The 57,671-nt window shown below is 50.3% G+C and carries 48 protein-coding genes and 3 pseudogenes (1 of these 51 running past the window's edge); 50 read left to right on the plus strand and 1 reads right to left on the minus strand.

Annotated features, from left to right (window positions below; genetic code table 11):
• Positions 1–200 precede the first annotated feature (200 nt).
• The 10 genes from DXA55_RS11000 to DXA55_RS11045 all read left to right on the plus strand — a co-directional run bounded on the left by DXA55_RS11000 (position 201) and on the right by DXA55_RS11045 (position 9,856).
• Positions 201–1,673 (plus strand): vWA domain-containing protein, encoded by a 1,473-nt coding sequence (locus tag DXA55_RS11000; protein ID WP_117814166.1) that lies wholly within the window; start codon positions 201–203, stop codon positions 1,671–1,673.
• Positions 1,674–1,760: 87 nt separating this feature from the next.
• Positions 1,761–3,203, plus strand: coding sequence for an AAA family ATPase (locus DXA55_RS11005; protein WP_117814168.1), 1,443 nt, complete (start codon positions 1,761–1,763; stop codon positions 3,201–3,203).
• 102 nt (positions 3,204–3,305) lie between these two features.
• Entirely contained in the window at positions 3,306–4,043 is a 738-nt protein-coding gene (gene truA / locus DXA55_RS11010) for a tRNA pseudouridine(38-40) synthase TruA (RefSeq protein WP_117760794.1), read from the plus strand.
• Between the two features lie 106 nt (positions 4,044–4,149).
• Positions 4,150–5,478: an electron transport complex subunit RsxC gene (gene rsxC, locus DXA55_RS11015; protein WP_117814227.1), complete on the plus strand. Its 1,329-nt coding sequence runs from the start codon at positions 4,150–4,152 to the stop codon at positions 5,476–5,478.
• Positions 5,479–5,491: 13 nt separating this feature from the next.
• Positions 5,492–6,448 carry an RnfABCDGE type electron transport complex subunit D gene (locus tag DXA55_RS11020; RefSeq protein ID WP_117814170.1) on the plus strand — a complete coding sequence of 319 codons (957 nt, stop codon included), beginning with the start codon at positions 5,492–5,494 and terminating at the stop codon, positions 6,446–6,448.
• Positions 6,445–7,083, plus strand: a complete 639-nt coding sequence (locus DXA55_RS11025; RefSeq protein WP_117801738.1) for an FMN-binding protein — start codon at positions 6,445–6,447, stop codon at positions 7,081–7,083. Before DXA55_RS11020 ends, DXA55_RS11025 begins: the two co-directional genes overlap by 4 nt.
• The gene (rsxE, locus tag DXA55_RS11030; protein WP_117814173.1) at positions 7,080–7,784 is read left to right on the plus strand and encodes an electron transport complex subunit RsxE; all 705 of its coding nucleotides are present in this window, start codon (positions 7,080–7,082) and stop codon (positions 7,782–7,784) included. The genes DXA55_RS11025 and rsxE overlap by 4 nt, the downstream gene beginning before the upstream one ends.
• Positions 7,781–8,356 (plus strand): electron transport complex subunit RsxA, encoded by a 576-nt coding sequence (rsxA, locus tag DXA55_RS11035; RefSeq protein WP_022461368.1) that lies wholly within the window; start codon positions 7,781–7,783, stop codon positions 8,354–8,356. Before rsxE ends, rsxA begins: the two co-directional genes overlap by 4 nt.
• 13 nt (positions 8,357–8,369) lie before the next feature.
• Positions 8,370–9,164 (plus strand): RnfABCDGE type electron transport complex subunit B, encoded by a 795-nt coding sequence (locus tag DXA55_RS11040; RefSeq protein WP_117509259.1) that lies wholly within the window; start codon positions 8,370–8,372, stop codon positions 9,162–9,164.
• A gap of 191 nt (positions 9,165–9,355) precedes the next feature.
• The gene (locus DXA55_RS11045; RefSeq protein ID WP_022461366.1) at positions 9,356–9,856 is read left to right on the plus strand and encodes a heme-degrading domain-containing protein; all 501 of its coding nucleotides are present in this window, start codon (positions 9,356–9,358) and stop codon (positions 9,854–9,856) included.
• Positions 9,857–9,969: 113 nt separating this feature from the next.
• Here the strand turns inward: DXA55_RS11045 and DXA55_RS11050 are convergent, their stop codons facing one another.
• Positions 9,970–10,797 carry an RluA family pseudouridine synthase gene (locus DXA55_RS11050; RefSeq protein WP_330415239.1) on the minus strand — a complete coding sequence of 276 codons (828 nt, stop codon included), beginning with the start codon at positions 10,795–10,797 and terminating at the stop codon, positions 9,970–9,972.
• Between the two features lie 319 nt (positions 10,798–11,116).
• Here DXA55_RS11050 and ftsH point away from each other — a divergent pair, with 319 nt between their 5' ends.
• The 40 genes and pseudogenes from ftsH to DXA55_RS11250 all read left to right on the plus strand — a co-directional run.
• Complete coding sequence (gene ftsH / locus DXA55_RS11055; RefSeq protein ID WP_117509257.1) at positions 11,117–12,976, plus strand: ATP-dependent zinc metalloprotease FtsH; 1,860 nt, start codon at positions 11,117–11,119, stop codon at positions 12,974–12,976.
• A 152-nt stretch (positions 12,977–13,128) separates the two neighbouring features.
• Positions 13,129–14,826 (plus strand): hypothetical protein, encoded by a 1,698-nt coding sequence (locus DXA55_RS11060; protein ID WP_117814175.1) that lies wholly within the window; start codon positions 13,129–13,131, stop codon positions 14,824–14,826.
• A 60-nt stretch (positions 14,827–14,886) separates the two neighbouring features.
• Complete coding sequence (locus DXA55_RS11065; RefSeq protein WP_158565077.1) at positions 14,887–15,279, plus strand: TIGR04086 family membrane protein; 393 nt, start codon at positions 14,887–14,889, stop codon at positions 15,277–15,279.
• Positions 15,280–15,445: 166 nt separating this feature from the next.
• Positions 15,446–15,586 carry a six-cysteine ranthipeptide SCIFF gene (scfA, locus tag DXA55_RS11070; RefSeq protein ID WP_022461131.1) on the plus strand — a complete coding sequence of 47 codons (141 nt, stop codon included), beginning with the start codon at positions 15,446–15,448 and terminating at the stop codon, positions 15,584–15,586.
• A 116-nt stretch (positions 15,587–15,702) separates the two neighbouring features.
• Positions 15,703–17,060: pseudogene (scfB, locus tag DXA55_RS11075) on the plus strand (thioether cross-link-forming SCIFF peptide maturase).
• Between the two features lie 24 nt (positions 17,061–17,084).
• On the plus strand, positions 17,085–19,364 hold the full coding sequence (locus DXA55_RS11080) for a protein translocase subunit SecDF (protein ID WP_055219577.1): 2,280 nt from the start codon (positions 17,085–17,087) through the stop codon (positions 19,362–19,364).
• Positions 19,365–19,443: 79 nt separating this feature from the next.
• Positions 19,444–21,168 carry a single-stranded-DNA-specific exonuclease RecJ gene (gene recJ / locus DXA55_RS11085; protein WP_117509254.1) on the plus strand — a complete coding sequence of 575 codons (1,725 nt, stop codon included), beginning with the start codon at positions 19,444–19,446 and terminating at the stop codon, positions 21,166–21,168.
• A gap of 131 nt (positions 21,169–21,299) precedes the next feature.
• Positions 21,300–21,824, plus strand: a complete 525-nt coding sequence (locus DXA55_RS11090; RefSeq protein WP_022461135.1) for an adenine phosphoribosyltransferase — start codon at positions 21,300–21,302, stop codon at positions 21,822–21,824.
• Between the two features lie 47 nt (positions 21,825–21,871).
• Positions 21,872–24,169: a RelA/SpoT family protein gene (locus DXA55_RS11095; protein ID WP_117801734.1), complete on the plus strand. Its 2,298-nt coding sequence runs from the start codon at positions 21,872–21,874 to the stop codon at positions 24,167–24,169.
• A gap of 15 nt (positions 24,170–24,184) precedes the next feature.
• Positions 24,185–24,808, plus strand: a complete 624-nt coding sequence (locus tag DXA55_RS11100) for an MBL fold metallo-hydrolase (RefSeq protein ID WP_117814180.1) — start codon at positions 24,185–24,187, stop codon at positions 24,806–24,808.
• Positions 24,780–26,279 carry a coproporphyrinogen dehydrogenase HemZ gene (gene hemZ, locus DXA55_RS11105; protein WP_117814181.1) on the plus strand — a complete coding sequence of 500 codons (1,500 nt, stop codon included), beginning with the start codon at positions 24,780–24,782 and terminating at the stop codon, positions 26,277–26,279. Before DXA55_RS11100 ends, hemZ begins: the two co-directional genes overlap by 29 nt.
• Positions 26,276–26,956, plus strand: coding sequence for an HD-GYP domain-containing protein (locus DXA55_RS11110; RefSeq protein WP_117814183.1), 681 nt, complete (start codon positions 26,276–26,278; stop codon positions 26,954–26,956). Before hemZ ends, DXA55_RS11110 begins: the two co-directional genes overlap by 4 nt.
• Positions 26,889–28,145: a histidine--tRNA ligase gene (hisS, locus tag DXA55_RS11115; protein WP_055227609.1), complete on the plus strand. Its 1,257-nt coding sequence runs from the start codon at positions 26,889–26,891 to the stop codon at positions 28,143–28,145. The genes DXA55_RS11110 and hisS overlap by 68 nt, the downstream gene beginning before the upstream one ends.
• Positions 28,146–28,237: 92 nt before the next feature.
• The gene (aspS, locus tag DXA55_RS11120; protein ID WP_055227607.1) at positions 28,238–30,046 is read left to right on the plus strand and encodes an aspartate--tRNA ligase; all 1,809 of its coding nucleotides are present in this window, start codon (positions 28,238–28,240) and stop codon (positions 30,044–30,046) included.
• Positions 30,047–30,269: 223 nt separating this feature from the next.
• Entirely contained in the window at positions 30,270–30,533 is a 264-nt protein-coding gene (locus tag DXA55_RS11125) for a hypothetical protein (protein WP_022461142.1), read from the plus strand.
• A gap of 222 nt (positions 30,534–30,755) precedes the next feature.
• Positions 30,756–31,919, plus strand: a complete 1,164-nt coding sequence (locus DXA55_RS11130) for an efflux RND transporter periplasmic adaptor subunit (RefSeq protein ID WP_117814185.1) — start codon at positions 30,756–30,758, stop codon at positions 31,917–31,919.
• Positions 31,916–32,185: a hypothetical protein gene (locus tag DXA55_RS11135; RefSeq protein WP_117814187.1), complete on the plus strand. Its 270-nt coding sequence runs from the start codon at positions 31,916–31,918 to the stop codon at positions 32,183–32,185. Before DXA55_RS11130 ends, DXA55_RS11135 begins: the two co-directional genes overlap by 4 nt.
• Entirely contained in the window at positions 32,182–32,865 is a 684-nt protein-coding gene (locus DXA55_RS11140) for an ABC transporter ATP-binding protein (RefSeq protein WP_022461144.1), read from the plus strand. The genes DXA55_RS11135 and DXA55_RS11140 overlap by 4 nt, the downstream gene beginning before the upstream one ends.
• A complete protein-coding gene (locus DXA55_RS11145; protein ID WP_117814189.1) occupies positions 32,862–35,249 on the plus strand; it encodes an efflux RND transporter periplasmic adaptor subunit in 2,388 nt (795 codons plus the stop codon). The genes DXA55_RS11140 and DXA55_RS11145 overlap by 4 nt, the downstream gene beginning before the upstream one ends.
• An 11-nt stretch (positions 35,250–35,260) precedes the next feature.
• Positions 35,261–36,511, plus strand: a complete 1,251-nt coding sequence (locus tag DXA55_RS11150) for an ABC transporter permease (protein WP_055219448.1) — start codon at positions 35,261–35,263, stop codon at positions 36,509–36,511.
• Between the two features lie 275 nt (positions 36,512–36,786).
• A complete protein-coding gene (locus tag DXA55_RS11155; protein WP_022461147.1) occupies positions 36,787–37,254 on the plus strand; it encodes a CBS domain-containing protein in 468 nt (155 codons plus the stop codon).
• A gap of 22 nt (positions 37,255–37,276) precedes the next feature.
• Positions 37,277–39,043 carry an arginine--tRNA ligase gene (gene argS, locus DXA55_RS11160; RefSeq protein ID WP_022461148.1) on the plus strand — a complete coding sequence of 589 codons (1,767 nt, stop codon included), beginning with the start codon at positions 37,277–37,279 and terminating at the stop codon, positions 39,041–39,043.
• Positions 39,044–39,335: 292 nt separating this feature from the next.
• Positions 39,336–40,793, plus strand: a complete 1,458-nt coding sequence (locus tag DXA55_RS11165) for a serine/threonine protein kinase (protein WP_243868653.1) — start codon at positions 39,336–39,338, stop codon at positions 40,791–40,793.
• Positions 40,790–42,235, plus strand: a complete 1,446-nt coding sequence (locus DXA55_RS11170) for a hypothetical protein (protein ID WP_117814193.1) — start codon at positions 40,790–40,792, stop codon at positions 42,233–42,235. Before DXA55_RS11165 ends, DXA55_RS11170 begins: the two co-directional genes overlap by 4 nt.
• Positions 42,236–42,325: 90 nt before the next feature.
• The gene (locus DXA55_RS18795) at positions 42,326–43,945 is read left to right on the plus strand and encodes an HAD hydrolase-like protein (RefSeq protein ID WP_117814195.1); all 1,620 of its coding nucleotides are present in this window, start codon (positions 42,326–42,328) and stop codon (positions 43,943–43,945) included.
• Between the two features lie 178 nt (positions 43,946–44,123).
• On the plus strand, positions 44,124–44,855 hold the full coding sequence (gene rpsB / locus DXA55_RS11180) for a 30S ribosomal protein S2 (RefSeq protein WP_022461152.1): 732 nt from the start codon (positions 44,124–44,126) through the stop codon (positions 44,853–44,855).
• 120 nt (positions 44,856–44,975) lie between these two features.
• On the plus strand, positions 44,976–45,914 hold the full coding sequence (tsf, locus tag DXA55_RS11185; protein ID WP_022461153.1) for a translation elongation factor Ts: 939 nt from the start codon (positions 44,976–44,978) through the stop codon (positions 45,912–45,914).
• A 254-nt stretch (positions 45,915–46,168) separates the two neighbouring features.
• Entirely contained in the window at positions 46,169–47,848 is a 1,680-nt protein-coding gene (locus tag DXA55_RS11195; RefSeq protein ID WP_117814197.1) for an FMN-binding protein, read from the plus strand.
• A gap of 175 nt (positions 47,849–48,023) precedes the next feature.
• Positions 48,024–48,431, plus strand: coding sequence for a hypothetical protein (locus DXA55_RS17805; RefSeq protein WP_242998498.1), 408 nt, complete (start codon positions 48,024–48,026; stop codon positions 48,429–48,431).
• A 158-nt stretch (positions 48,432–48,589) separates the two neighbouring features.
• On the plus strand, positions 48,590–51,328 hold the full coding sequence (locus DXA55_RS11205) for a translation factor GTPase family protein (RefSeq protein WP_117814199.1): 2,739 nt from the start codon (positions 48,590–48,592) through the stop codon (positions 51,326–51,328).
• A gap of 1 nt (position 51,329) precedes the next feature.
• A pseudogene (locus DXA55_RS18800) lies at positions 51,330–52,033 on the plus strand (IspD/TarI family cytidylyltransferase).
• Entirely contained in the window at positions 52,030–53,043 is a 1,014-nt protein-coding gene (locus DXA55_RS11220) for a galactitol-1-phosphate 5-dehydrogenase (RefSeq protein WP_055219428.1), read from the plus strand. Before DXA55_RS18800 ends, DXA55_RS11220 begins: the two are co-directional and overlap by 4 nt.
• Before the next feature lie 4 nt (positions 53,044–53,047).
• Positions 53,048–53,719 (plus strand): ribulose-phosphate 3-epimerase, encoded by a 672-nt coding sequence (locus DXA55_RS11225; protein WP_117814205.1) that lies wholly within the window; start codon positions 53,048–53,050, stop codon positions 53,717–53,719.
• A gap of 80 nt (positions 53,720–53,799) precedes the next feature.
• Positions 53,800–54,360, plus strand: coding sequence for a manganese efflux pump (locus tag DXA55_RS11230; protein ID WP_117814207.1), 561 nt, complete (start codon positions 53,800–53,802; stop codon positions 54,358–54,360).
• Between the two features lie 139 nt (positions 54,361–54,499).
• On the plus strand, positions 54,500–55,264 hold the full coding sequence (locus DXA55_RS11235) for a glycosyltransferase family 2 protein (RefSeq protein ID WP_117814229.1): 765 nt from the start codon (positions 54,500–54,502) through the stop codon (positions 55,262–55,264).
• Positions 55,264–56,286 (plus strand): sugar transferase, encoded by a 1,023-nt coding sequence (locus tag DXA55_RS19580; protein ID WP_442857663.1) that lies wholly within the window; start codon positions 55,264–55,266, stop codon positions 56,284–56,286. Before DXA55_RS11235 ends, DXA55_RS19580 begins: the two co-directional genes overlap by 1 nt.
• Positions 56,283–56,659: pseudogene (locus DXA55_RS18805) on the plus strand (sugar transferase). The gene DXA55_RS19580 and the pseudogene DXA55_RS18805 overlap by 4 nt, the downstream one beginning before the upstream one ends.
• Positions 56,652–57,077 carry a LicD family protein gene (locus tag DXA55_RS17325; RefSeq protein ID WP_199605801.1) on the plus strand — a complete coding sequence of 142 codons (426 nt, stop codon included), beginning with the start codon at positions 56,652–56,654 and terminating at the stop codon, positions 57,075–57,077. Before DXA55_RS18805 ends, DXA55_RS17325 begins: the two are co-directional and overlap by 8 nt.
• Positions 57,074–57,526: a LicD family protein gene (locus DXA55_RS17330; protein ID WP_199605809.1), complete on the plus strand. Its 453-nt coding sequence runs from the start codon at positions 57,074–57,076 to the stop codon at positions 57,524–57,526. The genes DXA55_RS17325 and DXA55_RS17330 overlap by 4 nt, the downstream gene beginning before the upstream one ends.
• Before the next feature lie 17 nt (positions 57,527–57,543).
• Positions 57,544–57,671, plus strand: the 5' portion of a protein-coding gene (locus DXA55_RS11250) for a glycosyltransferase family 2 protein (RefSeq protein ID WP_055219419.1). It continues 853 nt past the right edge of the window; the window shows 128 of its 981 coding nt (coding positions 1–128); it begins with the start codon at positions 57,544–57,546; its stop codon lies beyond the right edge, outside the window.

Consider the following 57,671-nt stretch of genomic DNA (forward strand, 5'->3'; position numbering starts at 1 on the left):
AAGATTGAGTGCAAGTGAGTCAAACGAAAATTTATTTTCAGCTGGCGAACGACGAATGTCGCTTACGCGATAGCGTAAGATTGAGTGCAAGTGAGTCAAACGAAAATTTATTTTCAGCTGGCGAACGACGAATGTCGCTTACGCGGCAGCGTAAGATTGAGTACAAGTGAGAAAACGCGGCGAGTAAGGGAGTGAATAAAATGGATGACTGGAGTAGTTTCAGAACGACGACATCCGAACAGCAGCGCCTCCGGGCTGCACTTTCCGGCTTTTGTGAATCGCAGGATCTTCCGGAAGAACAGCGAGCCGCATATACCGCATACCTGCGGAAACGCATCCGTCCCGCTGTCGAAATGCTGATTCGTGAGGATGATTTTTCAAAGCTGGAACGTATTCTGCAGACCGGATGGCTGTCCGATGCAGACCGAAAACGTTTTCTCAACCTTGCCGCCGACCAGCAGAAATGGCAGGCCTTCCGCATTCTCCTGAACCGGAGCTCACAGGATCCGATGCAGGAGAATACGGAAAGCAGAAAAACAGAAGCTGCGTTTCAAAAAGAAAAGCCCACAAAAGAAAAAGAAGCGCTGGCGCTCCGGCTTTTCGAAGAAGCCCGCAAAAATCTCTGCTGGCTGTCCCCGGAACTTGGTGAAGCGATTCTCTTCTTTCGTCATCAGCCGTCCGACAGGACAAAAGCCATCACATCCGACGGTCATACGATATATTTTAACTCCGATTTTGTACTCCGCATGTGTGCCGAAAATTCATCGTTCCTCAAGGAAGGCTATCAGCACCTGCTGCTGGAATGCATCCGTCGGTTTGGAAAAGAAACACCGGAGCCGGAAAAAGAAGAACAGTCCCCGGTTTCATGGCTGATGCCGGAAAAAGAAAAAAAGTCTCCAGTTTCATGGCTTGTGCCGGAAAAAGAGACGGAACTTATCGAGTCTTTTCAACCAGTCTGGAAACGTGCTGCCCGTAAGTTGGCGGAAAACTACGGCACCGGCGGCCTGCGGCGAGGCCAGAACTGCGGTGGAAAAAAAGAAACTCTGTCCGGGATCGAAAAAAGAGCGTACGATTACCGTCGCTTTCTGAAACGCTTTACCGTTACCCGCGAGGAAATGGAGCTGGATCTCGACAGCTTCGATCCAGTCGCTTACCATTATGGGCTTATGTATTACGGAAATTTCCCTTTCATCGAGCCGCCGGAGACGCGCGAGGGAAACCGTCTCGAAGAGCTGGTTATCGCGATCGACACATCCGGTTCGTGCAAAAAAGAAATCGTAGCAAAATTTCTCGGTGAGACGCGCAGCATTCTTGAAGAAAAAGAAAACTTCTTTTCCCAATGGAACGTCTGCCTGATCCAGTGCGACAGCTTCGTGCAGGATGTCACGATGATCCATTCACCGAAAGAATGGGAAGCTTACCGTGAAACAATTACCATCAAGGGCCGAGGCGGAACCGATTTCCGTCCTGTCTTTCAGAAAGTGGAAGAGTTGCGGAAACAGCATGTATTCCGAAACTTAAAAGCGTTGATCTATTTTACCGACGGAGACGGAATTTATCCCGAACAAAAGCCCGATTACGAGACGGCATTTGTCTTTGTCAGACAGACCGAAAAAATGAATCTTGTCCCAAAATGGGCAAAAAAACTGCTGACAGAAGAATGTACTCTTTGAACAAAACTGACAAAAAAGCATCTCGCAAAATCAAACACAGAAAGATTTCGAGAGTACATAAAGAGTGCATAAGATAAGAGAGATCATATGAACATACAAGAAGCAAAAGAGACAATTGAAAAAGCCCTGCGCGCATACTTTGCAAGAGATGAAATTGGTTTTCCGCTGGTTCCGCTCCGGCAGCAGCGTCCCATTCTCCTGATCGGCCCGCCGGGCATCGGAAAAACGGCAATTATGGAGCAGATCGCAGAAGAGTGCGGTGTGGGGCTTGTCGCCTACACGATGACACACCATACGCGTCAGAGTGCCATGGGCCTTCCGGAGATCTGCACACGTGGAATCGAAGGGAAAATGGTACATACAACGGAATACACGATGAGCGAGATCATCGCCTCGATCTATGACTGCATGGAGCAGACCGGAAAGAAGCGGGGTATCCTCTTTCTCGATGAAATTAACTGCGTCTCCGAGACACTCGCTCCGGTGATGCTGCAGCTTTTGCAGGATAAAAAATTCGGCAACCAGCGCATCCCGGATGACTGGCTGATCGTGGCCGCCGGAAATCCGCCGGAATATAATAAATCTGTGCGGGAATTTGATGTGGCAACGCTTGACCGTGTGCGGAAGATCGAGGTGGTTCCCGAGCTTTCCGTGTGGCTTTCCTATGCAGAGAAAAATCAGATCCACGGTGCTGTGACAACGTACCTTATGGCACACAGTGACCATTTTTATTCTGTTTCGCAGGAAGCGGATGAAAAGCGTTTTGTAACGGCACGCGGCTGGGAGGATTTGTCGGCAGTGCTGAAAAGTTATGAAATCCTGAATTTTCCGGTCGACGAAGCACTGATTGGACAATATTTGCAGGAAGAAAAGACGGCGGAGGAATTCAACTCGTACTACAGGATTTACGAAAAATATGGACAGGATTACGGTGTGGAGGAGATTTTGACCAGTGCATTTTCCGGAGAAATCATGGCAGAAAAAAAGAAGATGGCAGAAAACGGTTCCGCAGAAGAGCGATCTGTACTGCTGTCTCTGTTTCATGCGGCACTTCAGAAAGAGGCATCCGCCTGCCAGAAGCAGGAGCACACGGCAAAGGAACTCTCCGAGTGCTTGCGCCAGTTTACCGGGCTTTGCAGGCAGAAAAAAGATGAGACATACGCATCCTGGCTGCGGCAGAAAGAGCAGGGATTTGCAGTGTGCAAAAAGCAGGGACTGCTGAAAAAGGACGAGGAAGAAACGAATGCGCGGGTCTTGAAAAAGTTAAAAAAACTCGAGGAGACCGCTAAAAAATGTCGCAAAACCGATCCGGATCAGATGAAAGAGCTTTTTGAAACGGTATGTGAACTGGAACAGGAAAAAGCGGAGAAGGAAGTAAAAGATGTGAAGCAACAGATCCGCCGTGCCGCTGAATTTTTACAGAACAGCTTTCCGGGCGGAGCAGAGGTGGTGCTGTTTGAAGCAAATCTGGCGCGAAGTCCAGCGTTACGGGGCTTTTTGATTGAGGAAAGCATGGATGCCGAAGGATAAGCTGCCATTTTGTAAAGAAGAAAATGGTTCTGAAAAGCCCATTTCTGGAGAAAAATGATTTGAAAGGCAGAGGAAAAACGGGACAGAGGAAAGGAGAAAAAGATGAATTATAAAATGATCCTGCAGTACGACGGCACGCGCTATAACGGCTGGCAGAAGCAGGGAAATACGGACAACACGATTCAGGGCAAGCTCGAAACGCTGCTGTCCAGGATCGCAGGAGAGCCGGTGGAGATCCACGGCGCGGGCAGAACCGATGCCGGCGTCCATGCGGCGGGACAGGTCGCAAATGCAAAGTTCCATACGGATCTATCCGATGAAGAACTTCTGCAGACAATCAACCACTATCTGCCGGAAGACATCGAAGTTACCAGCCTCGCGCGGATGCCGGAGCGCTTCCACAGCCGTCTGAATGCGGTGGACAAAACATACGAATACCGTATCGTGATCGATGGCAGAAAGCATGTTTTCGAGCGGAAATACGTGTATTTTCCGGAAGCACCGCTCGATGTGGAAAAAATGAAAGAAGCATCGAAAGCGTTTATCGGAACGTATGATTTCAGGAGCTTCTGTGCCAACAAACGTATGAAAAAATCGACGGTACGGACGATTACCGGAATTGATTTCTGCGAGAAAGACGGGATTCTTATCATTTCCTATACCGGAACCGGTTTTCTGTACCACATGGTGCGGATCCTGACCGGAACGCTTGTGGAGGCCGGGATGGGAAAACGGGATATCGCATCAATGACGGAGCTTCTCAAAGCAAAAAATCGCGAAAGTGCGGGTTTTCTTGCACCGGCATGCGGACTCCTGTTAAAAGAAGTCCGATATGAATAACCGAAATAATCAGGGCAATGCACCAGCCTTTTTTGCATAAAAAACCGAAAAAAGGCTGTGAATTGATAAATGCAGCATAGAAAAGAGAAAGGATGAGGTGAAAAGCATGTTTCAGAAGAAAAGAAATACTTTTCATGGCGGCGTTCACCCGTACGAGGGAAAAGAGCTCTCCAAGGACAAACCGATTGTCAAAGCGCAGCCGGGCAACTTATTGTATTACGCAGTGTCACAGCACATCGGAGCGCCTGCTGTGCCGATCGTACAAAAAGGCGACCATGTAAAAGCGGGACAGAAAATCGCAGAAGCGGGAGGATTTGTTTCGGCTCCTGTTTACGCATCGGTTTCCGGCACGGTAAAAGGAATTGAGAAAAAAGTTTCCGCAGCCGGTTCCCCGGTAGACTGTATCGTTGTGGAGAACGACGGGCTGTATGAAAAAGAAACATTTGAGGAGTGCCCTCATTGGGAAAAACTCGACGCAGATACGATCCGGAACAAGATCAAAGAGGCCGGAATCGTGGGAATGGGAGGTGCAGGCTTTCCGACACACGTCAAGGTATCCCCGAAAGATCCGTCAGCGATTGACCACATTCTCGTCAATGGAGCAGAGTGTGAGCCGTATCTGACGAGCGACTATCGCAGAATGCTCGAAGAGCCGGAAAAGGTGATCGGAGGCTTAAAAATCATGCTGCATATGTTCCCGAAAGCAAAGGGAATCATCTGCATTGAGGACAACAAACCGGACTGTATCGCGAAATTTTGCGAGCTGGTGCTTCCGGGGGACAATATTGAGGTTTTGGAACTTAAAACGAAATACCCGCAGGGTGCCGAGCGTATGCTGATCTATGCAGCAACGGGACGAAAGGTAAATTCCTCCATGCTGCCGGCGGACGCGGGCTGTATCGTGGATAACATTGATACCGTGACCGCTATTTACCAGGCAGTCCGCTTCGGCGAACCGCTGATGAGCCGTATCGTTACCGTGACGGGAGATGCTGTACAGAATCCGTGCAACTTTGAAGTACCGGTCGGCATGCTCTTGTCCGAACTTTTAGAGCAGGCAGGCGGTCTGAAAAACGAGGCGGTCAAGATCATCTGCGGAGGCCCGATGATGGGAAAAGCATTGTTTACAATGGATGTTCCTGTTACTAAGACAACATCTGCACTGACCTGCCTCACCGAGGATGAAGTATCTGCGCTGGCACCATCTGCCTGCATCAACTGCGGACGCTGCGTTTCCGTCTGTCCGGGTCAGATTCTTCCGGCCCGCCTTTCCGTTTTTGCGGAGCACGGCGAGGAAGAGAAGTTCCTGAAATATGGCGGAATGGAGTGCTGTGAATGTGGCTGTTGTTCCTTTATCTGCCCGGCAAGACGTCCGCTGACGCAGGAGATCAGCTCAATGCGTAAAGTGCTTCTGGCAAAGAGAAAGAAGAAATAGGGGGACCTTACATATGAATGGATTATTACACGTATCATCTTCCCCGCACGCACGGTCCAAGGTAACGACGGATAAAATCATGTTTGCCGTCCTGCTTGCCCTTGCCCCGGCAGCCTGCGTGGGAATCTGGAATTTCGGCCTTCGGGCGCTGCTTCTGATTGTGATTTCGATGGCAGTCTGTCCCCTGACGGAATATCTGTATGAAAAAGGAATGAAGAAACCGGTGACGATTGCCGACGGCAGTGCACTGGTAACCGGCCTTCTGCTGGCCATGAACATGCCGGTGCAGGCACCTCTTTGGATGCCGGTGATCGGTGGTGTGTTTGCAATTCTCGTTGTAAAACAGCTTTTCGGCGGTCTTGGCCAGAACATCATGAACCCGGCGCTTGCAGGAAGATGTTTCCTTTTGATTTCCTTCCCGGGTCATATGACAAACTTCGCTGCCCCGGCAGCCGCACACCTCGTGGATACCGTATCCGGTGCGACACCGCTCGCCGCAGCAAAAGCAGGAGAGCAGGTGAATCTGCTGTCTATGTTCCTTGGAAATACGACCGGAACGATCGGTGAGACTTCCGCACTGGCACTTCTGCTTGGCGGCATCTTCCTTGTCTGTATTCATGTGATCGACCTCAATATTCCGCTCATCTACATTGGAACAGAGCTTTTATTTGCCCTGATTTTCGGCGGCCACGGTTTTGATATCAATTTCCTTGGCGCGCATCTTTTTGGCGGTGGTCTGATGCTTGGCGCATGGTTCATGGCAACCGATTACGTTACCCGCCCGATCACAAAGAAGGGACAGTATATCTACGCGGTCATTTTAGGACTTCTGACCGGTGTATTCCGTATCTTTGGAAATTCGGCAGAGGGCGTTTCCTATGCTATCATCTTTACCAACCTTCTGGTTCCGCTTATTGAGCGCGTGACCGTGCCGGTTGGATTCGGAAGAGGAGGCAAGAAGAAAGCATGAATAAAATAGTAAAAAATGCCCTGATTCTTGCGGCGATTACGCTGATCGCCGGCCTGCTTCTCGGTGCGGCCCACCAGGTAACCTTAGAGCCGATCCAGAAACAGCAGGAAAAAGAAAAACAGGAATCCTGCCAGAACGTATTCCCGGAGGCAGTTTCCTTTGAAGAAGTAACAATGAGCGATGCGGAACAGGCAGAGCTTACGGCAGCACTGATCGGCCACGGTTTTGAAGCACAGACGATTGACGAACTGCTGCTTGCAAAAGACGCATCCGGCGCGACGATCGGCCTGGTTGAGATCATCTCCACAACCGAAGGCTATGGCGGCGGCATGCAGTTCTCGATGGGAATTGCATCGGACGGAACGACAAAAGGAATCTCTTTCCTGTCACTTTCCGAGACGGCCGGCCTTGGTATGCGTGCCGACACAGACGATTTCAAGAATCAGTTCAAGGATAAAAACGTAGAAGCATTCTCCTACACAAAATCCGGCGCATCCGCGGATGATGAAATCGATGCGCTGAGCGGAGCAACTCTGACAACGAACGCTGTAACAAACGGTGTCAATGCAGGAATCTGCTGTTTTAACTACTGCAACGAATCCGGTCTGCTTTCCGGAGAGGGAGGGAACTCATGAGAAAAGATACGCCGCTGGAACGGCTTTATAATGGTATCATAAAAGAAAACCCGACCTTCGTCATGATGCTGGGTATGTGTCCGACGCTTGCGGTTACCACTTCTGCAAAGAACGGTATCGGCATGGGACTTGCGACGATGGTCATCCTGACCGCCTCCAACCTGATGATTTCCCTGCTTCGGAAAATCATCCCGGACGGCGTGCGTATGCCAGCATACATCGTTGTTGTGGCATCGTTTGTAACCATCGTGGAATTTTTGATGGAAGGTTTTATTCCGGCACTCTATTCCGCCCTTGGCATCTACATCCCGCTGATCGTTGTAAACTGTATCATTCTGGGACGCGCCGAGGCATATGCTGGAAAACATGGTCCGATCCCGTCGCTGTTTGACGGTATCGGTATGGGTCTTGGCTTTACCGTCGGCCTGACCCTGATCGGTATGTTCCGTGAGCTGATCGGAGCCGGAACCCTGTTCGGTATCCAGGTAATGCCGAGTGCTTACGAGCCGGTCAACATCTTCATCATGGCGCCGGGTGCATTCCTTGTGCTGGCAATGCTCGTTGCGGTGCAGAACCGCATCAAACGCCAGAAGTCAGAGAAAACCGGAAAACCGGCAGTCCCGGCAGAAGAGATCGGCTGTATGGCATGCGCCAATAAGGCATACTGCCAGGCTGTGAAAGGAAAGGAGGAAGCGAAATGAAAGAACTGATTTTGATTGCCATCGGTGCTGCGCTGGTCAATAACGTTGTCTTAAGCCAGTTCCTCGGCATCTGTGCGTTCCTCGGTGTTTCCAAAAAGATGGATACGGCGGCCGGCATGGGCGGAGCGGTTATTTTTGTCCTCACGATTTCTTCATTTGTGACAAGTCTGATTTACAAATTTATCCTGGCACCGGCAGAACTTGATTATCTGAAAACGATCGTTTTCATTCTTGTCATCGCGGCGCTGGTACAGCTCGTTGAGATGTTCCTGAAAAAGACGATTCCGTCTCTGTACCGAGCGCTCGGCGTTTACCTTCCGCTGATTACAACAAACTGCGCGGTACTCGGTGTGGCACTCATCAACGTACAGAAGGATTACACGATTCTGCAGGGTACGGTTTACGGTCTGGCAACCGCAATCGGCTTTACAATTGCCATGGTGCTGATGGCCGGCCTGCGGGAAAAGATGGAGTACAACGATATCCCGGAGTCATTCAAAGGAATGCCGATCGTTCTTCTTACGGCTATGCTGATGTCAATGGCATTTATGGGATTTTCCGGAATGATCTAGGAGGGATGAAGAGATGAATGGTATTTTAGCAGCCACCCTGATGGTGGGTGGAACCGGCCTTTTGATTGGTATTCTCCTTGGAATTGCCGGAAAGAAGTTTTATGTGGAAGTGGACGAGCGCGAGACGAAGGTCCGTGAAGCGCTGCCGGGCAACAACTGCGGCGGCTGCGGTTACCCGGGCTGTGACGGAGCGGCGGCTGCAGTGGTAAAGGGTGAAGCCCCGATTTCGGTCTGTCCGGTCGGCGGAGCGCCGGTTGCGGCAGCGATCGGTGCCATTATGGGACAGGAAGCCGGAGCACAGGAGCGCAGAAAAGCAGTGGTACGGTGCGCCGGTACGTGTGACGTGGCAAAGAACAAGTATGAATACACGGGTGCAAGGGACTGCTCCTACGCTGGTTTTGTACCGGGCGGCGGTCCGAAGAGCTGCGGAAACGGATGTCTTGGTTTTGGAAACTGCGTGAAGGCATGTAAGTTTGATGCGATCCATATTGAAAACGGCATTGCCGTTGTGGACGGCGAAGCGTGCAAGGCATGCGGTGCCTGCGTGAAGGCCTGTCCGAGAAATCTGATCGACCTGATTCCGTATGAGCAGAGGATCACGGTGAAATGCCGCTCAACCGAGAAGGGCAAGGCGGTGATGGCAGCGTGTGAGATCGGCTGTATCGGATGTAAGAAGTGCGAGAAGAACTGCCCGTCGGATGCAATTCACGTTGTGGACCAGCGCGCGGAGATCGACCCGGCAAAATGTACAGGCTGCGGCCTCTGCGCGGAGAACTGCCCGCGGAAGTGTATTATGGTAGAAAAATAAAAATGAGAAATTCCATGCTGTGGGAGGGAACTTCTGCGGCGTGGAATTTTTGCTTTTCGGTGATATCGTGTTAGCCAATGCCGGGGGTGGCTGGCTTGACTTGAATTTGGGAAAATGATAAACTGAAAGTCAGAAAACGAGGGGCAAAAAGCTAAAAAAATATAAAATGGCAGAAAGGACGGGGCAAAAGTATGACAATGACAATGGATGAACTGATGAAAGTGCTCGATATGCAGGAGGATATTCTGCAGTTTACGCATTTTACAAATGCAGACGCATGGGAACTGGGAACGATGATCCTGATGGAGGCAAGACGGCGCGGAGCACAGGTTGGCATCATGATCCGCAGAAGCAACGGGGAAGTTGTATTCCAGTATTGTGATAACGGCATTACGCCGCACAATGTGGAGCTGATGAGACGGAAGAGCAATTCGGTGCTTCTGACGGAGCGGAGTTCGCTGCAGCTCTACATGGCAGCGACGAATGCGCCGGAGAGCGTAAAACAGATGGTACTGGACCCGAAGGAATACGCAATGCTGGGCGGAGGTTTTCCGATCTGCGTGGAAGAAGTCGGCGTTGTGGCAACCGTAGCAGTGTCCGGCATGGGACAGGTTTCGGATCATGATGTGATTGTGAAATGCATCAGCAAATATTTGCATATCGATGAAGTACCGAGAATCAGAACTGTATGAAAATGATGATTGAAACTAAATTTTGTGTATGATACAATGTCACCGGCAAAAAGACATGACAGTTCCATCAGGGACAACAAAACCCCCGTGAGCGGCAACTCACGGGGGTTGGTTTATGTCAGCAGGTTTTGCATATCTTCCGGCAGTGGTGCGTGGAAGTTTAAGGGTTCTCCGGTGATCGGATGGACGAAGGAGAGCGATGCAGAGTGAAGTGCCTGGCGGGGGAAAGTGCCGGGAGTTTTGTTGTAGAGGGTATCGCCGAGCAGCGGATGGCCGATGTAAGCCATGTGGACGCGGATCTGGTGGGTGCGGCCGGTTTCGAGATTGAGTTCGAGGTGGGAGAAAACGGAGCAGTGCGCGAGGGTGCGGTAATGGGTTACGGAGCGCTCGCCGGAGGCAAAGTCGACGGTGCGCTGGATGAGGGAGCCGTTGAGGCGGGCGATCGGGGCGTCGATGGTGCCGGATGCAGCGGTTTCGCCGAGGGCGAAGGCCTGATACGTGCGGTGGATTTCGCGGGAGCGCATGGCCTGGGAGAGGACGGCGGCGCTTAAGGCGTGCTTGGCGAGCACGATAAGGCCGGTGGTGTCGCGGTCGAGGCGGTTGATGCAGCGGTAGACGAAGGGTTCACCTTTCTGTTCAAAATACCATGCAATGCCGTTTGCCAGCGTATTTTCATAATTTCCAATCGACGGATGAATCGGCGTATCAGCGGGTTTATCCACAACGAGGATGTCGTCATCCTCATACACAACCGAAAACGGAACCGGCCGCGGCAGAATTCCGTCGGAGGGTTCTGTTTCGACAAGGTGCGTTTCGATCACATCCCCGGCGTGCACGGCCTGGCTCGTCCAGGCGCGGACGCCGTTTCGGAAAATGCCGTCCTCTGTGCGTTTTAGCCCGTAATAATATGGCGCGAATATCCATGCCGGCGGAGAAACCATTCCACAGTCAGATTTTCCCGTTCCTCCTCCGGCAAAACCACATATGTAAACCTGTGTCCCATACACAAAACCTCCGTTTCTATAGCTTTTTTATCGAATGAACCCTGTCATTTCGGGGCAAAATTTCAAAAAGAGACTTTCCCAGTCTTTCGCAAGTATAGCCGAAAACAGATGGAAAAGCAAGAAACTTACCTTTCTATAGCGAAAATATAAAAAAGTATAAAAGTTTCATGAAATGTCAGAATTTGATTGATTTTAGCGAAAGAAAAGTTTATGCTACTAAAAAAGAAAGAAAATCAAGAAACAGGAGGGGATACAGATGAAGCAGGTGCAAAAACCGAAAAAACCCATAATTTTTTATTATGTAATTGCGCTGATCGTCATTCTGCTGTTAAATCTTCTGCTTTTCCCGAGACTTCTCGAGCCCAAAGTAACAGAAGTTGATTACGGAAAATTTTTGCAGATGGTAGATAACAACGAAATCAGCGAAGTCCAGATCCAGTCAAATGAGATTATTTTCAGCGACAAATCAAGCCCGGCGAATTATTATAAGACGGGTGTGATGAATGATTACAAGCTGGTAGATCGTTTATATGAGGCAGGTATTACCGAATTCGGAACGCCGATCATAGAGCAGATGTCGCCACTCATGGAATTTCTTTTAACATGGGTAATACCGATCGTTGTGATGGTTGCGCTCGGACAGTGGCTGATGAAACGCATGACGAGCAAGATGATGGGCGGCATGGGAAATGCGATGAGCTTTGGAAAGAGCAACGCCAAGGTTTATGTACAGTCCGAAACCGGCATTAAATTTGCAGATGTTGCCGGAGAGGATGAGGCAAAAGAAATTTTACAGGAGATTGTTGACTTCCTGCATAATCCCAAAAAATATGAAGAAATTGGTGCAAAAATGCCGAAAGGAGCACTGCTTGTCGGCCCTCCAGGAACCGGTAAAACGCTGCTTGCAAAGGCAGTAGCCGGTGAGGCAAACGTTCCGTTCTTCTCCATCTCCGGCTCCGAGTTCGTCGAGATGTTCGTCGGCATGGGAGCTGCGAAGGTGCGTGACCTGTTCCAGCAGGCAAATGAGAAAGCACCGTGTATCGTCTTTATCGATGAGATCGATACCGTCGGCAAAAAACGTGACGGCGGCGGATTCTCCGGAAACGACGAGCGTGAGCAGACCCTGAACCAGCTGCTTGCCGAGATGGATGGATTCGATGGAAAGAAAGGCGTTGTCATTCTGGCAGCGACGAACCGTCCGGATTCCCTGGACCCGGCACTTCTTCGTCCGGGCCGTTTCGACCGCCGTGTGCCGGTTGAACTGCCTGACTTAAAAGGCCGTGAGGAAATCCTGAAAGTCCATGCGAAAAACATCCGCGTGGGCGACAATGTCGATTACAATGCGATCGCACGTATGGCATCCGGTGCTTCTGGTGCAGAACTTGCCAATATGATCAACGAGGCAGCACTCCGTGCCGTCCGTGATGGAAGAAAATTCGTCACCCAGGCGGATCTGGAGGAGAGCGTTGAGGTTGTCATCGCCGGATACCAGAAGAAGAATAAGATCATGACCGACAAAGAGAAACTGATCGTTTCCTACCACGAGGTCGGCCATGCACTCGTCGCAGCACTGCAGAGCCATTCCGCTCCAGTTACGAAGATCACCATTATCCCGCGTACGTCCGGCGCCCTAGGCTATACGATGCAGGTGGATGAAGATGAGCATAATCTGATGAGCCGTGAAGAGCTGGAAAATAAAATTGCAACCCTGACCGGCGGCCGTGTGGCAGAGGATCTGGTGTTCCATTCCATCACGACAGGTGCTTCGAACGATATCGAGCAGGCAACGAAGGTGGCAAGAGCCATGATCACCCGCTTCGGTATGAACGAGGAATTTGGTATGGTTGCATTTGAGACGGTAACGAACCAGTACCTCGGCGGTGACACTTCCCTGGCATGCTCCGAATCGACAGCAGCACAGATTGATGAGAAGGTTGTTGCAGCAGTCAGAAAACAGTACGACAAAGCAGAGCAGCTCTTAAAAGATAACATGCCGAAACTCCACGAGCTGGCAAAATATCTGTATGAGAAAGAGACAATCACAGGTGATGAGTTTATGGAAATCCTGAATTTATCCCCGGATCAGCTCACGACAACGAGAATGGAAACAAACTAAAAAGCGATAAAAGCAGATGAGAATCCCGCGTTTCAAGGCGACTTCAGCCTTGCGCGGGATTCTTTCTTGTGCTATAATGCTGTAATGCGAAATTATGACACAAAAAGACAGATTTTTTTAAGATAGACCAAGAGAACATAAGGAGAAACGCAATGAAGAAAAAACAGGCATGGAAAGTGATGGGTGCTGTCCTTGCGGGCACACTGGTATTTTCCGATGCAGTTCCGCTCCGTGCCAGCGCATCGGCAGGAACGGAAAAAAGCGCAGTACAGAACGAAACTGTCTCCGGAACGGAGAACGGTACAGAGACAAAACGGGCAGCCGTTTATGTGAATCTGAAAACCGGCGATGATACGGCAGACGGTACAACGGCAGAGACAGCAGTAAAAACCGTGGAAAAAGCACAGGAGCTTCTTGCAGTTGCAGCGGCAGAACTGCAGGCGGACGGGAAAACAACCGAAAAAAACACTGCTGCAGATACCAGCAAAACGGCAGCGGAGGAAGCAGCAGAAAAATATCTGGTATTCGTCGGAATGGATGAAAAAGAGCTGGAAACGTATCGAAAGAAACAGCAGAAAACAGACTTCAGGGGAAGAGTAACAGATACCGTTTTTGCGGCAGATGAAATCGTGGTGACAGAAGCCGGATATGAGGCTGTTCTGGCAGCAGAAAAAGCAAAAGAAACGGTTTCGGAAACACCAACGCTTGCGCCAGGCGAGTCTCCGGCACCGGATGCGGCAGAAGATACCGTAACACCAACTCCGGGTCCGACGGAAACGCCGGATGCAGAGCCGACCGCAGAACCAACGGTGACCCCGGACGCAGAACCAACGGTGACCCCGGACGCAGAGCCGACCGTAACGCCGGCGGAGGAACCAACGGCAACTCCGACACCGGATGCGGACAACGGAGAAGATACAGGGGATACACCAACGGCAGCGCCGACACCGGATGCGGAACCGACCGTAACGCCGGAAGTAACTCCGACGACAGCACCGGGCGAGAATACCGATGACAGTGAAAATCCGGAGAATCCGGAAACTCCGGCAGAAGATCCAACCGTGACACCTGCCCCGGATGATACAGCAAAAGACGATCCTGCAGCAGATGATACAAACCAGGGCGATACAAACCAGGATAACCAGAACGGAACGGGAAATGATGCATCATCGGACCAGTGGAAACAGGATGAAAATCTGGATGACCTTGTAAAAGATGAAATTCAGAAAGAAAACGAAACCGTAAAAAATTTCGATGAAATTTCCAATCCATCCGGTACGGACAGCACAGAAGACGGCTATCTGATCTCCAATGTCTCTCTTTTGATCCAGCCGGTGGCAGTAAGTCTGTCCAGAAGCCTTGTATCAGAGGAGCAGACGGAAACAGCAGAAGCTGAGACGGCGGACGAAGGCGAGCATGAACTGCTTGCAGCTGCAGAGCAGAAATCCAACCTGAGTGCAGGTGAAATGACAGCAAGTGCAGCCGATGACGTAAGTACGCTGCGTGCCGCAGGAACGATCCTTGTAGGACCGGACAACTACGGAACGAATAAGACATCCACTCCGACTCCGACAGCCACACCGTCGAAGAGCAGCAGTAACAACAGCTCTTCCAATTCCAATACCGGAAGCACAAAGATTCCGCAGAAGAAGACACAGACCACTGTAAGCATCCGCAGCATCCCGGTCAACACCGGCGATGAGACCATGGTGCTTCCACTGGCCATCAGTTCCGCACTTTCTGCAGCAGTTATGCTCTGTATGGCATTCCTGCAGATGCAGGCAAAACGTGCCAGGAGCCTGGCCGCATGGCTGGAATTCAAAAAGAATCATCCATTTGATGAAGAATAAAGAAACAGGCATAACCGAAAAGGCCGTTCCATACATTACAGTATGGGAGGGCTTTTTCTTATGGAAGAAAAGAAAACATGGGTGAAGAACCCGGGCAGCGGGATCGGCTGGCTGAAGGCGCTTCTCGTTTCTTATCTGATCTCGGTGCTCCTTCTTCTGTTTTTGTCTTTCCTGCTCTGGAAATTTTCCTGGAAGGAAAGCTGGGTGCAGGCGGGCATCGTGGTGATTTATCTGGCGTCAAGCTTTTGCGGCGGAAGAATGACAGGAAACATGGCAGAAAAACGGCGGTTTCTGTGGGGAATCTGTTTCGGAATCGTGTATTTTGCCGTTCTTATCATAGCCTCTGCCGTCTTTTTGCCGGGCGGCTTTGCCGGAGCAGGAAGGCTTCTGTGGGCGGCAGCCGTCTGTGCGGTCGGCGGAATGGCAGGGGGGATGACAGCACATGGCAGGTGAAAACCCGGCGCAAACAGAACAAAACAAAAGAAAACCTGACGCAAACAGAATATTTTTTGAAAAAACAGACTTTTAAATTTGAAAAACCTATGCTATAATGGGAAGAGCTAATGGCCGAAGACTATAAAAAAGTCGCGCGTCAACTACAATGAAGGAGGAATGTGCCATGAAACACATCAAAACTTTAAATACAAAAAGCTTACAGAACACTGTAAAAAAAGGTGGATGCGGTGAGTGCCAGACATCCTGCCAGTCCGCATGTAAGACTTCTTGCACCGTAGGCAACCAGAGCTGCGAGCATAAGTAAAAGTAATCCATAAGGACGAGTAAAAGGTGTTCCCAGAACCGGTTTCGCCGGATTTGGGAACATTCTTTTTGCCAGGCACATCAAAAAAAGAGAGAGTTATAGAAAGGAATACCACAGTGATACATTTATATAAAAGCAATGGCTTCAACATGGTGCTGGACGTCAACAGCGGCTCCGTCCATGTTGTGGATGACTGCGTATACGATGTCCTTTCCTGCATGAACGAAGGAAAAAATGCAGAAGAGGCAGCAGAGGCGCTTAGCTGTAAATATGCCGAGCAGGACATCACCGAAGCCAGAGAAGAAATTCAGGAACTTACAGACAACGGCATGCTCTTTACAAAAGACATCTACGAAAACGCAATTGATCAGTTTCCAACCGTCCGACCGTCGTAAAAGCACTCTGCCTCCACATTGCACACGACTGCAACCTTGCCTGTCGTTACTGCTTCGCAGAAGAGGGCGAGTATCACGGAAGACGTGCACTGATGTCCCTGGAAGTCGGCAAAAAAGCGCTTGATTTCTTGATCGCAAACTCCGGCAGCAGAAGAAACCTCGAGGTAGATTTCTTCGGCGGTGAACCGCTGATGAACTGGGATGTTGTAAAACAGCTCGTAGCCTACGGAAGAGAACAGGAGAAGTTACATAACAAGAACTTCCGTTTCACCCTGACCACCAACGGTGTTCTCTTAAACGACGAGGTCATGGAGTTCTGCAATAAAGAGATGGGCAACGTCGTATTAAGTATTGACGGAAGAAAAGAAGTTCACGATCACATGCGTCCGTTCCGCAAAGGTGCCGGAAGCTACGATCTGATCGTGCCGAAATTCCAGAAATTCGCTGAGCTTCGTCATCAGGACAAATACTATGTGCGCGGAACCTTCACGCATTACAACACAGACTTTGCAGCTGATGTTCTCCATCTGGCAGACCTCGGCTTCAAGCAGATCTCGGTTGAGCCTGTTGTAGCGCCTCCGACCGAGGACTATGCGATCCGTGAGGAAGACCTTCCGGTGATCTTCGAACAGTACGACATTCTGGCAAGAGAGATGATCAAGAGAGAAAAAGAGGGAAGAGGCTTCAATTTCTTCCACTTTATGATCGATCTGACCGGCGGACCATGTGTTTATAAACGTCTTTCCGGCTGCGGTTCCGGAACCGAGTACCTTGCGGTAACACCGTGGGGCGATTTCTATCCGTGCCACCAGTTCGTAGGACAGGAAGATTTCTGCCTTGGAAATGTTTACGAAGGCGTGAAAAAGACAGAAACGGTCAACGAATTCAAAAAATGCAACGTTTATTCCAAAAAGGAGTGCAGCCAGTGCTTTGCACGGTTCTACTGCAGCGGCGGATGCGCGGCAAACTCCTACAACTTCACAGGTAAGATCAACGATGTTTACGAGATCGGCTGTAAGATGCAGCAGAAGCGGATCGAGTGCGCATTGATGATAAAGGCAGCTCTGGCCGAAGATTAAAGAAAAGAGGAAAATCGCGACATGATGAAAAAGAAACAGAGTATCATCGCGCTCGTCCTGGCAGCCATTGTAACAGTGCTTCTTGGATGGACGATGATCAAAGGATGGGGTCCTACCGGAACCGGTTCGATGAAAAACATCAACCTGGGTCTGGATCTGTCCGGCGGTGTCAGCATTACCTACCAGGCCGTAAAGGACAACCCGACAGACGAAGAAATGTCAGATACCCGCTACAAGCTGGAACAGCGTGCGCAGCAGTACAGCGAAGAGGCACAGGTATATCTGCAGGGCGACAACCGTATCACCATTGAAATCCCGGGTGCAACCGATGCAACCACCATTCTGGAAGAGATGGGTAAACCGGGAAGCCTGTATTTCATCAAACAGACCAACGATGACGGAACAGAAAACTACACCTACGACAGCTCGACCGGCGAGTACGTTCTGAACGGAAAAACTATCGAAGAGCTCGAGGAGGACGGCTCCGTCGTTCTGACCGGTAAAGATGTGGAGAGCGCAGAAGCCATGCATCAGCAGAACTCCACCACAAAAGCAACCGAGAGCGTCGTTCAGCTGAAAATGACCGACGAAGGAAAACAGAAATTTGCAGACGCAACCCAGGAAGCCTACAGCGCAGGAAAGAGCATCGGTATCTACTATGATGAAAAATTCGTCAGTGTACCGAGTGTAAACGCTGTGATTTCCGATGGTACTGCAGTCATCTCCGGCGGAAACATGGACTGGGATGAAGCAACCAGCCTGGCATCCACCCTCCGTATCGGTTCCCTTTCCCTGAAACTTGAGGAGATCAACTCCAGCGTCGTTGGAGCACAGCTTGGATCTGCAGCTGTTTCCACCAGCGTGAAAGCGGGAGCGATCGGCATTATCCTGATCATCATCTTCCTTGCAGTTGTATACCGCCTGCCTGGTATTGCAGCCGGATGGGCACTGCTCATTTACGTTGAGCTGAACCTGATTTCTTTAAATGCATTTGACCTGACCCTGACTCTGCCTGGTATCGCCGGTGTTATCCTGTCGATCGGTATGGCAGTCGATGCGAACGTTATCATCTACGCCCGTATCGAGGAGGAGATCGGTGCCGGAAAGACGGTTCATGCAGCAATCCGCGACGGATTCAAGAAGGCAGCTTCTGCCATCCTGGACGGAAACGTGACGACCCTGATTGCAGCAGCTGTTCTGTATGCGCTTGCGAGCGGAAGTGTCCGCGGATTCGCCATGACACTTGCTCTTGGTATTGTTCTTTCCATGTTCAGCGCCATGGTTGTTTCCAGACTGCTGGTCAACAGCCTGTACGGTATGGGACTGAAGGATGCGAAATACTACGGAACCAAGAAAGAGCGCAAGGGATTTCCATTTGTGGAAAAGAGAAAGATCTTCTTCACGATCTCCTGCATTCTGCTGCTTGCCGTTCCGGCCAGCATGATTTTCATGCATCAGACAAAGGGAAGCGCACTGAACTTCGGCCTTGACTTCAAGGGCGGTACTTCCATCAACGTTCCGTTCAACGAGGATTACTCCATCGAAGAGCTGGACAAAGAGGTAGAGCCGGTTGTGGAAGGCGTGACAAAAGATTCCAATATTCAGATGACAAAGGTTGTCGGAGGCAACAATGTCATCATCAAAACACGTTCTCTGACTCTGGAAGAGCGTGAGCAGGTTTACCAGGCAATGGCAGACAATTTCGGTGTCGATACTTCTGAAATCACTTTCGACAACATTTCTTCTACTGTAAGTAAAGAAATGAGCCAGAATGCGATGAAAGCAGTTATCATCGCTGTAGTCTGCATGCTGTTGTACATCTGGATCCGTTTCCGCGACATCCGTTTCGCATCGAGTGCCATCCTTGCACTGATGCACGATATCGCCATTGTATTCGGATTCTATGTGGTATCCCGTATTTCGGTCGGCAGCACCTTTATCGCGTGTATGCTGACGATCCTCGGCTATTCCATCAACAGTACGATCGTCATCTTTGACCGTATCCGTGAGAATCTGCCGGAGTTAAAGAGAGAGCCGATCGAGTCCCTGGTTGACCGCTGCATCACGGACACCCTGACCCGAAGCATTTACAGTTCCCTCACCACCTTTATCACCATCTTTGTTCTGTTCGTGATGGGAGTTTCTTCCATCCGCGACTTTGCAGCACCTTTGATGGTTGGTATCGTATGCGGAGCTTACACTTCTGTCTGCATCACAGGTGCCCTGTGGTATGTGATGAAGCACGTTGGAAAAAACAAATATGTGCCGTCCAAAGCAGTACAGAATAAGACAAAAAATAAATAAAAGCAGCAAAAACCATAAAAAGAGAAACGCCGGACCGGAAAAGTCCGGCGTTTCCTGCTAACAGGAAAGAGGAGAACATATGAAGAAAGAACGCTGGGTAGTTTCGGCAAAACGCGCCGATTTCCAGGCAATTGCGGACCGGTTCGGCATCGATCCCGTCATTGCCCGCCTGATCCGGAACCGGGATGTGACCGGGGAGAAAGAGATCGAAGAGTATCTCTTCGGTGATCTGGAGCAGCTCCACGATCCGCTGCTGATGAAGGATATGGAGCGCGCGGCAGATCTGATCGCAGAAAAAATCCGGGAGAAAAAGCCGATCCGCATCATCGGGGACTACGACATCGACGGTGTTACGGCAACGTATATTCTGCTGACCGGATTAAAAGATCTCGGTGCCGATGCGGATGTGCGTATCCCGGACCGGATTGCAGACGGATACGGCTTAAATGAGCATCTTGTGCAGTTTGCCGCGGATGAGGGGCGGGACACGATCGTCACCTGTGACAACGGCATCGCGGCGGGCAGTCAGATCCGTCTGGCAAAAGAGCTTGGCATGACGGTTGTTGTGACGGACCACCACGAGGTTCCGTTTGAGGAGGATGAAAACGGAGAACGCCGCTACATCCTGCCGCCGGCGGACGCGGTTGTCAATCCGAAACAGAAAGACTGTTCCTATCCGTTTCCGGGCCTCTGCGGTGCGGCCGTCGCATGGAAACTGATCCAGACGATGGAGGCAAAAGCAGGTATTCCAAAGGAGCACAGCTTCCGCTTTCTGGAATTTGTCGCCATTGCGACGATCGGTGATGTGATGGATCTGCAGGGAGAAAACCGGATTTTTGTAAAAGCCGGCCTTCGGGCGCTCCATAAAACGCAGAACCTCGGCCTGCAGGAGCTGATCCGTGTGCAGGGCATCGAGGCGGAAAACGTGACACCGTATCACATCGGCTTCGTTCTCGGCCCATGCATCAACGCATCGGGACGGCTTGACACGGCGGAGCATTCGTTAAAACTGCTCTGCGCAAAGACACGTGAGGAGGCTGCAAAGCTTGCCGGGGACTTGAAAGACCTGAATGAAAGCCGCAAAGAGCTGACGCGCCAGGGTGAGGCGAAAGCAATCGAGCTCGTGGAAACCTCCCCGCTGCAGAACGACAAAGTCCTCGTCGTCTATCTGCCGGACTGCCACGAAAGTCTTGCCGGAATCATCGCAGGTCGCCTGCGGGAGCACTTCCACAAACCATCCTTCGTACTCACCAGAAGTGAGGAGGGCGTCAAGGGCTCCGGCCGCTCGATCGAAGCGTATTCGATGTATGAGGAGCTCTGCAAATGCAAAGAACTGATGACAAAATTCGGCGGCCACCCGATGGCTGCGGGCCTTTCCCTCGCAGGAGAGGAGATGATCGAACCGTTCCGCCGGGCACTGAACGATAATTCCACGCTGACGGAAGAGGATTTCGTCGAAAAAGTCGTGATCGATGTGCCGATGCCGATCACCTACATCACCAAAAATCTGATCCGCCAGTTAAGCCTCTTGGAGCCGTTCGGAAAAGGCAACACGAAACCGCTGTTCGCACAGAAAGGACTGACTGTATTAAATTACCGCATTTTTGGAAAGAATAGAAACGTGGTGAAAGTACAGCTTGCCGATGCGGGCGGATACCAGATGGATGGTGTCTATTTCGGCGAGGGAGAAGCGTTCGCCGCATACGTGGATGCACATCCGACCCTCTCGGTAGCGTACTATCCGTCGATCGATACGTGGAACGGACGCGACAAATTACAGATCAATATCCAGAGTTATTTTTAAAGATGCAGAAAAGCCGCAAATACCTGATTTTTCTGCCCTGTTTTCTATCGGAAACAAAATTGACGCAGAAGAATATTGATGCTATACTGTAAGGTGAATTGTCAAACCTTGACGAAACGGAGGAATATTTTATGAAAAAAGTAGAGGATTACGTAAGAAGTATTCCGGATTTCCCGGAACCGGGTATTATTTTCAGAGATGTAACGAGTATCCTGCAGGACGCAGACGGACTGCAGCTTGCCATAGATGAGATGCAGCATTTTGTAGAAGAAGTAGACTGTGATGTAATCTGCGGAACCGAGTCCCGCGGCTTCATTTTCGGTATGCCGATTGCTTACAATCTGCACAAACCGTTCGTGCCGATCCGTAAAAAAGGAAAACTTCCTCTGGAGACCGTCGAGGAGAGCTATGACCTAGAGTACGGCAGCGCAACGATCGAGATGCACAAAGACTCCATCAAACCGGGCCAGAAGGTAGTCATCATCGACGACCTGATTGCAACCGGCGGTACCGTGGAGGCTTGTGCAAAAATGATCGAGCGCCTCGGCGGCGAAGTAACCAGAATCGTGTTCCTGATGGAGCTTGCCGGCTTAAAAGGACGCGAAAAACTGGCAAAATATGATGTAAAATCTGTCATCCGTTACGATGGCAAATAACGTATCCAACGAAACGCAGGGGTTAATCATGAGAGCGGAGGATACATATGGAAGAAGAGAAAAGAATCAGTGAAGAAGAATTAAAGAAGGATGTGGCGGCGGCAGAAGCCAGAATCCGCAAGACGGACGATTTTACAAGTCCGGAGGAATTATACGGGGAATTGATTGCTTCTGTGAAAAAATATCATCCATCGGACGATATTTCCCTGATCGAAAAAGCATACCGCGTGGCAGCGGATGCACATAAGGACCAGAAAAGAAAGAGCGGGGAACCGTACATCATCCATCCGCTCTGTGTGGCAATTATCCTGGCAGATCTGGAGCTCGACAAGGAGTCGATCGCGGCAGGCCTTCTGCACGACGTTGTCGAAGATACCGTCATGACCGAAGAAGAGCTGACCGAGGAGTTCGGCCCGGAGGTGTCCCTGATTGTAAGCGGTGTCACGAAGCTGGCACAGCTGAAATATTCTGCGGATAAGGTCGAGGAGCAGGCAGAAAACCTGAGAAAGATGTTCCTTGCGATGGCAAAGGATATCCGTGTTATTCTGGTAAAACTGGCGGACCGTCTGCACAACATGCGGACCGCACAGTACTGGTCGCCGGAGACGCAGAAGAAAAAAGCGCGTGAGACGATGGATATTTATGCCCCGATCGCACAGCGCCTCGGTATTTCCAAGATCAAGGTCGAACTCGATGACCTTTCTTTGAAATATCTGGAGCCGGATGCGTACTATGAACTGGTGCAGAAGGTCAGCATGAAGCGGGAGCAGCGGCAGGAGTTTGTCGATGCGATCGTAAAAGAGGTGACCCGTCATATCCACCAGGCCGGCATTGAGGCAGATGTCAACGGACGAATCAAGCACTTTTTCAGCATCTACAAAAAGATGGTCAACCAGCATAAGACGCTGGATCAGATCTATGACCTCTTTGCGGTCCGCATCATCGTGGAATCCGTCAAAGACTGCTATGCAGCGCTCGGTGTCATCCATGAAATGTACACGCCGATCCCGGGCCGTTTCAAAGATTACATTGCGATGCCGAAGCCAAACCGTTACCAGTCCCTGCATACAACCCTGATCGGACCGAACGGACAGCCGTTTGAGATTCAGATCCGTACTTATGAGATGCACCGGATTGCAGAATACGGTATCGCTGCACACTGGAAATACAAAGAGGCCTCCGACGGCAAGAAACCGGGACCGGAGCAGGAAGAGGAAAAACTGACCTGGCTGCGCCAGATTCTGGAGTGGCAGCAGGACATGGCGGACAACCATGAGTTCATGAACCTCTTAAAGAGCGATCTCGACCTGTTTGCCGACAATGTTTACTGTTTCAGCCCGGCGGGCGATGTCAAAACGCTTCCGGTCGGCTCCTGTGCCATCGACTTTGCTTATTCCGTCCATAGTGCGGTCGGCAACAAGATGGTCGGAGCGAGGGTCAACGGAAAACTCGTGCCGATCGAGACGGAACTTCACAACGGAGACCGCGTCGAGATCATCACCTCGCAGAACTCCAAGGGACCGAGCCGCGACTGGCTGAAAATTGCGAAGAGTTCCCAGGCAAAGAGCCGCATCAACCAGTGGTTCCGCCAGCAGAACAAGACGGACAACATCGTCAAAGGCAAGGAAATGCTCACCAACTATGCAAAGCTGAAGGGCAAAAACCTTGGAATCTATACGAAACCGATGTACGAAGAGGCTGTCATGAGAAAGTACGGCTTCCGCGACTGGGATTCCGTTCTTGCGGCCATCGGCCACGGCGGCTTAAAAGAGGGCCAGGTCCTCAACAAGCTGATTGAGACGTACGAAAAGCAGCATAAAAAAGAGATCACCGACGAGCAGGTGCTCGAGGCGGCATCCGGAGAGAAAGTTCTGCCGGTTGGAAAGAGCAAGGGCGGCATCGTCGTGCGCGGTATCCACGATGTGGCAGTTCGCTTCTCCAAATGCTGCAATCCGATCCCGGGCGATGAGATCGTGGGTTTTGTCACAAGAGGACGCGGCGTGACCATTCACCGCACCGACTGTGTCAATGTCCTGAATCTGCCGGAATCTGAGCGGGTGCGCCTCATTGATGCTGAATGGCAGGCAGAGGACAACGGCGGCTCTCTCTATACCGTGGAGATCAGCGTTTACGCAAACAACCGTACCGGTCTTCTGGTGGATATCTCCAAGATCTTTACCGAGCGGAAGATCGACCTTGCGGCGATGAACGTGAGAACGAGCAAGCAGGGAACGGCTTCCATCGATGTGACGTTCGACGTGCACAACAACGAAGAGCTGAACAGCATCATCGAGAAGGTGCGCCAGGTGGAGAGCGTGATTGATATTCAGAGATCGAGAGGATAAAAAGGAGAAAAGCGTATGATAAAGGTAAATTACCGGGCACTTGGAATGCTCTCGACAAACTGCTACGTTGTGGAAAATCCGGACAGCCAGAAGGTGCTGATCGTGGACCCGGGCGATTCGCCGCTGGAGATTGAACGCCAGATCGACGAGATCGACGGCGACCCGGAGGCCATTCTGCTGACCCATGGCCATTTCGACCATATGCTGGCAGCGGATGCGCTGCGGAAAAAATACCATATCCCGGTCTATGTCCATGAAAAAGAGCAGCACCTGCTGGGGGATCCAAAGGAAAATCTTTCCGGGCTCTGGAGCAAACCGTACACGATGCAGGCGGACAAAACCGTAAAAGAGGGCGATGTGCTGCATCTCGCAGATTTTGAAATCCACGTTCTTGCGACACCGGGGCACACGGCAGGCGGTGTCTGCTACTATATTCCGGCAGAGAAAGCACTTTTTTCCGGTGATACGCTGTTCTGCGAGTCCTACGGAAGATACGACTTCCCGACATCCTCCGGCAGAGAGCTGACCGCGTCGGTCAAGCGCCTGTTAAAAGAGCTTCCCGGGGATGTGACCGTGTATCCGGGCCACAACGATGAAACTACGATTGAACATGAAAAGAGGTACAATCCCCTTGCTTAATATCAGCCTTTGTTTTAACAGAAAAGATTTTGAATACGATGTGTATTCCCTGATCAAGGCATTCTATCCGGGCTGTGAGATTACCTCATGGTACGAAGAGGATGGGGCGCTGGACGGGGAATTTGCATATTATGATACGATCACATACGAGGCGGATCAGATCTGTTTTTCGATTGCAGACGAGAAACATGAGACGCTCGCTTCGCAGTGTGAGGCGGTGGAATATGAAAAAGACCGCCATGAAACGAAAAATGTCCTGAAACGGATGGTATACCGCACGCTTTCCGAAGTGAGCGGCAAAGAACTTCCATGGGGCGATCTCACCGGCATCCGTCCGACGAAAATTCCGATGAAGATGCTTGAAGAGGGTAAAAAAAATGTAGAGATTGCGAAATACATGCGCGAAACTTACTACACCAGCCCGGAAAAGACGGCACTTGCGATCACGATTGCCAACCGGGAAAAGGACATTTTAAAGACGATCGACTATGAACACGGTTACAGCCTGTACATCGGCATCCCGTTCTGTCCGAGCATCTGCCTGTACTGTTCCTTCGGCTCCCATGTGTTAAGCCGCTGGGAGCATATGGTAGATCCGTATCTCGATGCACTGATCAAAGAACTGATCTTTATCAGTGAGAACATGAAGGATTACACCCTTGATACGATCTACATCGGAGGCGGTACGCCGACCACGCTGAATGCGGCACAGATGGAGCGCCTGCTCGCGAAAGTGACAGAGCTCTTCCCGATGGAGCAGGTGCAGGAGTTCACCGTGGAGGCAGGACGGCCGGATACGATCAATGAGGAGGTCTTAAAAGCCATCCGCAAATTCCCGGTCACCCGTATTTCGATCAATCCACAGACCATGAACCAGGAAACGCTGGATCTGATCGGACGCCACCATACCGTGGAGGAGATCGAGGAGAAGTTCCGTATGGCGCGTTCCCTTGGATTTGACAACATCAACATGGATCTGATCGTCGGTCTGCCGGGCGAGGACAAGGAAAAAGTGGCGCATACGTTGGAAAAAGTGGAAGCGCTGAATCCGGATTCCCTGACCGTCCATTCCCTTGCGTTAAAGCGTGCAACGAGACTCAACCTGTTCAAAGACAAATATCAGGAAATCTCGTTTGAAAACTCTGCCGAGATCATGAAAATGACGATGGACAGCGCACACCGCATGGAGATGGGACCGTATTACATGTACCGCCAGAAAAATATGGCGGGTAACTTTGAGAATGTCGGCTACTCCCGCGAAGGAAAAGCAGGCATCTACAACATCCTCATTATGGAGGAAAAACAGTCCATTCTGGCTGCGGGAGCCGGAGCGTCCACGAAATTCGTGTTTGAACACGGAGAGCGCATTGAGCGGGTGGAGAACGTGAAGGATCTGAAAAACTACGTGGAGCGCATCGATGAAATGATCGAGAGAAAGCGTATCGGAATGGAGAAGTATCTGCCAAAATGAAAGAAAATTCCAGTCAGCAGCTTCACATGCTGCGCTATACCCTGACCGAGCAGCTCATCCATGGCATGGAAGTGAGCAATTTAGCTTACGATCTTGCGCGGGAACTGGGGTATGAGAAAAAAATCTGCTATGAGCTTGCAAAAGCGGGCGTTCTCCACGATATCGGAAAGATTGTACTGGAGAATTACGTAGAAGAACAGGATACGCTCGTCGTTGAGGAGATGCGCTTTGTGCGGACCCATTCCACACTGGGCTATGAACTCCTGCAGGGACGCGGCTACTCCGATTTTGTGCTGGAGAGTATTCTGTACCACCATGAAAATTATGACGGAACCGGGTATCCGGCCAATCTGGCGGGAGAAAAGATTCCGTTTGGGGCGCGTATCTTACGCATCTGTGATGTGTACTGCGCGCTGACCTCCGACCGCCCGTACCGGAGTGCGTTTACGCGGGAACAGGCGATGGAGCTTATGACAGAAGAAGTCAAAAATTTCGATCTGAAAATGTTCCTGGCATTTCAGAGAGTGATCCACAGCGGCAGCCGGAAAGCGATCGAGCTTTCTGATGTCGATGAATTGATCCGGGAAATCATAAAGGAGAAAACAGAAAATGGCATTAAAAAAGAAACCGGTTACCGGAATGAAAGATATTTTACCGAAAGAAATGGCAATCCGTGACTACGTGATCCGTCTGATCAAGGAAACTTACGGAACCTTCGGCTTTACCTCCATGGAGACCCCATGCGTGGAGCACATCGAAAACCTGAACAGCAAACAGGGCGGCGAGAATGAGAAACTGATTTTCAAGATCTTAAAAAGAGGAGAGAAGCTGAAACTCGAGACCGCTGAGAAAGAAAACGATCTCGTAGACAGCGGCCTGCGTTATGACCTGACCGTTCCGCTCTGCCGTTACTATTCCAACAATGCAAACGAGCTTCCGTCCCCGTTCAAAGCACTTCAGATGGGAAATGTATGGCGTGCAGACCGTCCGCAGAGAGGAAGATACCGCCAGTTCATGCAGTGCGATATCGATATCCTCGGCGAGCCGACCAACCTTGCAGAGATTGAGCTGATCCTTGCTACCACCACACTGCTTGGAAAACTGGACTTCAAGAACTTTACGATCCGTATCAATGACCGCCGCATCTTAAAAGCAATGGCAGCCTACAGCGGATTCCCGGAGGAGTCCTATGACACCGTATTTATTATCCTCGATAAGATGGATAAAATCGGTTTTGAGGGCGTTGCCAAAGAGCTCGAGGAAGCCGGCTTTGCAAAAGAGTCCGTAGAGAAATACCTGAAAATGTTCGAGGAGATCACCCCGGATACCGCAGGCGTAGAGTATTGCCGTGAGAAACTCGAGGGATTCCTTGACAAAGAGTACGCAGACGGCCTGAAGACCATCATCGACAGTGTCAATGCCGTGAAGACCGCAGAATTCAAGATCGCTTTCGATCCGACTCTGGTGCGCGGAATGTCCTACTACACAGGACCGATCTTCGAGATCGCTATGGATGAGTACGGCGGATCTGTCGGAGGCGGCGGACGCTACGATGAAATGATCGGAAAATTCACCGGAAACCAGACCTGCGCATGCGGATTCTCCATCGGATTTGAGCGTATCGTTATGCTGCTGCTCGAGAGAGATTACCAGATTCCGGGTGCTCAGAAGAAAAAAGCATATCTGATTGAGAAAAACATGCCGGCAGAAGGAATGCAGAAGATCATTCAGCAGGCGACAAAAGAGAGAAGTGAAGGCACGGCCATCAACATCGCCGTGATGAAGAAGAACAAGAAATTCCAGAAAGAGCAGCTTGCCAGCGAGGGCTACACTGAGATCGAAGAATTTTTTGTTGACAAAATGTAAGGAATATCCAATAATAGTAATCGCATGAAAAAACGATGTGCTGCGGATGCAGATTCTTTGTGTCCGCAGTTCCAAATAGGAGGAACAAGAAAATGGCTGAATCCATGAAAGGCCTGAAGAGAACCTGCCGCTGTGCGGAAGTCACAAAAGCAGATATCGGAAAAAAAGTAACCCTGATGGGCTGGGTACAGAAGAGCCGTAATAAAGGCGGAATTATTTTCGTCGATCTGCGCGACAGAAGCGGTATTATGCAGATCATCTTTGAGAACGGCCCGATCAGTGAGGAAGGTTTTGAGAAAGCAGCAAAACTGCGCAGCGAGTTCGTCATTGCCGTAGAAGGTGAAGTTATGGCCCGCTCCGGTGCTGTCAATGAAAATCTGGCAACAGGAGAGCTCGAAGTAAAGGCTGAGTCCTTACGCATTCTTTCCGAGGCAGAAACCCCGCCGTTCCCGATCGAGGAGGATTCCAAGACGAGAGAAGAGCTCCGTCTGAAATACCGTTACCTGGATCTGCGCCGCCCGGACATCCAGAGAAACCTGATCATGAGAAGCAAAGTGGCAATGCTCACCCGTGAGTTCATGTCCAAAGAAGGCTTCCTTGAGATCGAAACCCCGATGCTGACGAAATCCACACCGGAAGGCGCCAGAGATTACTTGGTACCGAGCCGTGTTCATCCAGGCAGCTTCTACGCACTGCCGCAGTCTCCGCAGCTGTTCAAACAGCTTCTGATGTGCTCCGGCTATGACCGTTATATCCAGATCGTAAAATGTTTCCGTGACGAGGACCTGCGTGCCGACCGTCAGCCGGAGTTCACCCAGATCGATATGGAGCTTGCTTTCGTTGATGTAGACGATGTTATCGATGTCAATGAGAGACTGCTGGCACACCTGTTCAAAGAGGTGCTCGGCGTTGAGGTACAGCTCCCGATCCAGAGAATGACCTGGAAAGAGGCTATGAACCGTTTCGGTTCCGACAAACCGGACCTGCGTTTCGGTATGGAGCTGGTTGATGTTTCCGAGACCGTAAAAGATACCGAGTTTGTTGTATTTAAGGGCGCGCTTGAAAACGGCGGTTCTGTCCGCGGTATTAACGCAAAGGGACAGGGCGCAATGCCGAGAAAGAAAATCGACAAGCTCGTTGAGTTTGCGAAAGGTTACGGTGCAAAAGGTCTTGCATACATTGCAATCCATGAGGATGGAAGCTGGAAATCTTCCTTCTCCAAATTTATGACAGAGGAGCAGATGGAAGCCCTCATCAAAGCCATGGACGGACAGGCTGGAGACCTTCTTCTCTTCGCAGCAGACCGCAACAAGATTGTTTGGAACGTTCTTGGCGCACTTCGTCTGGAACTGGCAGAGCAGATGGGACTGCTCGACAAGAACGAGTACCGTTTCGTATGGATTACCGAGTTCCCGCTTCTGGAGTGGTCCGATGAGGAGAACCGTTTCACCGCAATGCATCACCCGTTCACCATGCCGATGGACGAGGATCTGCCGCTTCTGGACACCGATCCGGGCGCAGTTCGTGCAAAAGCTTACGATATCGTCCTGAACGGCACTGAGATCGGAGGAGGAAGCGTTCGTATTCACCAGAACGATGTGCAGGAGAAGATGTTTGAGATGCTTGGTTTCACAAAGGAACAGGCACATGAGCGATTTGGTTTCCTTCTGGATGCTTTCAAATACGGAGTTCCGCCTCACGCCGGACTGGCTTACGGACTGGACCGTCTCGTTATGCTGATGGCAAAAGAGGACAGCATCCGCGACGTCATCGCATTCCCGAAGGTAAAAGATGCTTCCTGTCTGATGACCGAGGCTCCGTCACCGGTTGACGCAGTACAGCTGGAAGAGCTTGGTCTTGAGGTTGAGCCGCAGGCTGAGGAAGAGACAATAGAAGAGTAAAGAAAATTTTGTAATTTACAGGACAGACAATTTTGCAGAAGTGCAGCGTTGTCTGTCCTTTTTTAGGTTTCACTCGATCGGTGTAAAGAAAAACTTAAGAAATTCTTCCACGTCTTCCCCGTTGTTTTGCTGGAAAAAAGTGCTACAATATGGTTTGTAAGAAAGATACGGAAACATCCACAGCAAGTGGAACACATAGAGAAAAAGACAAGGAGGGATCACGATGTTAGTTACATTAGTCATGCTGGCAACCTGTTTTGGTCTGCTCTGCGGAATTGGAATTTTATTTGGGATCGTCGGACTGCTGCTGAAATTTGGAGGAAAAGTCCTCGGCGCATGCGCCACTATTCTTCTCCCGATCGGCGTGATCTGGCTTGGATTTAAAATCGTGTTCGCCGTCGTTCCGCTTCTGTTCAAACTGGTCTGTGCAGCGCTGATCTGTTATCTCGTATACCGCATTCTGCGGGAGATGAAACTTGTAGCATAAAAAATAAAATCTAACAGATTCGAAAGAAAACCTGCTTTCCGTCATAAACACGGAGGCAGGTTTTTAATGACAAAAACAAAAATCTATTTTCAGAAAAAGCCAGTATTTGCTAAAAAAAGAGTAAGGAAAAAGTAAGAAAACAAAAAACAAAATGTGATACGATAGAACTAACTTGGGAAAGCAGAAAATTAATTTGTAAAATAGAAAAGTGGGAGGAAGCATATGAAGAAAAAAGTAATCGCGATTGTGTGTGCAGTCGCAGTGCTTGCGGCAGCCGGAGGGGGAGTGACATGGCATTTCCTTGGAAACGGTACAAAAGAGGACGATAACGTCGTCTATGTCAATACTGTAAAAGCCCTGACCAATCTGGGAACCGGAAATGGAATGGAAAACCGCTATGCCGGTGTTGTGGAGTCGGAAAATACCTGGAAGGTAGAGAAAAACAGCGAGAAAAAGGTAAAGGAAGTTTATGTGGAAGTCGGTCAGGAGGTTCAGGTCGGAACACCGCTGTTCTCCTACGATACCGAGAAATTCCAGAGTGACCTCGAGCAGGCGCAGCTGGATCTGGAACGCATAAACAATGAACTTTCAAGTATGAATACCAATATCAACCAGCTTTACAAAGACAAAAAGCAGGCATCAAAAGACCAGCAGGCAAGCATCACACTGGAAATTCAGGAAGCGGAGCTGGATTTAAAGAAAAAAGAATATGAAGGAAAATCAAAACAGGCGGAGATTGATAAATTAAACGATAACATCACCAATGCGACCGTGATCAGCGAAATCGCCGGTGTTGTAAAATCAATCAACAACGATGACAGCAGCGCCGGCGCTTACTCCGGTGACAACTCCGACAATTCCTTCCTGACCGTTCTTGCAACGGGAGATTTCCGTGTAAAAGGCCAGATCAATGAACAGAATATGAGCGACGGTTCGATTACGGAAGGAAGCCAGGTGATCGTGCATTCTCGTGTAGATGAGAATCAGACCTGGACTGGAACTGTGACAAAGATTGATCGGGAAAATGCACGGACAGGAAGCAATAACGTTTACAGCAGTTCAGGAGACGGTATGACGCAGTCAAGCAACTATCCGTTTTATGTGCAGCTCGACGGAACGAACGGCCTGATGCTCGGCCAGCACGTTTACGTAGAGCCGGATATCGGCCAGCAGGAAGTCAAAACAGGAATCTGGCTGTCCGATTACTTTATCAACGATGTCGACAGCAACCCTTACGTCTGGGCCGATGATGGAAACGGCAAACTGGAAAAACGAAGCGTAACGCTGGGAACATACGATGAAAATATGATGGAATATCAGATCACTGATGGTCTCAAAGAGGAGGATGCATCACCTTCCCGGAGGATGGACTGGAAGAGGGCATGAAGACCGTCGTTAGTACCGATGGTTCGCTGGGACAGAGCAATCCGGCCGGCGGCGAGGATGACGGTATGCTTGACAACGACGATGGAATGGTCGACGACGGTATGACGCAGGATGAAAACGGCATGGTCGACAATACCATGGACGGCGCAGAGTACAGCGGTGAGGAAGATACAACGAACGTGATCGGCGGCGCCGACAATGGTGAGGCAGAACCGGCAGACACACAGGAAGCCGGATCAGCAGATGACGGGGAGGTGCAGCCGTGATTCTGGAATTAGAGAATATCTGTAAAGAATATATGCAGGGCAAAATCCCGGTTCCGGTTCTGAAAAACATCAACTTCTCCATGGAAGAAGGCGAGTACGTTGCGATCATGGGTCCTTCCGGTTCCGGAAAAACAACACTGATGAATATTGTCGGCTGCCTCGACCAGGCGACGAGCGGACGGTTGATCCTCGACGGACAGGACATCAGCAAATGCAGTGACAATCAGATGTCGGACATCCGCCTGCAGAAAATCGGCTTTGTCTTCCAGAACTTCCAACTCCTTGCAAGACAGAGCGCAATGGAAAATGTATGCCTGCCGTTGACGTACGCGGGCGTGCCGAAAAAAGAGAGAAGAGAGCGGGCAGCGATTGCCCTCGAGCGGGTGGGGCTCGGCGACCGTATGAGTTTCAAACCGACCCAGCTCTCCGGCGGACAGAAACAGCGTGTGGCGATTGCAAGAGCGATTGTCAACCATCCGAAAATTCTGCTGGCTGATGAGCCGACCGGAGCACTCGACTCCCATTCCGGCGAGCAGGTCATGGAGCTGTTCCAGAGCCTGAACGACGAGGGCGTCAGCATCTTGATGATTACACATGACGCGGAGATCGCATCGATGGCACAGCGCACCGTGGAGATCCGCGACGGAATGATGAAATCGAAGGAGGTGGCTGAAACATGAAAAAAGGAAAAGCAGCAAAGAAAGCCGCGATTGCAGTTGTGACCGCAGTTGCCGTGGGCGGTGTCAGTGTCGGCGGTTATTACGGCATCCGCCAGGCGCAGAAGACGACCGTAAAAGTGTATCCGGTCAGTGACTTTACGAGTGGTTACTGGGGAGACAGCATGAACATGGAAGGCCAGATCACCTCGACGGCTTCCCAGAACATCTATCTTTCCGACAGCCAGACCATTTCCCAGGTTCTCGTCAAAGAGGGCGATGTGGTAAATGCCGGAGACACGCTGATGACATACGATACCAGCATGATTGAGCTGGATCTGGAAACGCAGCAGTTACAGCTTGCACAGACAAAGCTGAAAATCCAGCAGAGTGAAAAAGAACTGGAAAAGCTGAAAAAGACAAAACCGGTATCGGATACGCCGCTGAATCCGGTGGAGCCGGATTTCCCGGATTTCCCAGATGAACCCATCGATCCGGATTTCCCGGACGAACCGATTCCGACCCCAGAACCGGAGCCGACGTACGAGGATGCTGTTCTGTACAGCAGTACGAATAAGCTTGTATTTGGTTCCAAACCATACAAAGGAGAAGGAACGCAGGAAGACCCATACACCTATCTCTGCGCACCGGGAACAGTCCTGACAGGCGGATTCCTGAATCAGATGGCAGGATACGCGGATGAAAAGGGAACGAAAAAAGAAGAGGACAGCGAAGGATACTGGTTTCGCCTGGAGATTCATGAGGAAAACAAAGCCGCAGAGGCGCTGGAAACCGTGTGGGAGCAGGATGGAACGAAGATTGCGAAAGCATACGAGACTTCGTATGAAGCAGTCCTGAGTCTGAAAGAATCCGAATCGGCGGATGCACCGGAAATAAAAATCACCACGCCGCTTGCCAACACAGAGGTGGCAGAGGGCGGCGAGCTGAAGCTGAAAATCGGAATCAATGAGAAGAAAGATACCGAAGAGAAGCCGGATGAGAAAGCCGACGATAAAACGGATGATAGAACCGAGAGTCTGTCCGAGGACGATGTGACACAGCCGGGTGAAGCCGGAAATGGAAGCGGTGAGGCAGACGATTCCACGGAAAACACCGAAACGGATGTCACTTACACATACGTCTGGAAACACAACGGAAAGACAATCGACGGAGATTTTAAGGATACTTACACAAAAGAAAACATCACAAAAGAGGATGCCGGAATCTATACAGTAGAAGTGACAGCGAAAAATGACAAGGGTACTTCCATGGCAGTCAGCACTGCAAATGTGGCGGTAAAAGAAGGAACGATTACCCCGACACCAAGTGTAACTCCGACCCCGAGCGTTACGCCGGGACCGAGTGTAACTCCAGAGCCGACCGTCAGCCCGGAACCAAGTACAACACCGATTCCGACCACAGAGCCGGTTCCAACAGAAATTCCGGTGCCGAGCGAGACCCCAGTTCCGACGGAAACGCCGACGCCAACCGAAGCCCCGGCAGAACCGGAAGCGGAACCGCAGAGCGAAGATGTGCCGGAAGCAGTGCAGACGACAGCAAAAACCGTATTCTACGGTGAAAAAGCATCGGTACAGTCCCTCTTTACATCATCCACAGGAAGCAGCGCAAATAACAATACTTCTTCCGGTGATGATACCCAGATGACCTACACAAAAGATGAGTTGAAAAAAGCCATCAGCGAAAAAGAAAGCCAGATCCGTAATCTGAAGCTGGATCAGAAGGAAGAGGAACTCAAAGTCAAAAATACGCAGAAATCCCTGGATTCCCAGACCGTAAAAGCGACGATCAGCGGTGTGGTAAAGAAGGTTGGAAATGCAGAAAACCCGTCCAACGACGGAAGCGCCTTTATCCAGGTCAGTGGAAACGAAGGTCTGTACGTGCGCGGCTACTTAAGCGAGACGTATCTCGATCAGGTAAAAGTCGGCGATGAACTCAACGTGACTTCTTGGTCTTCGGGTGCTTTTGCAGCGGCAACCGTAACCGAGATTTCTCCGTACCCGACAACAAGCTACATGTCGTACAGCGAGACACCAGCCTCCTTCTATCCGTTCACAGCCGTTATCCCGGAAGGCGGAGAAGGTTTTGAAAACGGTGACTGGATCGAGATTGCAATCACTGTCGGAAACGATGTAGAAAACGGCAACGGCCTGTACGTCAGCAAAGAATTCATCCGCGAGGAAAACGGACAGAAATTCGTTTATATCCGGGATGAAAATGATAAATTAAAGAAACAGAATGTGGTAACCGGAAAACTTCTGTGGGGCAGTTATTACGAAGTGAAGAGCGGTCTTTCCGAAGAGGATTACATTGCATTTCCGTACGGCAAAACCGTGGTGGAAGGCGCAGACACGAAGGAATCCAGTTCATCGGATTATTACAACAGTTAAGGAGGCGCATTATGTTAGAAAATGTAAGACTTTCCTTTCAGGGAATCTGGTCACACAAAATGCGTTCCTTCCTGACGATGCTGGGTATTATCATCGGAATTGCGTCGATCATCTCAATTGTCTCCACGATCAAGGGAACGAATGAGCAGATCAAACAGAACCTGATCGGAGCCGGAAACAACAACGTGACCGTCAGCTTAAAGCAGGGCGACGGTGATTACTGGATGGACAACGGACTGCCAAGCGGCGTGTCGAAACTGTCCGATGATCAGAAAAAGCGGATCCGCGAGCAGGATCAGGTGGAAAATGCATCGTTTTACACCGAAAGAACGTATGTGAGCGGCATCGCAAAAGGAAACACAACACTGGACAGTGCGAAGGCGCTTGGCGTGGATGAAAATTATCTGTCGACGTGCGGATATCAGATTTATCAGGGACGCGGCTTTGTGGAGAGCGATTTCTCGAAGACCCACAAAGTTGTCCTCCTCGACGATACCGCAGTGCTGACACTCTTCCCGGATGAGTCGCCGGTCGGCAAAACGATCGAGATCATGGGAGAGCCGTTCACGGTGATCGGCGTGATCAAAAAAGCCGATTCGTTCCAGCCGGTCATCAATTCCAGAGATGACTACTATACGTACAATCAGGAATCTTATCCGCTGGTGCTGATGCCGGATGTCTGCTGGCCGATCGTATTCCAGTATGATGAACCGGAAAATGCCGTTGTGATGGCAAAAACGACCGAGGATATGAGCACGGTGGGAAAGACAACAGCGGATATCATGAACGAATCCGTGACCAATACAACTGATTCTCTTTCCTATCAGGCAGAGGATCTGCTGGAGAAAGCAAAGAGTCTGCAGGAGTTAGGCCAGAGCACGAACCAGCAGCTGATCTGGATCGCGAGCATTTCGCTTCTGGTCGGCGGTATCGGTGTTATGAATATTATGCTGGTATCTGTAACGGAACGTACAAGCGAGATCGGCCTGAAAAAGGCGATCGGAGCAAGAAAACGCAGAATTCTGTTCCAGTTCCTGACCGAGGCGGCGGTGCTCACCAGCATCGGCGGACTGCTCGGCGTGCTGGGCGGCATTATCATGGCACAGGTGATTTCGAGGGTATCGCAGACGCCTGTGGCGATCAGTATTCCGGCAATCATTTTCTCCGTGGTCTTCTCCATGGTGATCGGTATCGTATTCGGACTGCTGCCGTCGGTAAAAGCAGCGAACCTGAATCCGATCGATGCGCTGCGAAGAGAATAGAACAAAAAAGAGTTGAAAAATCCGTGCGGGTACAGCGTAGGTGCTGGATCCGTGCGGATTTTTTGTGCGGCGTGTGCGGATGAAACTTAAGATCTTTACTTTTTGCGGAAAGTCGGTTATACTGGAAAATAAGCGCAATTTGCGGCGCAGCAAAGAGGCATTCGAGTTTCGGATTCGGTATGTTTATGAAAATATAAGAAAGATTCAAAGACATTTCACATTCGTTTATGGTATAATCAAACAAGAGTATGACCAACGAAAAGGAGTATACGCGAATGAATATTTTGTTTTTTATCACACCGAAAAGTGAAACGGCTTATCTGTATGACGACTGCTCACTTCGGCAGGCCATCGAGAAGATCGAATATCATAAATACACGGCGGTTCCGGTACTGAACAAAAAGGGCTGCTACGTGGGAACACTGACGGAAGGAGATCTGCTCCGCATCATAAAAGAACGGTATCTGCTGAATTACCATGAAGCAGAGGATATCCCGCTCTGGCAGGTTCCGAAACGGTGGAATTATGAGTCCGTCAACATCAACAGCAACATCGAGGACCTGATCGAGATGTCCATGCGGCAGAATTTCGTTCCAGTTGTGGATGACGAGGGAATCTTCATCGGCATCATCCGAAGAAGAGATATCATCCAGTACTGTTATCAGAAAAGCGGCATCAAAGAAGAGGAAGAAGCCCGGCGCAGCGCGCGGAAACAAAACGCAGAACAGATGATTCTGCAGTAAAGAAGAAAATGAGGGAAACATTATGAAAAAACTGATCGATCTTATCCAGGAAGAGCTGGTAAAGGCCTTTACCGCTGCGGAGATGGACCCGTCCTATGCAAGGGTTTCCGTTTCCAACCGCCCGGATCTGTGCGAATACCAGTGCAACGGCGCAATGGCAGCTGCAAAAGCATACCACAAAGCACCGATCCAGCTGGCTGAAGCAGTTGTAGAAAAAGTGACCGATCACAGCGTGATCGGTGAAATTGAAGCCGTAAAACCGGGATTCATCAACCTGAAAATCAACCCGGAATTTCTGGCAGATTATCTTTCCAAAATGCAGAACGATGAAGATCTTTCTGTAGAAAAAGCAAAAAATCCGAAAACCATCATCGTAGATTACGGCGGAGCAAACGTGGCAAAACCGCTTCACGTCGGCCATCTCCGTTCCGCGATCATCGGCGAGAGCATCAAGCGTATGGGACGCTTCATGGGGCACAACATGATCGGTGACGTTCATCTTGGAGACTGGGGTCTGCAGATGGGACTGATCATCACCGAGCTGCAGGAGCGCCATCCGGAGCTTGTTTATTTTGATGAGTCCTTTACGGGAGAGTACCCGGAGGAAGCACCGTTTACGATCAGCGAGCTCGAGGAGATTTATCCTTGCGCAAGCGGCAAATCGAAAGAGGACGAGGACTATAAGAAACGTGCACTCGAGGCAACGAGAGAGCTGCAGCAGGGCAGAAGAGGATATCGTGCGATCTGGAAACACATTATGAACGTTTCTGTTGCCGATCTGAAAAAGAACTATGGAAACCTCGACGTTCATTTCGATCTGTGGATGGGTGAGTCCGATGCACAGGAGTACATTCCGGACATGGTAGATTACCTGAAAGACAATGGTTATGCACATTATGACCAGGGCGCACTCGTTGTTGATGTCAAAGAAGAGACAGACACAAAAGAGATCCCGCCGTGCATGATCTTAAAATCCGATGGAGCAGCTCTGTATGATACGACAGACCTGGCAACCATCATCCAGCGTATGAAACTGTACAAGCCGGACGAGATCTGCTATCTGGCAGACAAACGTCAGGAGCTTCACTTCGTACAGTGTTTCCGCTGTGCAAGAAAAGCAAAACTGGTGAATGATGATACCGTTCTTTCCTTTATCGGCTTTGGTACCATGAACGGAAAAGACGGAAAACCGTTCAAGACCCGTGAGGGCGGCGTTATGCGTCTGGAGCGTCTGATCGGCGAGATCAACGATGAGATGTATCAGAAGATCGTGGAGAACCGCAGCGTAAAAGATACGGATGCAAGAGGAACGGCACAGATTGTCGGACTGTCTGCTATTAAATACGGTGACCTGTCCAACCAGGCATCGAAAGATTATGTATTCGATGTTGAGAGATTTACTTCCTTCGAGGGAAACACCGGTCCGTACATCCTGTACACGATCGTTCGTACAAAATCCATCCTCGGAAAATATAAAGAAGAGGGAAATGAACTGAAGAAAGGCGCACTTCTGGCACCGAAGAGCGACAGCGAGAAAGCTCTGATGCTTTCCGTATCCCGTTTCAACGGCGTTGTGGAGAACGCATTCGAGGAGAAAGCACCGCATAAGATCTGTGCTTATATCTACGAGCTTGCAAACGAGTTCAACCATTTCTACCACGAGACCAAGATCTTAAGTGAGCAGGATGAGGCAAGAAAAGCATCTTACCTGGCACTGCTGGATCTTGTCCGCGAGGTACTTGAGACCTGCATCGACCTGCTGGGATTCTCGGCACCGGAACGGATGTAAGATTCGCCAAGAGGGAAAAAATAGATAAAAAACAGGCGATTTTTTTGGCAGCCGTCGGCTTCTGTAGTTCTTGCAGAAACGGCGGCTGTTGTGTTATACTTACATCACGATTTTTCATCCGCTTGGACATTCGTCCTGAAAAATCGATTCTATATTACTCTATCGAAGAGCCATTCGGCTCAATTTATATCCATGTACAAAAACAGAATATCGGACTGACAAACACTTTGACGTAAAAAGAGGAGGCGGGATCATTGGAAAAGTAGAACTTCCGGGAGGGAAGTATCGCCTGCTGTCAGTGCTCGGAAGAGGGGCAACGTCTGTCGTTTATCTTGCAGAGAAAACTGGATCCGGAAAGCGGTATGCAGTCAAGGTAAGTATATGTGACAGGGAAAAACTGCGCCGGGAAGCGTTTCTTTTACAGAAGTTTTCATATCCCGGGATTCCCTGTGCGGTGGAACTTCTGGAAAGTAGGACAAAAAGCTTTCTGGTGATGGAAGCTGTAAACGGAAAATCTATCGGACAGCGTATGCGTAAGGGAGAACGGTTTTCCAGCCGGGAAATTCTGAAAACGGGAATTGCCCTGAGCGGGATTCTTTGTTATCTCCATGCACAGAACCCGCCGGTTTTCTACCGGGATCTGAAGCCGGACAACGTGATGATAACAGAGCGTGGTGAAATATACCTTGTGGATTTCGGTGCAGCCGGAACAGAAGAAACGGGTGTGGAAGTCCGTTATGGAACCCGCGGTTATGCAGCGCCGGAGCAGTATGACGGGAAGTGTGACGCCCGTTCCGATCTTTATGCACTCGGCGCACTGCTTGCGGCAATGGCGAAGCATGCGAAAAAGCGGCAGAAAAGAGGACTCTGGCGGGTGATGGAAAAGTGTATGCAGAAAAAGCCGGAGGAGCGGTATGCGTCTGCCGGAGAAGTCAAAAAGGCACTGCGGCGGCTGGAAAGAAAGCGAAAAGGCAGGAAGACTCTGCGGATCTTTGCAGTTTTTGCTTTTCTGACAGGAGGAGCGGCTGCAGTTGCCAGCAGGATGCCATGGGGGCAGTTTCCGGCGGCAGACGAATGGGAGGAGCAGGGAGATCTCTGGTTCTGCGGAAATCCGGTGGAAGAAGGCAGTCTGCCGAACTACCAGAAAGCGCGGGAAGCGTTCTTAAAGGCAGATCATCTCAGTCAGGCGGGGCGTGTGGAGCAGGAACTTGTGGAATACTGTCTGGCGGATGATGCGGCAAGGGAAAAAATGCAGATGGAGCCATTGCTGGCTGAATTTTATGATGACACGCAGCAGGAGCCGGAAAAAGAAAAACGCTGCCGCAGATATCTTGCTGTTGCAGGAATGTATTTCAGTTTTTCCGAAGAACTGGCGCGTGAAAATGACACAGACGCCATGCGGAAAGGAATCGAAGTGCTGGAAAAGGCCGCAGGCGAGAATATGGAGGGGCAGTGGGAGAACGTCATCTGGCAGAGACTGGCGGATGCGTGCTATCTTGGCGGAAAATCCGGGGATGGGGAAAGAGAACAGGACTGGTGCCAGGAGAGCTTTCTCTATTACGAACGGCTTCTGTGCAGCAGACAGGATGGAAACCGGCGGAAAAATCTGCTCCGGGCCGCAGAGCTGGCACTGCAGTTCGACATGCAGGAAAAAGCAGAACAGTACCTCAACGAGGCAGCAGAAATTCCGGGAATGGAGGAGGACATTTTTTATCAGCAGATCAGAAAAAGATGGGAGGAAGCAGGATGAGAAAAAAGACCATATGCGCAATGATGACAGGATTCCTGGCCATCCAGGGAATCGAAGTCCACGCGGAGACACAGCAGACGATAGGCGAGGCCGCAAGTGCGGTGGAAAGCGTGGAATTAGAAGCTGAAATCATCGAGAACAGTGATGTGACAGATGCAGACGGGAAAGCCGGACCGGAGGAACTGCTGCCGGACGAAAAGTCAGAAGAAGAACCGCCTATAGAAGAGAAACCAGAGCAGGAACCAGAGCCGCCGGAAGAGAAAACAGATCCGGCAGAGACCGGAAAGAAAGAGACAGAAGGAGAAGAAAAAATGCTTCCCCCGACGGTAATTCCGGATCCGGAGAAAGAACCAGCGGAAAGGTGGGAAGAAGAGGAGGAAGAAATTTCGGAAGATTCAGAATCGGGGAAGCCAGAAGAATTGCCGGAGGCAGGAGATATGGGTTCCGGGGAATCGGAATCAGAGGAAGGATGTGAAGAAACAGATACAAAAGAATCAGAGACAGAAGAGTCAGATTCGGAGAGAACGGATTTTGGAGAAATGGACACAGAAAAACCAGATTATAAAGATACAGGTTCAGAAAAATCCGGAACGGAAAATTTGATGCCAGAAGATCCGGAACCGGAAAAGCCTGATATGGAAGAAACGAAGCAGGAATCTCCGTCAACCGAAAAAGAGTCAGAAAATCAAACCTCGGAAACAAAAGCACCAGAAAAAGAGGAGCCTGCCGTAATGCCAGATGCCGGAAAGTCAAACACAGAAAAGCAGGAACAAACGGAGCCCGGGCAATCGTCTCCTGAGAAAGAAGAACTCAAAACAGACGAACAGCTGCCCGTTGCTGCAGCCACGCCCGAGGAGGTGACCCAAGATCCAGATGATATTCCGCTACAAACAGAAGAAAGCAGTCCTCCGCCTGCCGAAACTCTATCTGAGAGTGCCGGGGAGGAGCCATCTCAAATACCGCCGCAGATCATCGCCGATTTCATATTATCACAGATAGCAGACGAAGATTTCGAAGCGCCGATCCCCCTGATTATCCGCCCGGCCGACACCAGCGTCGAAATAGATCCCGGTTATACCCCGGAAATTCTGCTCGAGGGAGCCGCCGACACGGCTGAAATTCTTTCCTGCATGGTAAATGGCTCCGAAGCCGAATATGAATGGAAAGAAAACAAAATCTGTCTGAAAGCCGAGAGCCTTTCCGAAGGCTACAACCGCATCACTGTAAAAGTGCGTGGTGCAGACGGCATTGTTCGAACCATGAAACCGTGGGAAGTCAACGTGAAACCAAAAACTTCCACACTTGTCAGCCAAAGAACCAGCCAGAAACCAAAAGGAACCCGCCTCTGGCAGTCCCTGAGGCGCCTCTGGAACCTGATTCGTGCCATTGCCGAAATTCAGAATCAGACCACCCGCTATCTGCGTGCACTCTGCAGAAAATAGCCTGATCCGGTTTTGTTTGTATTTCTAATTTCGATATGCTAGAATAAAAGACATGTCATACGATAAAAAAGTAAAAGAGGAAATAAGAGTATGTCAGATATGATATTATTTGATCTGGACGGAACCCTGACTGATTCCGGTCCTGGAATTACAAGATGTGTACAGTATGCGCTGGCATCCTTTGGCATCGAAGAGCCGGATCTGGAAAAACTGAACTGTTACGTGGGGCCGCCGCTTCTGGAATCTTTTATGAATTTTGCAGGCCTTGGCTGCGAAGAAGCACAGCAGGCCATCACAAAATACCGGGAGCGGTACGAGGCAGAGGGCATTTTTGAAAATGAAGTATACGGGGGAATCCCGGAGGTTCTGGCGTATCTGAAAGAGCAGGGAAAAATTCTGGCGGTAGCATCGTCCAAACCGGAAAAATACGTGGAGCAGATCCTGGAGCATTTCGAAATCAGAAAGTATTTTACCGTAGTAACCGGTTCAGAAATGAACGAAACCAGAACCGACAAAGGAGAAGTCATCGCAGAGACGCTGCGCCGACTCGGAGCAGAAGACAGCCGTTCCGACGTGGTGATGGTTGGTGACAGAAGCTATGACGTAATCGGGGCAAGAGAAAACGGACTGCTCTGTGTCGGCGTATCGTATGGGTACGGCGGAAGAGAAGAACTCGAGGCAGCAGGTGCCGCAAAGGTATGTGATACACCGGAAGAACTGAAACTGCTGGCGGAGGATCCGAAAGAAGAGAAGAAAAGACGCGACCGCATCAAAAAAATGAAGCCGGAGCGTATCCCGTGGCTGACAAGAGGAGAAAGTGGAACAGGAATCTTTGCGCCGAAAGAGAAAAAAGCAGAGAATATAAAAGAAAAAAGGACAGCGAAAACAGAGCCAAAAACGGAGGAAATCGTAATTCCTATCCAGCGGAAGCTATGGCGTCTTTTAAAACCGCTTCTGACGTACGAACTGTTTCTGATCGGAGCAACCGTACTTCTGGCGCTGATCCTGATGACGTTTACGACCGGCGGTTATCTGGAAGAGCGTATGCACGCGACATCCGTTCTTGCATCAGCAATCGGCAGTCTGGCGGCGATCCCGGTTCTCTGGAAACAGTACAAAAAAGATGAAGGCATGTTCCCGAAACCGGAAAAACGGTGGAGTGCGGCAGAGGCAGCCGCCTGTATTCTGCTGGTTATGACCTTCGGCCATCTCCTGAACACTGTCATGAACGTGACCGGCTTTACCAGAATCTTTTCCGGCTATCAGGACATGGCATCAAAGATTTATGAAGGACAGAACCCGCTGCTTCTGATCCTGTCCGTCGGTGTGCTGAGCGCGGCCGCAGAGGAAATTGTTTTCCGCGGCATGATTTACCGCAGGGCAAAAGATTTCTGGGGAACCGGCTGGGGCATCGCAGCATCATGTCTGCTGTTCGGTGCATATCACGGCAATGTGACGCAGTTTGTCTATGCAGCCGTGGTAAGTGTGCTTTTGATCCTTATTTATGAGCGGTGCGGAACACTCCTTGCCCCGGTTCTTGCGCACATGGCAGAAAATATCTGGGGACTTTACCGGAGCCAGTTCGTATCCTGGATGACCCAAAAAGCGCCGGCAGGTGCATGGATGTTCATCTTTTTGGAAGCGGTAATCTGCGCCGGAACGTTCTGGTATCTGTTTTTAAAGGATAAACAGGGAAAAACACAAAAATAACAGAAAAAAACCGCAGAATCCGCGAAAAAAATGCTTGTCATGAAAAAAACTCTGTGATACAATCTTACTGTTGCACAATAAGCACCCATGCGGTACCAAGGATGGTGCCTGTTTTTTGAAAAACAGGTTCCAAGGTGAAAAAACATGGGGAAGAATAAAACCATAAGGAGATAAAACAATGAGCGTAATTTCAATGAAACAGTTACTGGAAGCCGGTGTTCATTTCGGACATCAGACAAGAAGATGGAATCCTAAAATGGCTCCGTACATCTACACAGAGCGTAATGGTATCTACATCATCGACCTGCAGAAATCTGTAGGAATGGTAGATGACGCATACAAAGCTGTTGCAGACATCGCAGCAGACGGCGGCACAATCCTTTTCGTAGGAACCAAAAAACAGGCTCAGGACGCTATCGCTGTTGAGGCAGAGCGCTGCGGAATGTACTATGTAAACGAGAGATGGCTCGGCGGTATGCTGACCAACTTCAAAACCATCCAGAGCCGTATTGCAAGACTGAAAGCAATCGAGACCATGGAGCAGGATGGCACCTTCGAAGTTCTTCCGAAAAAAGAAGTCATTGAGTTAAAGAAAGAGCTTGCAAAACTGCAGAAAAACCTTGGCGGTATCAAAGAAATGAAGAGACTGCCGGACGCTATCTTCGTAGTAGATCCGAAAAAAGAGAGAATCTGCGTACAGGAAGCTCATACACTGGGAATTCCGCTGATCGGTATCTGCGATACCAACTGCGATCCGGAAGAGCTTGACTATGTAATTCCGGGTAATGACGACGCTATCCGTGCCGTAAAACTGATCGTTTCCAAAATGGCAGACGCAGTTATCGAGGCAAAACAGGGCGAGGCTGAGGAAGCTGCATACGAAGAAGCAGCAGAGACAGACGCTGAATAATTTACGCGAAGTAATGAACTGGGGGGAACTTGAAATTCAGGTTCCCTTCGGCGAATCTCACAATAGCAGACCGGCATGAAGATGCAGTCTGCTGAATCACGTATACGGAGGAATAAAACAATGGCTATTACAGCAGCAATGGTAAAAGAGTTAAGAGAAGTAAGCGGTGCTGGTATGATGGACTGCAAGAAAGCTCTTACAGCTACCGAAGGTGATATGGACAAAGCAATGGAGTTCCTGAGAGAAAAAGGACTTGCTACTGCTCAGAAAAAAGCTGGCAGAATCGCAGCTGAGGGTATCGTTATGCTGAACGTATCCGAGGATGGAAAGAAAGCTGTCGCTGTAGAAGTAAACGCTGAGACAGACTTCGTTGCAAAGAACGAGAAATTCCGTGGCTATGTAGCACAGGTTGCAGAGCAGGCTATGGATACAACTGCAGCAGACGTAGAAGGATTCCTGGCAGAGCCTTGGAAATTCGATACCAACGAGACCGTTGGCGAAGAGCTGGCTCATCAGATCGCTACCATCGGCGAGAACATGAACATCCGTCGTTTCCAGCAGGTAAAAGAGGAGAACGGTTTCGTTGCTTCTTATACTCATATGGGCGGTAAAATCGGTGTTCTGGTTGACGTTGAGACAGATGTTGTAAACGATGACCTCAAAGAGATGGCTAAAAACGTTGCAATGCAGATTGCAGCTCTTCGTCCGCAGTACACAAACCGCGACGAAGTAAGCGCTGATTACATCGCACATGAGAAAGAAATCCTCATGGCTCAGATTCAGAACGACCCGAAAGAGTCTCAGAAACCGGAAAAAGTTATCCAGGGAATGATCCAGGGCCGTATCAACAAAGAGCTCAAAGAGATCTGCCTGCTTGATCAGGTATACGTAAAAGCAGAAGACGGAAAACAGTCCGTAGCTCAGTATGTAGCACAGGTTGCAAAAGCAAACAACGCAACCGTAGCAGTAAAAGGCTTCGTTCGTTTCGAGACCGGTGAAGGAATCGAGAAGAAAGAAGAGAACTTTGCTGAGGAAGTTGCTAAACAGATGAACGCATAATTCAACTGTGAATTTGTAAAAATAACGCAAAAATATAAAACCCTCATAAATGTGCAGAAAATACACGATTTATGAGGGTTTTTTACTGTCACAGGCAGTATCCATCGGAAATGCAGTAAGTGCCCTGAAGGATACCGTCCCCGGAGATTTCTCGGCAATGAATCTTTCGGAGATTTGTGAATTAATCCAGGAACATAAATCGAATGGTCCGGTAATGGAGATGAAACGTTAAACATAAGAAAAGAGGAACAAATTTGAAAAAACAAGACAAAAGAAACTGGCCGAAAGCAGTGATTCAGATCCTTTCTTTCCTGCTGATCCCGGGCTTGTTTGAGGCGCAGTTTTCTGCGGTTGGGACGATTATTTCCGCAGTTTATCAGGGGACGGTTTCGTGGGAACGGATCAGGTATTCGGTATGGATGGTGCTGGCGACGGTTCCGGCGGTGATTATTGTGGGACGGTTTTTCTGCGGATATTTCTGCAGCTTCGGGGCTGTGCAGGATTTTCTGTGGTTTGCAGGAAATAAGCTGAAAAAGCGGTTTCGAAAAGCAGGTGCGAAAAACCTGCATTCAAATTCAAAGAAGAGTGGAAGAAATGTTCCAACAGGCTGGATCAAATATGGTGTGCTCCTGTTCTGGGCAGTCTTCGTATGGAGCGGTATGATAAAATGGAACATCGCAGGGCCGTGGCAGGTATTTGGACAGTACAGTTCCATCGGACACTGGCCGGGCGTGAAGCCGATGTTTTCGATTGGCGGTGCGCTGATTCTGGTGATTTTCGTCGGATCCGTCTTAATCCAGCGCTTTTTCTGCCGGTATCTCTGTCCCATAGGAGCCATCTACAGCATGATTTCCAGATGTACTCTGTTAAAAATTGTAAAACCGCGGAGCAAATGCGGAAACTGCCGTCTCTGTACTGCAAAATGTACCATGGGAATTGATCTGACAGAAAAAGAGCAGACGGCAGGCGGCGAGTGCATTGGATGCGGGGTATGTATAAACGGATGTCTGAAGAACAATGCACACTGGAAGTACCGATACAGCGTGTGGATCGGTGTCGGGGTGACCTGTCTTACGATTGCAGCGTCACAGTTCCTGATCCGGAGCGAGAGCGGTTCCGTTGGTAAGACAGCAGGTGATGCGGCCATTAATACGGCAGAACAGAATCTGGACAGCAGATTCCAGGACGGCGCTTATTCCGGAAGTGGAGAAGGCTACCGCGGAACCGTGACCGTTTCCGTAAAAGTGGAACAGGGAACAATAACCGGATTGACGATAGAGAACGCCGAGGATGATCAGACATATCTGGACAGAGCAAAGTCAGGAATCTTTTCGGAAATCATGAAAAAACAGAGTGCCGAGGAGATAGATACCGTTTCCGGCGCCACCTACAGCAGTAAAGGGTTGATTGAGGCCACTCAAAATGCGTTAAAAGAAGCCGCCGGAGATGAGAATACTGTACAGGAAAATACAGCATCTGAATCGACGGATACAACGGAAGAAAAACAGGCATTCCTGGACGCCGGCCGTTTCCACGACCTGAAAGACGGTATCTGCACGGGTACCGCCGATGCCTTCCGCGGGGATGTCGAAGTGCAGGTAACGGTAGAAAACCAGAGAGTGACCGACATCTCCATCCTTTCCTACTGCGACACCGAGGAATACTTTTTCCGTGCAGCGCCTTACGTGATAGGGCAGATGAAAGAAGAACAGAGCCTTAACATCGACGCCTTGAGCGGTGCCACCTACAGCAGCAACGGTATCATTCACGCCACCGCCAATGCACTCGAAATCCCGGAAGACGAATATGCACCGCGTCCTGGCCGGGATCTGGCACATAAGCAGAAAGAGCACGGTCATATTGTAAAACATACGATCGAGAGCCAGGAGCAGTATGAAGAAAAAGTAAAAGAATACGAAGACGCACAGAATTAAAAAACAAAAATAATCTCAAAATAAGCACTGTAAATACATCCATCTGTATTTGCAGTGCTTTTCTGCTGTAACAGAACCCCGCCTGACTGCATCAAAAATATAAAAAATTTAACAATCATTTGATATAGACCTTATAGGAACAGGATAGCAGTTAAAATACAAATGTGCTACGATCGTGATTGTAGTAAAAAATATTCTGAAAGAAATGGCAGGAACAGCAAAAATACAGCGGTTAGGCTGGAGTCTGGAATGGATGCAGCGCATATCTGAAAAAGGAAACGAAAACCTGGGACAGCTGGGATATACGGATCATTCGCAGAAACACTGTATGCAGGTTGCCCATCATGCAGAGTACGGTACACTTCTTGCAAATGAACTTTTAAAAGAAACGGATATGACGTTGGAAGACAGAGTAACCATCGTTCCTCGGTTCTGCAGTTATTGCAGCTGTAAAACTGGCAGGCGGAACGATCAACGTGGCGGTTGCATGCCTGGCGATTTTCTTTGCACTGGGATTTGTTTTCCTGAAAATTGCAGATCGGCAGCCGATGGCGGGGGAGAGATAAAACAGAACATAGCATAAAAAAATCTCAAAGCAGGAGAAAAAGCCGCTTTGAGATTTTTTGCGTTTCACTCCGGGGTTCCGCAATGAGAGGTTTTGTGGTACAATAAGCAGTGAGTCGGGCCGCAGGGGATGAGGGGGCCTGAAAAATATGAATCATACAGACAGGATGAAACAAAATGGAAAAAACCAAAAAACTGGCGGTAGGCATTTTAGCGCATGTCGATGCGGGAAAGACGACGCTGGCAGAGGGAATTTTATATAAAACAGGCCAGATCCGGAAAGCCGGAAGAGTGGATCACAAGGACGCCTTTCTGGACACGGAGGAACTGGAAAAAGCAAGGGGCATCACGATCTTTTCCAAACAGGCCGTGCTGAAGCTGAACGAGACGGAGGTCACACTCCTTGACACGCCGGGCCATGTGGATTTCTCGGCGGAGATGGAGCGCACTTTACAGGTCATGGACTATGCGGTTCTTCTGATCAGCGGTGCGGACGGCGTGCAGGGTCATGTGGAAACCCTGTGGCGGCTGCTCGCGCGGTATGAGATCCCGGTCTTTCTCTTTATCAACAAGATGGATCAGCCGGGCACGGATGCGGAAAAACTGCTGGAAGAACTGCAGAGCCGTCTCTCAGAGCACTGCCTGAATTTCTCGCAGGATCTCCAGAACTCAGAATTGCTGGAAGAACTCGCCATGTGTGATGAGGACGTGCTGGAGCAGTATCTGGAAACGGGAAGCGTGGAAGAAGACCAGATCTGCATGATGATCGCAGAGCGGAAGGTTTTTCCGTGCTGCTTTGGCTCTGCACTCAAGATGGAGGGCGTGACGGAATTTCTGAAAATTCTGGACCGGTTTACAAAAACGCCGGAGTACGGCGGGGATTTTGGCGCGCGCGTTTTTAAGATTTCAAGGGACACGGCAGGAAACCGTCTGACGCATCTGAAAATCACGGGCGGCGTGCTGAAGGTGAAGCAGATGCTCGGCGAAGAAAAGGCAGACCAGATCCGCATTTATTCCGGTGCGGGCTATACGATGGTACAGGAAGCACCGGCGGGGACGATCTGTGCCGTAACGGGACTGAACAGCACCTTCTCCGGTCAGGGCATCGGCAACGAAACCGAGGCGGAAAAACCGGTGCTGGAGCCGGTGCTGACGTACCGCATCGAGCTTCCGCCGGACTGCGATGTCCATCAGATGCTTGGAAAACTGCGCCAGTTAGAAGAAGAAATCCCGGAGCTTCACATTGTCTGGAATGAGCGCCTCGCGGAAATCCATGCGCAGGTCATGGGTGAGGTGCAGATCGAGATCTTAAAGAGTCTGATCCACGAGCGTTTCGGCGAATGGGTGGAATTCGGAGCCGGAAATATTGTATACAAAGAGACGATCCGCAGTGCCGTGGAGGGTGTCGGCCATTTCGAGCCGCTGCGCCATTATGCGGAAGTTCATTTGCTGCTGGAGCCGGCAGAACCGGGCAGCGGACTGCAGATTGGAACCGTCTGCAGCGAGGACACCCTGGACCGCAACTGGCAGCGTCTGATCCTCACACATCTGCTGGAGCGGAAGCATCCCGGCGTGCTGACCGGGTCGGAGATTACCGATATGAAAATCACGCTGGTCAAGGGCCGTGCGCACATTAAGCATACCGAGGGCGGCGACTTCCGCCAGGCGACGTACCGTGCGGTGCGGCAGGGACTGAAAAAAGCAGAATCCGTTCTGCTGGAGCCGGTCTATGCGTTCCGTCTGGAAATTCCGTCGGAATCAACGGGACGGGCGCTGAACGATATCCAGCGGATGTACGGCAGCTTTGAACCGCCGGAAATGGAAGGCGATATGACAGTGATCACCGGAACCGCACCGGTTGTGACGATGCGGGATTATCAGAAAGAAGTGACTGCTTACAGCCGGGGACGCGGAAGAGTGTTCTGTACCTTAAAAGGATATGAGCCGTGTCACAACGCTGAGGAAGTGATTGCCTCCATCGGCTACGATTCCGAGGCGGATGTGGAAAATCCGACGGGTTCTGTGTTCTGTGCCCACGGGGCAGGCTTTGTCGTTCCATGGAATGAAGTGGAAGACCATATGCATCTGGAATACACGCTGGAAAATCCGGAAGAAGAAAGCGATTCAGCCGAATCTGCGGCAGACCGGAGCGGCGGAGCATCCTCTGTGCAGAAAGCAAAAAAAGCATCTGACCGCGTGCCGATGGCAGCTTCCCTGCAGGAGGCAAAGGAGCTGGAAGAAATCTTTACGAGGACATACGGCAAAGTGGAGCGGAAGCGCGCCGGTTTTGAGCGGCGGACACGTCCGGTCACCTCGTCATCCGGCATCGGGGATCCCAAATATGCAAAATCAAACCGCCCGAAGGAGCCGCAGGAGGAATATCTGCTGGTGGACGGCTATAACATTATTTTTGCATGGGATGATTTAAATGAGCTGGCGAAGTATAATATTGAGAGCGCCAGAGGAAAGCTGATGGACATCCTGTCAAATTATCAGGGATATAAAAAAATGACGCTGATTCTTGTCTTTGATGCCTACAAAGTAAAAGGCAACCAGGGTGAGGTCGGCATGTACCATAATATTCATGTCGTTTATACGAAAGAGGCGGAGACGGCTGACCAGTACATCGAGAAAACGGTTCACAGGATCGGCCACAACGGCAACGTAACGGTGGCTTCCTCGGACGGTCTCGAGCAGATCATCATTATGGGAGCGGGCGCGCATCGTCTCTCCGCACGGGATCTGCGCACCGAGATTGAACATACAAACGGCCAGATCCGGGAAAACTATCTGGAGAAAGAACAGAAAACGAAGTCGTACCTGCTGGAGAACGCCTCCGGAGAACTGGGAGACTTTTTAAAAGAGCTGGAAGAAGAGCGAAAAAAAGAGAGTAAAAAGAGCAAAGGAAAGGCTTAAGATGAATTACGCAATCATACTATCGGGGGGAATCGGAACGAGAATGCAGATGGGGGATTTTCCGAAGCAGTATCTGGAAGTGGAAAAGAAACCGATTCTGCTGTATACGCTGGAGCAGTTTCAGAAAAGCAGTGCCGTTGAGAAAATCGTCATCGTGGCGGCAGATGCCTGGAGAGAGAAGATCCGCGGATGGATGGAAGAAGACGGGATTACGAAATTTCTCGCCTTTGCGGATGCCGGGGATACGCGGCAGGAATCCATTCATAATGGCCTTACCGTCTGCATGGAGGATTCCGTATCGGAGAACGACGGTGTGATCATCCACGACGGCGTGCGGCCTCTGGTGAGCGAACAGCTGATTGGCGACTGCCTTGCGGCGCTTGCCGATCATGAGGCTGTATGCCGGTGCTGCCGATGAAGGACACGATCTATCAGAGCAGCGACGGAACAAAAATTGACCATCTGCTGGAGCGCAGCACGCTGTTTGCCGGTCAGGCGCCGGAAGCCTTCCGGCTGCATCCGTACGCGAAGATCAACCGGGAAGCATCGAAAGAGGAGCTGTCCCTCACAAGGGGAACGAGTGAAATTGCCTACCGCCATGGAATGGATGTGGCGATGATCCCAGGGGATGAGCGGAACTTTAAGATTACAACAAGGAGCGACCTGGAGCGTTTCTGTACGATTGTGGAAGGAGAAACGAAATGAGAGCATACGAGCTGCATGGAGTCAATGATTTAAGAAGGGAAGACATCGAAAAACCGGAAATCCCATCCGGCTGGGTTCTGGTGCAGGTAAAGGCATCAGGAATCTGCAGCTCCGATATTCCGCGGATTTTCACAAACGGAACATACCATTTTCCAACGATTCCGGGTCACGAGTTTTCAGGCGTGGTTGCCGCATACGGCGAGGGTGTGCCGGAAGAGCGAGTTGGAAAACGGGTCGGCATTTTCCCGCTGATCCCATGCCGCACCTGCCCGCAGTGCCGGCAGAAAAAATATGAGATGTGCGAACACTACGATTACCTCGGCTCGCGCCGGGACGGCGGCTTTGCGGAATACGTGGCCGTGCCGGACTGGAACCTGATGGAGCTGCCGGAAAACGTCAGCTTCCGCGAGGCAGCAATGCTGGAGCCGCTCTCTGTGGCGCTTCATGCGGTGAAACGAAGCGGTGTGAAGCCGGGCGATACCGCAGCAGTGATCGGAACGGGCATGATCGGTTTTGCAGCGGCAGCGTGGGCGAAAGCGCTCGGCGCCGAAACCGTTTTTGTGATTGGACGGGGCGAAGCAAAACGTGCGATCGCAGAACAGATCCCGGGCATCTCATATGTGACGGAAGAGGAGAGTAAAGCGATTCAGGCGGATGTTGTAGTAGAAGCGGTCGGAACGCCGCAGGCCGTTTCCAGTGCAGTTCTTCTTGCAAGACCGGGCGGAAGCATCGTGCTGATGGGAAATCCATCGGGCGATCTTGCGATGGAAAAGAACGTGTACTGGCGCATCCTGCGCAAACAGCTGAACCTGATGGGAACGTGGAATTCTTCTTATGAAAAAGATGAAGCCTGCGACTGGACGGAGGCACTCGATGCGCTTTCGAAGAAGAAAATCCCGGCACAGGCGCTGATCACGCACTGTTTCCCGTCCGAAAAGCTGATGGACGGACTGGAACTGATGAAAAATCATAAAGAGCCATACTGTAAAGTAATGGTTTCATGGGAGTAGAAATATGAGAAAAAGTCAGATATCGGCATCCATGATGTGCTCAAACCTTGTGGATCTGCAGGCGACGATCGATGTATTTGAAAAAGAAAAAGTCGAATATCTCCATATCGATGTGATGGACGGCGAGTTCGTTCCGAACTTCGGCCTTGGCGTCGACTACATCCGCGGACTGCGGGAACTGACGAGTATTCCGCTCGATCTTCATCTGATGATTAAAGACCCGGAGTACAAGCTGCCGTGGATCGGCATTCACAAAGAGGACATCGTGACGATTCATTATGAGAGCACTTTCCAGGTGCAGCGCGCGCTCGATTACCTCGTGCCGTACGGCTGCAAGCGGTTCCTCGCGATCAACCCGGCGACACCGATCGGGCAGATCGAGGAAGTGCTTGATTATATCGACGGTGTCAATCTTCTGATGGTGAATCCGGGCTTTGCCGGACAGAAAATTGTGCCGAGTACGCTGCGCAAGGCGGAAAAGCTGCAGAAATTTCTGCAGGAGATGCACCGGGAGGACATCATTTTAGAAGTGGACGGAAACATTACGGAGGAGCACGGCGCGACGCTGCGTTCCTGTGGAGCCAGCATTTTTGTGGCGGGAACTTCGAGCATTTTCTGCACCGATGTATCGCACTTCGGAGAAAAAATCCGGGAATTCCGGAAAGCAGTGGAATAAGAAAAAGAACTGCCTTCCCGGGATGCACGGTTTGAAAAACAGACGAATACTGTAAAGTGAGAAATGACGGAGTGTGTCATATGGTAGAATTGCTTCTGCTTGCTGCGGCGCTCTCAGCCGATAACTTTGCAGTAAGCATCGGATATGGAAGCAGCAATACGAGAATTTCACCCGGCATGACGGCGCTGCTGAATCTGTTTTGCAGTGCTGCCCTGGTTGCTTCCGCGCAGTTTGGAAAAAGATTTCTGCAGTCCGCAGGACCGGAATGGGGAACCAGAGTGGGTGCGGGCTGCTTTTTTCTTATGGGAACGCTGAAAATTTTTGAAGAACTGAGAAAACGCAGAAGAAAAAAGCAGGGAAAACCAGAAACAAGACGGGAACATCTGGAAAAACAGCTCCACCCACTGGAATTTGGCCTGCTGGCGGTTTCGATGTCGGTGGATGGAATTGTCTCCGGCGTCTTTGCCGCGGATCTTCCGGTGACAGGAGGACAGATCTTTTTTGCCTCCTTCGCGGTCGGAATGGCGGCGATGTATGCCGGAACTGCCATCGGAAAAAAGACGGGGCAGAAAAACGGCGGAAACGGAGCACTGTTCGGAGGAATTCTGTTCTATTTACTGGCGTTTTTAAAGCTCACATAGAATTACATGTAAGAAAGAAAAACCAGCAGATCCCGGCGTAAAATTGACAAGCCCGTGCAGATATGCTATAAAAGTAGGAGGTTTGCTGCTGGAAAATTTAAAAAACAGATGCAGCAGACAAAGTAAGAGAGGAAAATACATGATTTCAGTAGTAATCCCTTCGTACAACGGTGCAGAAACACTGTTTCAGGCAATCGACTCAGTCCTTTGCCAGACAACAAAAACCCCGCTGGAAATCCTGGTGATCGACGACAATTCCACGGACAATACGCTGGAAAAGATGGGGCGTTACGGAGAAAATGACCGGGTACGGTATATCCGGAATGAGACAAACAAAGGAGCGTCCGCATCCAGAAACCGCGGTGTACAGCTCGCAAAGGGCGATTACATTGCCTTTCTGGACGCGGATGATTACTGGGATCCCGAAAAACTGGAAAAGCAGGAAAAAGCCCTTGCAAAGACCGGTGATGTGCTCTGCTGTACGGGTCGGGAGCTGATTTACGATCAGGAACCGGAAAAGCAGAAGATCTTTTCTGTCCCGGAGCGGATCACCTACAAAATGCTGCTGCGCGGCAACGTGATCGGCTGCTCGTCGGTACTGGCCAAAAGAAGCGTTCTGCTGGAATTCCCGATGGAAAAGGACGAGTGCCACGAGGATTATCTGGACTGGCTGCGGATCCTGAAAAAATACAGGACAGCCTGCGGTGTGGATGAGCCTTTGCTGAAATACCGACTGTCCAGCACAGGAAAATCGGGGAATAAACTGCATTCTGCAGGAATGACTTACCGTGTTTACCGCGAGCTGGGAATGGGAACGTTCCGCTCCCTGTACTGTTTTGCGTGCTATGCCGTAAACGGTGTGCGGAAGTATTACGGTAAGGGCAAAAAGAGAGGAAGAGATTGATGAACTATAAAAACAGGGAACAGTACAAACATCTGATGCGTGTCCTGGCGGTCGCGGCGATTGTGCTTCTGGAATGCGCTGTTTTTTCTGTGTTCTGGGACAGATACTATGCGAGCCACCTGTGGCTGGAGCCGTTCTGGGATAAGGGAAATCAGATTATCGTCGTGATCTACGGCATTTTTCTTCTGGTTTTCATGTACATTTACGGCGGCATGAAGATCGGATACATGAAGGGAAGCAGCATCATCTATTCCCAGATGATGACGGCATTCTGTGCCAATGCGCTGATGTATCTGCAGATTATCCTGCTGTGGCGCCACCTGCCGTACATTCTGCCGATGGTCGGCATGACACTCGTGGACTTTGCGCTGGCAGGCATTGTATCCTGGCTTTTTGAGAAGACGTTTGCGCGTCTCTTTCCGCCAAGAGAGGTGCTTCTGATTTACGGTGAATACCCGATGGAAAGCTTGGAGCTGAAGATGAACCAGCGGCCGGACAAGTATATTGTAGCACATAAGGTGAGCGTGGAAGTGGGAGAGAAAGAGCTCTGCCGCCAGATTGACGCATACGGTCAGGAGGGCGTGATCCTGGGCGATCTTCATTCGGAGCTGCGCAACCGTCTGCTGAAATATTGCTATGCGAAAGAAATCCGTGTCTATCTGACGCCGAAACTGTCGGATATTATGGTACGGAAAGCGGAAGCGCTCCATATTTTCGATACACCGCTTCTGCTCGCGCGAAACAGTGGTCTTTCGTTTGATCAGAGATTCTGCAAGCGCCTGCTGGATCTGCTCGTATCGACGATTCTTCTTGTGATCACGTCACCGATTATGCTGATCGCAGCGCTCTGCATCAAGCTGTATGACCATGGCCCAGTGTTCTTTAAACAGAAACGTCTCACGATCGGCGGAAAAGAATTCTATGTCTACAAATTCCGAAGCATGATCGTGGATGCCGAAAAAGACGGCGTAGCCGTCTGGCAACGAAGAACGACAGCCGCATTACGCCGGTCGGAAAGGTGATCCGCGCGACGAGAATTGATGAGCTGCCGCAGCTTCTGAACATTTTCAAGGGCGATATGAGCGTCGTCGGACCGCGCCCGGAGCGGCCGGAGATTGCAAAGGAATATGAGGAATCGATTCCGGAGTTTGCTTACCGTCTGAAAGTAAAGGCAGGCCTTACCGCTACGCCCAGATTTACGGAAAGTACAACACGACCGCATACGACAAGTTGAAGCTGGATCTGATGTACATAGAAAGCTATTCGATTTTAGAGGATCTGAAGCTGATTCTTGCAACCTTTAAGATTGTCTTCACAAAGGAGAGCACAGAAGGGCTCGAGGAAGGACAGACGATCAGCCTGAACGCAAAGGAAGAGGAGAAAAAAGATGTTTAATACCGAGGACGAAATTCTGCGCCGGCTGCAGGAAAAAAATCTGGAAATGGCCGTCATGTTTTACCACTGGTGCCAGAGAAACCATCTGACCTGTTATCTCTGCGGCGGCGGCTGTATCGGTGCAATCCGCCACGGCGGCTTTATTCCGTGGGACGATGATCTCGACTTTTTCATGCCGCGGAAAGATTACGAGAAGTTCCTGAAAATCTGGGATACACAGGAGGAGAGTAAAATCTACAAGCTCGAGTACCCGAAAGAGGGCTTCTGCAATGCGCATACGTTTGCGAACATCCGCGACAGCCGCACCACGCAGGTGAAAAAGGAGCAGGTCGATATGGATCTCTGCCACGGCGTTGCACTTGATATTCTCCCGATCGAGGCTATGCACCGGGAAACCTTGCGCGGAAATGGCAAGTGATCGAGGGAAAGATTTTCCAGCTCTTCTGCACGCAGGTTATTCCGACCAAAGAACGCCACGGCGCGTTTATGCATTACCTGGGAACGATTCTGCTGGCGCTGGCTCCGACGCAGAAGATGCGGTACCGGATCTGGAAGCAGGCAGAGAACTATATTACAAAATTTGATATCGACAGCCCACGGGTGGACGGCATCACCGAGATGTGCGCACCGCAGGCGATTCTCCGGAAATATCCGAAAAAGATTTTTGCATCGGCGATGGAGGTTCCGTTCGAGAATGAGCGCCTGCCGATTCCGGTCGGATATGACACATATCTGCGCATGGCGTTCGGCGATTATATGAAACTGCCGCCGAAAGAACAGCAGAAAGGCCACCACGATGCGGCGTTTCTGGATCTCGATCATCCGTATGAGCAGTATAAGGGGATACACTACTGCTGTAAGAAATAAAGAAAGAGGATAAAACAATGCCGGAAATTTCAATCATTACCCCGGTGTATCAGGCAGAAAAATTTTTAAAAAAATGTGTGGATTCCATTCTCTCCCAGTCTTTTACGGACTGGGAGCTGCTTCTTGTAGATGATGGAAGCACCGA

This window comes from Blautia sp. OF03-13, from assembly GCF_003460685.1.
Classification (GTDB): domain Bacteria; phylum Bacillota; class Clostridia; order Lachnospirales; family Lachnospiraceae; genus Fusicatenibacter; species Fusicatenibacter saccharivorans.

Bases quoted from the DNA above. Each gene is read 5' to 3' on its own strand.
- DXA55_RS11000 (WP_117814166.1), top strand. From the start codon at position 201: ATGGATGACTGGAGTAGTTTCAGAACGACGACATCCGAACAGCAGCGC.
- DXA55_RS11005 (WP_117814168.1), top strand. From the start codon at position 1,761: ATGAACATACAAGAAGCAAAAGAGACAATTGAAAAAGCCCTGCGCGCA.
- truA (WP_117760794.1), top strand. From the start codon at position 3,306: ATGAATTATAAAATGATCCTGCAGTACGACGGCACGCGCTATAACGGC.
- rsxC (WP_117814227.1), top strand. From the start codon at position 4,150: ATGTTTCAGAAGAAAAGAAATACTTTTCATGGCGGCGTTCACCCGTAC.
- DXA55_RS11020 (WP_117814170.1), top strand. From the start codon at position 5,492: ATGAATGGATTATTACACGTATCATCTTCCCCGCACGCACGGTCCAAG.
- DXA55_RS11025 (WP_117801738.1), top strand. From the start codon at position 6,445: ATGAATAAAATAGTAAAAAATGCCCTGATTCTTGCGGCGATTACGCTG.
- rsxE (WP_117814173.1), top strand. From the start codon at position 7,080: ATGAGAAAAGATACGCCGCTGGAACGGCTTTATAATGGTATCATAAAA.
- rsxA (WP_022461368.1), top strand. From the start codon at position 7,781: ATGAAAGAACTGATTTTGATTGCCATCGGTGCTGCGCTGGTCAATAAC.
- DXA55_RS11040 (WP_117509259.1), top strand. From the start codon at position 8,370: ATGAATGGTATTTTAGCAGCCACCCTGATGGTGGGTGGAACCGGCCTT.
- DXA55_RS11045 (WP_022461366.1), top strand. From the start codon at position 9,356: ATGACAATGACAATGGATGAACTGATGAAAGTGCTCGATATGCAGGAG.
- DXA55_RS11050 (WP_330415239.1), bottom strand. From the start codon at position 10,797: ATGGTTTCTCCGCCGGCATGGATATTCGCGCCATATTATTACGGGCTA.
- ftsH (WP_117509257.1), top strand. From the start codon at position 11,117: ATGAAGCAGGTGCAAAAACCGAAAAAACCCATAATTTTTTATTATGTA.
- DXA55_RS11060 (WP_117814175.1), top strand. From the start codon at position 13,129: ATGAAGAAAAAACAGGCATGGAAAGTGATGGGTGCTGTCCTTGCGGGC.
- DXA55_RS11065 (WP_158565077.1), top strand. From the start codon at position 14,887: ATGGAAGAAAAGAAAACATGGGTGAAGAACCCGGGCAGCGGGATCGGC.
- scfA (WP_022461131.1), top strand. From the start codon at position 15,446: ATGAAACACATCAAAACTTTAAATACAAAAAGCTTACAGAACACTGTA.
- DXA55_RS11080 (WP_055219577.1), top strand. From the start codon at position 17,085: ATGAAAAAGAAACAGAGTATCATCGCGCTCGTCCTGGCAGCCATTGTA.
- recJ (WP_117509254.1), top strand. From the start codon at position 19,444: ATGAAGAAAGAACGCTGGGTAGTTTCGGCAAAACGCGCCGATTTCCAG.
- DXA55_RS11090 (WP_022461135.1), top strand. From the start codon at position 21,300: ATGAAAAAAGTAGAGGATTACGTAAGAAGTATTCCGGATTTCCCGGAA.
- DXA55_RS11095 (WP_117801734.1), top strand. From the start codon at position 21,872: ATGGAAGAAGAGAAAAGAATCAGTGAAGAAGAATTAAAGAAGGATGTG.
- DXA55_RS11100 (WP_117814180.1), top strand. From the start codon at position 24,185: ATGATAAAGGTAAATTACCGGGCACTTGGAATGCTCTCGACAAACTGC.
- hemZ (WP_117814181.1), top strand. From the start codon at position 24,780: ATGAAAAGAGGTACAATCCCCTTGCTTAATATCAGCCTTTGTTTTAAC.
- DXA55_RS11110 (WP_117814183.1), top strand. From the start codon at position 26,276: ATGAAAGAAAATTCCAGTCAGCAGCTTCACATGCTGCGCTATACCCTG.
- hisS (WP_055227609.1), top strand. From the start codon at position 26,889: ATGGCATTAAAAAAGAAACCGGTTACCGGAATGAAAGATATTTTACCG.
- aspS (WP_055227607.1), top strand. From the start codon at position 28,238: ATGGCTGAATCCATGAAAGGCCTGAAGAGAACCTGCCGCTGTGCGGAA.
- DXA55_RS11125 (WP_022461142.1), top strand. From the start codon at position 30,270: ATGTTAGTTACATTAGTCATGCTGGCAACCTGTTTTGGTCTGCTCTGC.
- DXA55_RS11130 (WP_117814185.1), top strand. From the start codon at position 30,756: ATGAAGAAAAAAGTAATCGCGATTGTGTGTGCAGTCGCAGTGCTTGCG.
- DXA55_RS11135 (WP_117814187.1), top strand. From the start codon at position 31,916: ATGAAGACCGTCGTTAGTACCGATGGTTCGCTGGGACAGAGCAATCCG.
- DXA55_RS11145 (WP_117814189.1), top strand. From the start codon at position 32,862: ATGAAAAAAGGAAAAGCAGCAAAGAAAGCCGCGATTGCAGTTGTGACC.
- DXA55_RS11150 (WP_055219448.1), top strand. From the start codon at position 35,261: ATGTTAGAAAATGTAAGACTTTCCTTTCAGGGAATCTGGTCACACAAA.
- DXA55_RS11155 (WP_022461147.1), top strand. From the start codon at position 36,787: ATGAATATTTTGTTTTTTATCACACCGAAAAGTGAAACGGCTTATCTG.
- argS (WP_022461148.1), top strand. From the start codon at position 37,277: ATGAAAAAACTGATCGATCTTATCCAGGAAGAGCTGGTAAAGGCCTTT.
- DXA55_RS11170 (WP_117814193.1), top strand. From the start codon at position 40,790: ATGAGAAAAAAGACCATATGCGCAATGATGACAGGATTCCTGGCCATC.
- DXA55_RS18795 (WP_117814195.1), top strand. From the start codon at position 42,326: ATGTCAGATATGATATTATTTGATCTGGACGGAACCCTGACTGATTCC.
- rpsB (WP_022461152.1), top strand. From the start codon at position 44,124: ATGAGCGTAATTTCAATGAAACAGTTACTGGAAGCCGGTGTTCATTTC.
- tsf (WP_022461153.1), top strand. From the start codon at position 44,976: ATGGCTATTACAGCAGCAATGGTAAAAGAGTTAAGAGAAGTAAGCGGT.
- DXA55_RS11205 (WP_117814199.1), top strand. From the start codon at position 48,590: ATGGAAAAAACCAAAAAACTGGCGGTAGGCATTTTAGCGCATGTCGAT.
- DXA55_RS11220 (WP_055219428.1), top strand. From the start codon at position 52,030: ATGAGAGCATACGAGCTGCATGGAGTCAATGATTTAAGAAGGGAAGAC.
- DXA55_RS11225 (WP_117814205.1), top strand. From the start codon at position 53,048: ATGAGAAAAAGTCAGATATCGGCATCCATGATGTGCTCAAACCTTGTG.
- DXA55_RS11230 (WP_117814207.1), top strand. From the start codon at position 53,800: ATGGTAGAATTGCTTCTGCTTGCTGCGGCGCTCTCAGCCGATAACTTT.
- DXA55_RS11235 (WP_117814229.1), top strand. From the start codon at position 54,500: ATGATTTCAGTAGTAATCCCTTCGTACAACGGTGCAGAAACACTGTTT.
- DXA55_RS19580 (WP_442857663.1), top strand. From the start codon at position 55,264: ATGAACTATAAAAACAGGGAACAGTACAAACATCTGATGCGTGTCCTG.
- DXA55_RS17325 (WP_199605801.1), top strand. From the start codon at position 56,652: ATGTTTAATACCGAGGACGAAATTCTGCGCCGGCTGCAGGAAAAAAAT.